The sequence below is a fragment of the Streptomyces sp. NPDC101160 genome, from assembly GCF_044768205.1.
Lineage (GTDB): Bacteria > Actinomycetota > Actinomycetes > Streptomycetales > Streptomycetaceae > Streptomyces.
In genome coordinates this window covers 563,546-616,735 of sequence record NZ_JBIWPJ010000006.1, presented here as the reverse complement: position 1 = coordinate 616,735, position 53,190 = coordinate 563,546, and the positions used below count along the sequence as shown (strand labels likewise).

Below are 53,190 nucleotides of genomic sequence, written 5' to 3'. Positions count from 1 at the left end.
CGCGCTGGGTGTTGCCGCGGACGATCGAGTCGTCGACGACCACCAGGCGCTTGCCCTGGATGACTTCCTTGAGCGGGTTCAGCTTCAGCCGGATGCCCAGCTGGCGGATGGTCTGCGAGGGCTGGATGAAGGTCCGGCCGACGTACGCGTTCTTGACCAGGCCGGCGCCGAACGGGATGCCGGACGCCTCCGCGTAGCCGATGGCGGCGGGGGTGCCGGACTCCGGCGTGGCGATGACCAGGTCGGCCTCGACCGGGGCCTCCGCGGCGAGCCGGCGGCCCATCTCCACTCGGGAGAGGTACACGTTCCGGCCGGCGATCTCGGTGTCCGGGCGGGCCAGGTACACGTACTCGAAGACACAGCCCTTGGGCTTCGCTTCCGCGAATCGCGAGGTGCGCATGCCGTTCTCGTCGATGGCGATGAGCTCGCCCGGCTCGACCTCGCGGACGAAGGTCGCACCGCAGATGTCGAGGGCGGCGGTCTCGGACGCGACGACCCAGCCGCGCTCCAGACGGCCGAGCACCAGCGGGCGGATGCCCTGCGGGTCACGGGCCGCGTAGAGCGTGTGCTCGTTCATGAAGACGAGGGAGAAGGCGCCCCGGACGTCGGGGAGGACCTTCGCGGCCGCCTGCTCGATGGTGAGCGGCGTGCCGTCCTCGGCCACCTGGCCCGCGAGCAGCGCGGTGACCAGGTCGGTGTCGTTGGTGGCGGCGACCTGAGTGGCCCGGCCCTCCTTCTTGGGGAGGTCGGCGACCATCTCGGCCAGCTGCGCCGTGTTCACCAGGTTGCCGTTGTGACCGAGCGCGAGCGAGCCGTGGGCGGTCGCCCGGAACGTCGGCTGCGCGTTCTCCCACACGGAGGCACCAGTGGTCGAGTAGCGGGCGTGACCGACCGCGATATGACCCTGGAGGGAACCGAGAGAAGTCTCGTCGAAGACCTGGGAGACAAGTCCCATGTCCTTGAAGACGAGGATCTGGGAGCCGTTGCTTACCGCGATTCCCGCGGATTCCTGGCCCCGATGCTGAAGGGCGTAGAGCCCGAAGTACGTGAGCTTTGCGACCTCTTCACCCGGAGCCCAGACACCGAAGACGCCACAAGCGTCCTGGGGGCCTTTCTCTCCAGGGAGCAAGTCGTGATTGAGTCGACCGTCTCCGCGTGGCACGCCACCGAGTGTAGGCGAGATCGACCACTGGTCCGAATTGGCGAACGGGCCCGAAACGCCCTCTGAACTGCCGTTGATCTCGTCGTGGGTTCCTACGAACTGATCCTTCGATCCTTGTTGGAGCCCACAAAGCAAGGCGCACAAGGGCTACCGGCCAGTCGCCATGATCGGAACCGGCCAGAGCGGACGCTCGTACGGGACGGGCCGAACGGTCGGGATGTGACGGAGTCCACGGTGAGTCCACGGTGCGGGACGGTCGTTGACACCCCTGGCGCCCTCCGCCAGGCTTCCCGATCATGCAGCCCGTCAGCGACCCCGACCTCTCGGTCACCCTCATCGCGCGCCGGCACGTGGACCTGGCCCGTGTCGCGAGCGCGATCTGTCGCCGCGCCTGAGTTCCCTCCCGCTCTCTTTGCTCAGGCAGTCCTGCATTCCTCCAGGAGACCCGTATGTCCAGGTCCATATCCCGTCGTGCCCTCGGCGGGGCCGCCGTCGGCACCGCCGCCGCCGCCACGCTCGGCACCCCCACCGCCGCCCAGGCCGCGGCCGCCGCCTCGCCCGAGGAGCGCCCGTTCCGCGCCGCGCCCGGCCGCCACTCCGCCCGGCCGAACATCCTCTTCATCCTCGGCGACGACCTCGGCTGGGCCGACCTCTCCTCCTACGGCTCCCCGCACATCCGCACCCCGCACCTCGACCGGCTCGCCCGCCAGGGCGTCCGCTTCACCGACGCCTACGCCGGCTCCGCGACCTGCTCCCCGACCCGCTTCAGCCTCTACACCGGCCGATTCCCCGGCCGTACGAAGGGCGGGCTCGCCGAGCCCATCGCCGACAAGTCCGTCGGCCTGGAGCCCACCCACCCGACGCTCGCCTCCCTGCTCCGCGACGCCGGCTACACCACCGCGCTCATCGGCAAGTGGCACTGCGGCTACCTGCCCGACTACTCCCCCACCCGGTCCGGCTGGGACGAGTTCTTCGGGAACTTCGGCGGCGCCCTGGAGTACTACTCCAAGCTCGGCCTCGGCGGCGAGTACGACCTGTACGAGGGCGACGCCGAGTACAAGGACCTGCGCTACTACACCCGCATCCTCACCGAGCGGGCGAGCGAGTACGTGAGCCGCGACCACGACCGGCCCTTCCTCCTCAACCTCAACTTCACCACCCCGCACTGGCCGTGGATCGCCGACGGCGACGAGGCGGAGAGCGCCGAGATCGTCCGCCGGATCAAGGCCGGCGACCGCTCCGCGCTCTGGCACCAGGACGGCGGCTCGATCGAGAAGTACAAGGAGATGGTCGAGGACCTCGACCGCTCCGTCGGCCAGGTCCTCGCCGCGCTCAAGCGGGCCGGCCGCGAGCGCGACACCCTCGTCTTCTTCGGCAGCGACAACGGCGGCGAGCGCTTCTCTTACAACTGGCCCCTCTCCGGCAACAAGGCCTCCCTCCTGGAGGGCGGCATCCGCGTGCCGTCCATCCTGCGCTGGCCCGCCCGGCTCGACGGCGGCCAGGTCAGCGACCTCCCCGTCTACTCGCCCGACTGGACCGCCACCCTCCTCGACATCGGCGGCGCCCGCCCCCACCCGGCCTACCCGCTCGACGGCACCAGCCTCGCCCCGTACCTGCTGCGCGGCGCGGAGGTCGGCGAACGCGACCTCTTCTGGCGAGTGCGCGGGGAGCGCGCGCTGCGCCGCGGCGACTGGAAGTACTACCGCGGCAAGAGCGGGCGCGACCAGCTCTTCCACCTCGCCGCCGACGCCCGCGAGCAGGCCGACCGGGCCCCCGACGAGCAGGCGCGGCTCGCCGAGCTGAAGGCCGCCTGGGAGCGGACGAACGCCGGGCTCCTCCCGTACCCGAGCTAGCCGGGGGGCGGGGGCCGGGGGTCCTGGCCGGCCGTCCGGGGTCTAGCCGGCCTTCGCCGTGAAGCCCTGGCCGTCGGCGTCGGTGACGGTCAGGGTGCGGTGCTCGATCCGGTAGGTGAGCGGGTTGTCGAGGGCGTCGTACAGCTTGGTCTCCAGGTCCATCTGCGCCGGCGTGCAGATCATCCGGGTCGTCTCGAAAGCGCCCAGGGTGATCGTGGAGCCGCCGGCCTTCGCGGGCGCGGAGACCCGGTTGCAGCCGAGGCTGCCGGTGAGCCGGCCGTCCTTGCCGAAGACCAGCCGCGCCTTGCCCTCGGAGCCGGCCGGCAGGGAGGTGGAGGTGTCCCCGCTGATCAGGGCGTCCACCGTCCAGGCCGTGCCGAGGAGCGGGGTGGCGGGCTCGGCGGTCAGCTCGACGCGGTACCGCCCGTCGGCCGAGGTGAGGCTGAGCGCGCCGCCCTTCAGCTTCGCGGTGATCTCGCCCTTGAGGGACCGGAGCAGGGCGTCCTCGAAGCGCATCCGGTCGTCGGGGCAGCCCATCGCGGTGACGGTCGGATCGGAGACCGTGAGGGCGTCCCCGCGCACGGCGACGGCGGCGTCGAAGCCGTTGCAGCCGCTCGTGCCCTGGACGCGGCCGTCCTTCGTGAAGTCCATGAGGGCCCCGGACGGAGCCGCCGACCGGACGCCGTCCACCGTGACCGCGCCGATCGTCCAGTGGGTGCCCGCGACGGGCACGTCGGGCGTGCCCGCCCCCGGCCCCGAACCGCCGCACGCCGCGAGGGCCGGGAGGAGGAGCGTCAGGGCTGTTCCTGCGAGTGCGCGCGGCTTCTTCATGGTGGTGGGACGGGCGGACGTACGAGCCGGTTCCGGCTCAGCCCATCAGCGGCAGCAGCCCCGACAGGTCCGCCCGCTCCCCGCTCGCGCTCACCCGGGCCGCGTCCAGCTCCGCCGCCCAGCCGGCCCGGCCGGTCGCGAGGCGGATCCAGGTCAGCGGGTCGGTCTCGACGACGTTGGGCGGGGTGCCGCGGGTGTGCCGGGGGCCCTCGACGCACTGCACCACCGCGAAGGGCGGGACGCGCACCTCCACCGCGCCGCCGGGCGCCCGCACGGCGAGCGCGTCGGCCAGCAGCCGGGTGCAGGCGGCGAGCGCCTGCCGGTCGTACGGGATGGTGACGCCGGTCGCGGCGCTCAGGTCGTCGGTGTGGACGACGAGTTCGACGGTGCGCGTCACCAGGAAGTCGGCGAGCGTCATCGCGCCGAGGCTCACCGGGAGCAGCCGGGCGTCGGCGGCGTCGGCGAGCGCCGTGTCGTACGCCTCCCGCGTCCGCTCGTACAGCGCGCCCAGTTCGGCCGTGTCGAGGCCACGGGTGTGCTCGTCGATCCGCTCGGCGGCCGCGGCCGTCGCGAAGGGCCAGTCGAGCAGCGCCAGTTCCTGCTTCGCGGGCGCGGGCCGGGCGAGCAGCGCGGGCACCGAGTCGACCATCCACGCGATGTGCCCCGCCAGGTCGCGCACCGTCCAGTCACCGAGCCGGGTCGGCCCGTCAAGGGCGGTCGGCGGAAGCGCGAGCACCGCGTCCCGTACGTGCCCGAACTGGGCGGACACGGCGGCACGGGTCTTGGCGGGGTCGTAGCTGCGGGTGCGGGCGGCGCGCTTCTTGGCGGGTGGCATGGCCCGAGGCTAGCCCCGAGACTGGGTGGGAAGGGAGCCAATCGCAGGGAGCCAATCGCAGCGGAAGCAGGCGACGGGACCATGACCCATCACGAGCACCCCCATGCCGCCCTGGTGCGGCGGGGCTACGAAGCGTTCAGCAAGGGTGACATGGAGGCGCTGGCGGCCACCATGACGAGCGACTGCACCCACCACGCACCCGGCACGACCCGGTTCGGCGGCCACTTCAAGGGCCGGGACAACGTGCTGGCCATGTTCGGCGAGATGTTCGAGTACACCGGCGGCACCATGCGGGTCGAGCTGCAGGGCGTCTACCCCGACGGGCGCGGCCATGTGATCTCGACCCACAAGTGGTTCGCCGAGCACGGCGACCGTGGCATCGAGATGCGCGGCGCCATGTTCTTCACGATCATCGGGGACAAGGTCTCCGACGTCGACCAGTGCGTCGAGGACATCACCGAACTCGACACCTTCTACTCGCTGGACGGCTGACGGACACGGCGGAGCCCCCGCCCTTGCCGGGACGGGGGCTCCACTCCGTACGGATACGGGGACCGATCAGGCCAGCAGGCCCGGGATCGGTGCCTCGTGCGCGGCGCGCAGCTCCTCCAGGGAGACGCTGAACTCGCCCTGCACGTCCACGGCGTCACCGTCGACGACACCGATCCGGGTCGCCGGCAGACCCCGCGCACCGCACATGTCGGTGAAGCGGAGCTCCTCGCTGCGCGGGACGGACACGACCGCACGGCCGGCCGACTCGCTGAAGAGGAAGGTGAAGGCGTCCAGGCCCTCGGGCACGACCAGGCGCGCGCCGTTGCCGCCGCGCAGGCAGGACTCGACGACCGCCTGGACCAGACCGCCGTCGGACAGGTCGTGGGCCGCGTCGATCATGCCGTCGCGGGAGGCCGAGATCAGGATCTCGCCGAGCAGCTTCTCCCGGTCGAGGTCCACGGCCGGCGGCATGCCGCCGAGGTGCTGGTGGATCACCTCGGACCAGGCCGAGCCGCCGAACTCCTCCTTGGTGTCGCCGAGCAGGTAGAGGAGCTGGCCCTCTTCCGCGAAGGCGATCGGGGTGCGGCGGTTGACGTCGTCGATCACACCGAGGACGGCCACGACGGGCGTCGGGTGGATGGCCACGTCACCGGTCTGGTTGTACAGCGACACGTTGCCGCCGGTGACCGGGGTGCCGAGGGCGAGGCAGCCGTCCGCGAGACCACGGGTGGCCTCGGCGAACTGCCACATCACGGCCGGGTCCTCGGGCGAACCGAAGTTCAGGCAGTCCGAGATCGCCAGCGGCTTGGCGCCCGAGGCGGCGACGTTGCGGTACGCCTCCGCCAGCGCGAGCTGGGCACCGGTGTACGGGTCGAGCTTGGCGTACCGGCCGTTGCCGTCGGTCGCCATGGCCACGCCGAGGTTGGTCTCCTCGTCGATGCGGACCATGCCGGCGTCCTCGGGCTGGGCGAGCACGGTGTTGCCCTGCACGAAGCGGTCGTACTGGTCGGTGATCCAGGACTTGGAGGCCTGGTTCGGCGAGCCGACCAGCTTGAGGACCTGGTCCTTCAGCTCGGCGCCGTCCTGCGGACGGGCCAGCTTGCCGGCGTCGTCGGCCTGCAGGGCGTCCTGCCACTCGGGGCGCGCGTACGGCCGGTGGTAGACCGGGCCCTCGTGCGCCACCGTGCGCGGCGGGACGTCGACGATCTGCTCGCCGTGCCAGAAGATCTCCAGGCGCTCGCCGTCCGTCACCTCACCGATGACGACCGCGATGACGTCCCACTTCTCGCAGATCTCCAGGAAGCGGTCGACGTGCTGCGGCTCGACGATCGCGCACATGCGCTCCTGCGACTCGCTCATGAGGATCTCCTCGGGCGAGAGCGTCGCGTCGCGCAGGTGCACCTTCTCCAGGTCGACCCGCATGCCGCCGGTGCCGGCGGAGGCCAGCTCGGAGGTGGCGCAGGACAGACCGGCGCCGCCGAGGTCCTGGATGCCCGCGACCAGCTTCTCCTTGAAGATCTCCAGGGTGCACTCGATGAGGAGCTTCTCCTGGAACGGGTCGCCGACCTGGACCGCGGGGCGCTTGGTGGGCTTGGTGTCGTCGAAGGTCTCGGACGCGAGGACCGAGACGCCGCCGATGCCGTCGCCACCGGTGCGGGCGCCGTAGAGGATGACCTTGTTGCCGGGGCCGGAGGCCTTGGCGAGGTGGATGTCCTCGTGCTTCATCACGCCGATGCAGCCGGCGTTGACGAGCGGGTTGCCCTGGTAGCAGGAGTCGAAGACGACCTCGCCGCCGATGTTCGGCAGGCCGAGGCAGTTGCCGTAGCCGCCGATGCCGGCGACGACTCCGGGCAGCACGCGCTTGGTGTCGGGGTGGTCGGCGGCGCCGAAGCGCAGCGGGTCGACCACGGCGACCGGGCGGGCACCCATGGCGAGGATGTCGCGGACGATGCCGCCGACGCCGGTGGCCGCGCCCTGGTAGGGCTCGATGTAGCTGGGGTGGTTGTGCGACTCGACCTTGAAGGTGACCGCGTAGCCCTGGCCGACGTCGACGACGCCCGCGTTCTCGCCGATGCCGACGAGCATGGCGTCGTTCTCGGGGGTCTTCTCGCCGAACTGCTTCAGGTGGACCTTGCTGCTCTTGTAGGAGCAGTGCTCGGACCACATGACGGAGTACATGGCGAGCTCGGCGCCGGTGGGGCGGCGGCCCAGGATCTCGCGGATGCGCTCGTACTCGTCCTGCTTGAGGCCGAGTTCCTTCCAGGGCTGCTCGACGTCGGGCGTCTCGGTCGCGTGCTTGACCGTGTCCAGAGTCATCAGGCGTTGACCAGCTTCTTGAGGATCGAGGTGAAGAATCCGAGCCCGTCGGTCTTGCCGGTGCCGATCAGCGGCTCCACGGCGTGCTCGGGGTGCGGCATGAGGCCGACGACGTTGCCCGCGGCGTTGGTGATGCCCGCGATGTCGCGCAGCGAGCCGTTGGGGTTCACGTCCAGGTAGCGGAAGGCCACCCGCCCCTCGGCCTCCAGCTCGTCGAGCGTGCGCTCGTCGGCGACGTACCGGCCGTCCATGTTCTTGAGCGGGACCTCGATCTCCTGGCCCACGGTGTAGTCCGAGGTCCAGGCGGTCTCCGCGTTCTCCACCCGCAGCTTCTGGTCGCGGCAGATGAAGTGGAGGTGGTTGTTGCGCAGCATGGCGCCCGGCAGCAGGTGGGCTTCGGTGAGGATCTGGAAGCCGTTGCAGATGCCGAGGACGGGCATGCCCGCCTTCGCCTGCTCGATGATCGTCTCCATCACCGGCGAGAAGCGGGAGATGGCTCCGGCCCGCAGGTAGTCGCCGTAGGAGAAGCCGCCGGCGAGGACCACGGCGTCGACCTGCTTGAGGTCCTTGTCGCGGTGCCACAGCGAGACGGGCTCGGCGCCCGCGAGGCGGGCGGCGCGCAGCGCGTCCTGATCGTCCAGCGTTCCGGGGAACGTGACGACGCCGATGCGTGCGGTCACGACTCCACCTTCACGGTGAAGTCCTCGATCACGGTGTTGGCAAGGAAGGTTTCGGCCATCTCATGGATGCGGGCGAGGGCGGCCTCGTCGACCGGTCCCTCCACCTCCAGCTCGAAGCGCTTTCCCTGGCGGACGTCGGCGATCCCGTCGAAACCGAGGCGGGGCAGTGCACGCTGCACCGCCTGTCCCTGCGGGTCGAGGATCTCCGGCTTGAGCATGACGTCGACTACGACGCGTGCCACTGGCACTCCCGGTGGTGTGTTGCGTGGGCGGTTCCATCAGCGTACCTGCCTCCAAATTCTACGCGGGTAGAGGTCTGAAGGATCCTACAAAGCGCCCTCAAACGCCCGGCCGGTGAATTCATGCGGAATATCACCTGCCGGGCGTGACACGCGGAAACAATTGGCTGGGCTTCACAATGCGATGCCCGCGGCTGTACAAAGGGAATGCAGAGACACTCGGGGGAACAACGGTATTGCCCCGGGAGAGCCGTCGCATCGGCGTCACCGCACGCCTTCACCGCACGTCAGAGCGGTGAACTCGCAGACGGGACACGGCGATCCGCAGGAAAGGACCGATATCCGTGGCACAGCGTGTGGTGGTCACTCTCTTCGACGACATCGACGGCGGAGAGGCGGCGGAAACGGTCGCGTTCGGCCTCGACGGGAAGATGTACGAGATCGACCTGAATCCCGCCAATGCAGAGAAACTGCGCAAGGCTCTCGCCCCCTACCTGACCGCGGGCCGCAAGATCAACGCGAAGCCGGGCCGGGGCGCGAAGCCCGCCAGGGCCGACTACACGCACACCGCGCTCGCCCCCGACCCCGCCGCGGTCCGCGCCTGGGCGCAGTCGAACAAGCTGGACGTGCCGGCCCGCGGCCGCATCCCCAAGCGCATCTACGAGGCCTTCCAGGCCGCGAGCTGACCGGGGCGCCGGCTCCGCCGGACCCGGATTTGCGTTCCGCCCCCGAAGATCCCTAGAGTGTGGATCACGCCGAGGGGCGAGGCCGGAAAGCCAAGTCCCCCAGCAGAGCGTGCGGGTGTAGTTCAGTAGTAGAACAGCCCTCTTCCAGAGGGAAGCCGCAGTGTGCAATCCCTGTCACCCGCTCTCTGCATCACGGTTACCAACCACTCCGGTGGATCAGGTACAGTGGTGCACGCACCGCCCGGTGAGAGCCGGTCGGGAGCAATGCGGACGTGGCTCAGTTGGTAGAGCATCACCTTGCCAAGGTGAGGGTCGCGAGTTCGAATCTCGTCGTCCGCTCAGGGAGCAAAGGCCCCAGTCGAAAGACTGGGGCCTTTGTCGTGTGGTCGCACGTCGCGCAAGGGTGCAGTTCGCGCAGCCACGTGTCGGCAGTCACATTCACGGGCGGCCCGGAAAACCGCGTCCGGGGCACCTCGGAAACTGTGTATAGTTAGCAGCGCGCTACGGCGCACGCGGACGTGGCTCAGTTGGTAGAGCATCACCTTGCCAAGGTGAGGGTCGCGAGTTCGAATCTCGTCGTCCGCTCCATGAAGAAGCCCCCGGTCGAATCGACCGGGGGCTTTCTCGTTCCCTGCCACGGCTCCCTGTACGGCCCCCTGTCGGGAGCCGTCCGGGACATCAGGACCAGGTGTTCCCGGTCAGCAGCTCGTACGCCTCGACGTACTTGGCGCGGGTCTTCTCCACGACCTCCTGCGGCAGCGCCGGCGGCGGCTGCTCGCTCTTGCGGTCCCAGCCGGAGGCCGGCGAGGTCAGCCAGTTCCGCACGATCTGCTTGTCGTACGACGGCTGGGCGCGGCCCGGCTGCCACTCGGCGGCCGGCCAGAAGCGCGAGGAGTCCGGCGTGAGGACCTCGTCGGCGATGACCAGGCGCTCGCCCTCCGGGGTGCTCTCGAAGCCGAACTCGAACTTCGTGTCGGCCAGGATGATCCCGCGCTCACGGGCGATGTCACGGGCCCGGGAGTAGACGGCGAGGGTCGCCTGGCGCAGCATCGCGGCCGTCTCGGCGCCGACCTGGCGGGCGACCTCCTCGTACGACACGTTCTCGTCGTGGTCGCCGACGGCGGCCTTGGTCGCCGGGGTGAAGATGGGCGCGGGCAGCTCGGAGCCGTCGGTCAGGCCCTCGGGCAGGGCGAGGCCGCAGACCGTGCGGGACTCGTTGTACTCGAGCAGGCCGGAGCCGGTGAGGTAGCCACGGGCCACGCACTCGACCGGGACCATGTTGAGCGACTTGCAGACCAGCGTGCGGCCGGCCCAGTCGGCGGGGGCACCGGCGGGCAGCTCGGTCGACAGGACGTGGTTGGGGACCAGGTCGGAGAGCTTGTCGAACCACCACAGGGAGAGCTGGGTGAGCACCCGGCCCTTGTCGGGGATCTCGGTCGGCAGCACCCAGTCGTACGCGGACATGCGGTCACTCGCCACCATGACGAGGTCGCCCGCCTCGTCGCGGTACAGGTCGCGGACCTTGCCCGTGTGGAGATGGGTCAGGCCCGGTACCTGGACGGGTTCGGGCTTTTCTACGAATCCGGACACGGTTCCTCCGCGTAGGTTGATCCAGGAGCGTGTCCGATTCTCTCGCACATGCGGACGGACCCGGCCGCCGGGCCGTGTGAGCCCGCGCTCACTCCCTCTTACAGATGCGGTCCAGCAGGTTCGCGGTGGCGCGCTGGACGCGGACGTCCACATGGCCCGGCCGGTCCAGCGCCGGCGACCAGGCGAAGGTGCCCGAGGCGAAGACCCAGGCCCCCGACGGGGCGCGGTAGAGGCTGGTCTCCTGGTGGCGCAGGGCGCCCTCGCCGTCCCGGTAGGGCGAGTGGGCCAGCAGGATACGGCCCTGGTGCTCCGGGAGAGCGGTGCGCGGGAAGTAGCGGTCGGCCTCGCCGGCGACCAGGCCGGGGATCTCGTCGCCCTCGCCCGCCCCGGTGGCCTCCCACAGCCAGTGCTCCGCGTTCCGTACGACCATCGGGTGCGGTTCGGGCACCCGGCCCGCGTACTGGATGCCGAGCAGCTGCTGCTCCGGCCGGTCGACCTCCCGCCAGAGCGCCGGGCGGCCCGGGCCGCGGCGCTTGCGGCAGGTGAGCAGCCGGTCCGGCGCACCGGACGGCGACGGCCCGAGCTCCACCTGCCAGTACATGGTGTTGGCGGACAGGAACACGAGCGAGGTGCCCTGGTCGCGGGCGAGCTCGACGGTCCGGCGCATGGGCACCGACCAGTACTCGTCGTGGCCCGGGAAGACCAGGCCCCGGTAGCGGCTCGGGTCGACGCGGCCCGCGTGCAGGTCGCGGGTCTCCGCGTACGCGAGGTCGTAGCCGTACCGCTCGGCCCAGCGGATGAAGTCGTAGGCGTGGCCCACGTGCAGCGGCAGGCCCGCGCCCGCGTACGGGCGGTCGAAGGAGACGGTGACCGCCGCCTCCTCCTCGCCGAGCAGCCGGCCCTCCTCGTCCCAGGCGTGGTAGAGGCTTGCGCCGGTGTGGCCGTCCTCCGGATAGAGGTTGTACGCCTGCCAGGTCACGTCCGGCAGGACGAGGAGCAGGTCGGCCGGGTGGCTGTCGCGGACCGTGAAGGGGATGTGGGAGCGGTAGCCGCCGACGGTCGTGAGCACGGCGACGTACGCGCCGATCGACCAGTACGACGGGACCTGCAGCCGCCAGGACTGCCACCAGTGGTGGCAGGAGACGGTCCGGTCGGCGGTCAGCGGGGCCGGCTGGACGATGCCGGAGAGCCGGGGACTGGTGGTGATCTTGGCGGCGCCGTCGCCGCCGTAGTGCCCGATCCGGTAGATGTCGACCGAGAACTGCTGGGGCGGGTCCACGGTGATGTGGAAGTCGATCGCCTCGCCCGGCGCCACGGCCGCGCCGGACACGAAGCCCTTGATCTGGCCGTGCACGTCGTCAGCCGTACGCGGGCCGCCGGCGCCGCCGCGCGCCAGGGTCTCGTCCGCGTACCAGGGGACCACCTTGCCGGTGTCGTCGAAGTAGTTGTCCGAACCGCGCAGCCAGGGCAGCGGGCCCTGGCCGAACGGGTCCGAGACCGCGTGGGCGAGCGCGCCCGACTCCCATCGCCTGATCTGCTCCGCCCCCATGGTGCGCCCCTCCCTCGACTCCCCCCGGCGGTGACTCTTCCGTCTGCCCGTCTGGTCGGTTGGTCGGATGGTCGGCTGGTCAGTGCCGCTGGATACTGCCTCTGTCAGTGCCGGTCTCCAGCACATCACATAACGCACGCACTCCGTCACCCTTCGTCGTGAATTGACGAAGGTGGAAGACGGCCCTCCGGCTGGAGATGCCGTCGTCCCGGCTCTCAGATCAGGCGGACGGGCTTCTCGGGGCGGACTCCGGTCCGGGCCAGCCAGGCCCGCAGCGGCTCCGGGTCCCCGTCCTCGACCAGCGCGAGGACCGGCGCGGTCAGGTCCGTGCACCGCGCGCCGCCCACGAACAGCGCGGGCCCGTCCAGCCAGTCGAGCCCCGGCGCCGCCTCCGTCGTGTCCACGGCGGCGCAGCACACCATCGCCGCCACGTGGTCGGCCAGCAGGTCCCGGCCGCTCCGGGGCGCCTGCAGCGGGAAGAGCGGCGCCGTCCCGTCCGGCCCCTCGGCTGCCGGCGCGGCCGGCCGCCGCGCCTCCTCGCGGGCGCTCTGCGCGGTGAGCGCGGCGGCGAGGGAGTCGGCGGCGGCGGTCTGCGGCGCGGCCAGGTGCGCGATGATCCGCGAGATGGTGGGGCCGTCGGCGGCGGGGTCGTGGTCGGCCGCGCGCTTGGGCCGGGGCTCCGGCTCCGCGTCCGCGGCGGCCGCGCCGAGGCGGTCCAGGACGTGGTGGAGGCGGGCCGCGTCGGCGCGCCACTTCCGGTCGACGACCTCCTCCGCGTACGCGCTCCACTCCACCCGCGCCCAGTCCGGGCCGGGCTCCGCCGGGGCCCCGTGGAAGAGGCGGGCGGCGAGCAGCGAGGTGGCCTCGTCGACCGCGCCGGGCTCCTCCAGGAGGTCGCAGGCGGGGCGCTCGCCGAGCCGGGACGTGAAGCCCTCGGCGAGCCGGTCGCGGCGGGACAGCTCGGTGAGCGCGGAGACCACACCGGCGTCCAGGTGGGCGGGCCAGCGGCCCATCCGCCAGGCGGGCAGCGCGACCCGGGTGAGCAGGCGGTCCCAGCCCGCGTAGGCGAGGCCGACCTGCTCCTGGGCGACGATCCGCACCCCGTAGTCGACGGCCTGGGCGCGCTCCGAGCCGGCCGCGGCGACACCGCGCTCCATCTCGGCGGCGTGGCCCCGGCAGCTCTGCAGCAGCACCCGGGCTATCCGGCCGACGCCCTGCGCGCCGAACCTGCGGACCGGGTCGATGCCGGGGCTCCGGGGCACGGCCACCGCCGCGTCCAGGCCGCGGACGAAGCGCCGGGCGGCCGCTATGTCGGGGTGCGCGGCCGGGCCCGTGCCGGCCACGACGGGGGCGAGGACGGCGCGCAGCTCGCCGACGCGCATCCACCACAGGAAGGGCGAGCCGATGACGAGGACGGGCGCGTCGCCGGTGCGGTGCAGGCCGTGGGCCCGGTGCGAGCGGTCCTCCAGCCAGCTGTCGCAGTCCGGCGTCAGGGCTATCGCGGAGGGCGCGGGCACGCCGAGCCGGTCGGCGAGGTCGCGCACGAGGCGGTAGAGGTCGGGGGCCGAGCTCTCGGCCAGCTCCACCGTCGGCGTCAGGGCCGGCCTGGCGCGCGCCACGACGAGCGCGACGGCCGCGGCCACGAGCAGGACGACCACGGCGAGGGCGGTCACCACCCCGCGCGCGGCGTCCCAGCCGCTGCCGGTGAAGTGGCCGGTCACCCCGCCCGCGTACAGGACGACGGCCACGGCGGCGGGGAACACCGCGAGGCCGAGAGCCCTGCCGCGGACCCGCAGCACGGCGAGGGCCCGGACCCGCGCGGCGCGCGCGCCCAGCTCGTCGCCGGGCACTGAACCGGTGCTGGTCACGCCGTACATCACCCCCTCCTGCCCTCGTCGGGACGGCCCATGTGGCCCGTGGCGGTGTTGCTCACTCCACCCACTGTGGCACCCGCCACCGACAACGCAATGTCGGTGGGCCAAGTGCCGGAGAAACGGCCGGGCAACGCCGGATCGCCTTCGCCGCACCCTAGTTGGGGCTTCGGCGGGCGTCATCCGTATGGCCGAGCCGTCACTCGATGGAATGGCTTTGGGCAAAGGTGATGACGAAGGCGCGGCGGTGCGGTTGACTGCGCCGCCGCGCCCTTGGGCACTGCGAGGGGGCCGGGAAGCAGGCCGGGAAGGGGCCGGGCGTCAGCCCCGGGCGGCCTTCTCGGCGATGTCCGTACGGTGCTGGGAACCGTCAAGGCGGATACGCCCGACCGCCGCGTAGGCGCGCTCGCGGGCCTCGGTCAGGTCCGAACCGGTGGCGGTGACCGAGAGCACCCGGCCGCCCGCGCTCACGATGCTGTCGCCGTCCCGCTTCGTACCGGCGTGCAGGACGTACGCGTGCGGCGCGTCCTTCTCCGCGACCTCGGCCAGGCCCTCGATCGGGTCGCCGGTGCGCGGGGTGCCCGGGTAGTTGTGGGAGGCCACCACCACGGTGACGGCGGCGTCGTCGCTCCAGCGGAGCGGCTCCTGGTCGGCGAGGGTGCCGTTGGCGGCGTTCAGCAGCACGCCGGCCAGCGGGGTCTTGAGGCGCGCCAGGACGACCTGGGTCTCCGGGTCGCCGAAGCGGGCGTTGAACTCGATGACCCGCACACCGCGGCTGGTGATCGCCAGACCCGCGTAGAGAAGGCCGGAGAACGGGGTGCCGCGGCGCCGCAGCTCGTCCACGGTGGGCTGCAGCACGGTCGCGAGGACCTCGTCGACCAGGCCGGCGTCGGCCCACGGCAGCGGCGAGTAGGCGCCCATGCCGCCGGTGTTCGGGCCCTCGTCGCCGTCGAGCGCGCGCTTGAAGTCCTGCGCGGGCCGGAGCGGGAGGACGGTGATGCCGTCGGTGATCGCGAAGAGGGAGACCTCGGGGCCGTCCAGGAACTCCTCGATGACCACGCGCTCACACGAGAGCGCGTGCTCGCGGGCGGTGGCGAGGTCGTCGGTCACGACGACGCCCTTGCCGGCCGCGAGACCGTCGTCCTTGACCACGTACGGGGCACCGAAGGCGTCCAGCGCCTCGTCGATCTCCTCCGGGGTGGTGCAGACGTAGCTGCGGGCGGTCGGCACGTTGGCGCCGGCCATGACGTCCTTGGCGAACGCCTTGGAGCCCTCCAGCTGCGCCGCCGCCTGCGACGGGCCGAAGACCGGGATGCCGGCGGCGCGCACGGCGTCGGCGACACCGGCGACCAGCGGGGCCTCCGGGCCGACGACGACCAGGTCGGCGCCGAGCTCGGTGGCGAGCGCGGCGACGGCGGCGCCGTCGAGCTGGTCGACCGGGTGGAGCTCGGCGACCTCGGCGATTCCGGCGTTGCCGGGCGCGCAGTGCAGAGCGGTGACGTCGGGATCGAGGGAGAGGGAGCGGCACAGGGCGTGTTCGCGGGCGCCGCCGCCGATGACGAGGACCTTCACGCCAGCCAGGGTAGCCCGCGGGGCTCGGTGACCCTTGTGCGGGCCACCGAGCGAGACGCGGCTACTCGTTCGTGTATTCCTCCAGGACCGTCGCCCCGAGCTCGCGCACGATCAGCTCGTGACCGGACAGCGCCGAGTCCACGAGGTCCGGATCGTCCTCCTCCGGCACGTCGTCCTCGGGCGCGACCGGGGGCGGGGCCTGCACGGGCGCCGGCGCGGGGGCCGGAGCCGGGGCGGGCGCGGGCGCCGGGGCCTGCGGGGCCGGGGCGTACTGCGCGGGCGGGGCCTGTACGGGCGCGGGCGCCGGGGCGGGCGTACGCGCCGGGGCGGGGGCGGACGGGCGGCCGCCGCCGAAGCCGCCACCACCGCCACCGCCACCGAAGCCCCCGGCGGCCGGGGGCGGGTTGGCGCCGCCCGAGGGGTCGACGATCGCCTCGAACTTCCAGTGCACGTTGAACTGCTCGGCCAGGGCCGCCTTCAGGACGTCCTCGCTGCCGCTGCTCGCGAAGTTGTCCCGGGCGCCCGCGTTGAGGAAGCCGAGCTGGAGGGTGGTGCCGTCGAAGCCCGCGACCTGCGCGTTCTGCGAGAGCAGGATCCAGGTGAAGCGGCGGCGGTTCTTGACCGCCTCCAGGATCTGCGGCCACATGTTCCGCACCTGGGCGGCACCGGCGGCCATGTCGCCGGAGGCGGCGGCGGGCTGCTGGGGCGCGGGCGCCGGGGCCTGGGCCTGCGGGACGGGCGCGGGCGCCGCGGGGGCCGCGGCTCCCGGCCAGGCGCCGGGCGCACCGCTGCCGGGCCGGGCGGCGCCGGGCCAGGCACCGGGCTGGGGCGCGGCGGCCTGGGGCGGCGGGGCGGACGCGGGAGCCGGGGCCTGGGCCTGGGCCGGTGCCGGGGCGGGCGCGGGCGCCGGCGGGACAGGAGCCGGCTGCATGGGAGCGGGCGGCGGGACGTGGGCCTCCGCCGGCGGCACGTACCCCATCTGCGGAGCCGGCGAGGTGGTCGTGAAGACGGCGGCGGGCGGCGCGGCCGCGGCCCCGCGCTCGAGCCGGTCGAGGCGCGCCTGCAGCGAACGCTCGTCGTCGAAGGCGGCGGGCAGCAGCACGCGCGCGCAGATCAGCTCCAGCTGGAGGCGCGGCGAGGTGGCGCCGCGCATCTCGGTGAGCCCGGCGTTCACGAGGTCGGCGGCGCGGCTGAGCTCGGCCGCGCCGAACACCGACGCCTGCGCCTGCATGCGCTCGATGACGTCGGCCGGCGCGTCGATGAGCCCCTTCTCGGCGGCGTCCGGCACCGCGGCGAGGATCACCAGGTCGCGCAGCCGCTCAAGCAGGTCCGCGACGAAGCGGCGCGGGTCGTTGCCGCCCTCGATCACCCGGTCCACGACCTCGAAGGCCGCGGCGCCGTCGGCGGCCGCGAACGCGTCCACGACCGAGTCGAGCAGCGAGCCGTCCGTGTAGCCGAGCAGGGACGTCGCCATGGCATACGTCACACCGTCGTCGGCGGCGCCGGCCAGCAGCTGGTCCATCACCGACATCGAGTCACGCACGGAGCCGGCGCCCGCGCGCACGACCAGCGGAAGGACCCCGTCCTCGACCGGGATGCCCTCGCGGCCGCAGACCTCGCCCAGGTACTCCCGCAGCGTGCCCGGCGGCACGAGCCGGAAGGGGTAGTGGTGGGTGCGCGAGCGGATGGTCCCGATGACCTTCTCGGGCTCCGTCGTCGCGAAGATGAACTTGAGGTGCTCCGGCGGCTCCTCGACCACCTTCAGCAGGGCGTTGAAGCCCGCCGAGGTGACCATGTGCGCCTCGTCGATGATGTAGATCTTGTAGCGGCTCGACGCGGGCCCGAAGAACGCCTTCTCGCGCAGGTCACGGGCGTCGTCCACACCACCGTGGGAGGCGGCGTCGATCTCGATGACGTCGATCGACCCCGGCCCGTTCCGGGCCAGGTCGCGGCAGGACTGGCACTCGCCGCACGGCGTCGGGGTGGGACCCTTCTCACAGTTCAGACACCGCGCGAGGATCCTCGCGCTGGTCGTCTTGCCGCAGCCGCGCGGCCCGCTGAACAGGTACGCGTGATTGACCCGGTTGTTCCGCAGCGCCTGCTGCAGCGGGTCGGTGACATGCTCCTGCCCGATGACCTCGGCGAAGGACTCGGGGCGGTAGCGGCGGTACAGCGCGAGAGACGACACGTATACGAGGTTATAGGCGCCCACCGACAACCCGGGAACGACGGACAGACGCGGCCGGAGCGGCCCGCGTGCGCGCCCCCGGGAACGCAAGCGCCCCCCACGCACCCGCCAGAGCCGACCTACCCTTGCTGCCTTCCGGCCCTGGGGGAGTTCAGTCAGATAGCGCCACGTGAGGGGCTCCGCCCAGAGTACCCGATCCGGCCCCCCTCTCGTGCCGCCCTCTCACTCCCCTCCCACCCCCTGTTGATCACGTGCGCGAGCACCCTTCCCAGTCATGTAATGTTCTCCACGGAGGATTCGCCTAGAGGCCTAGGGCGCACGCTTGGAAAGCGTGTTGGGGGCAACCCCTCACGAGTTCGAATCTCGTATCCTCCGCCAGCCCAGAGGGCCGGACCGCGAAAGCGGCCCGGCCCTCTGGCTTTTCCGTTTCCTGGCGTCCGCCGACGGCGTCAGGCGACCGGCGTGGTGATGGTCGCCGCGTTGTTGCCCGGCCTCGGGTCGGCGGTGTCGCTGGTGGCGGAGACCTCGTTCGTGACGGTGCCGCCGGCACTCGCGCGTACCTTCACGGAGATCGTGACGGTCGCCGCCGCGCCCCGGCCCAGGGTGCCGAAGTGGCAGGTCACCGTGTCCGTCGTACCGGTCGGCGGGGTGTCGCAGTAGCCGACCGAGGGGCTGGCGCTCGCGTAGCGGGCGTTGGCGGGGAGGTGGTCGGTGAGGACGACGTCGTCCGCGGAGGTCGGGCCGTAGTTGTGGACCCGTACCGAATAGGTGAGAGTGCCGCCGTTGGCGACCGGCTCCGGGCTCGCGGTGATCGAGGTGGCGAGGTCGGCGAGCGGGCGGGTGATCGCGATGCTGTGGCGGTCTCCGGCGCCGATCGAGGTGACGCCTTCGAGCAGGCGGCCGCAGGGCGCGGTCTGGCCGAGCGCGCAGACCCGGATCGGCGTGAGGCGGTCGGTCGTGGTGCCGTCGCCGAGCTGACCGAAATCGTTGCGTCCCCAGGCCCGTACGGAGCCGTCGGAGCGCAGCGCGAGGGTGTGCGAGTCCGAGACGGCGGCGGCCACGGCGGTGACTCCGGTGAGGTGTGTGGCGCAGCCGCCCGGCGCGCAGACCCGTACGGGAGCGTTCCGGGTCGTCGTGGTTCCGTCGCCGAGCTGGCCGGAGGTGTTCGTACCCCACGAGACGACGGTGCCGTCGGTCCGCAGGGCCACACTGTGCACGCCTCCGGCCGCCACGGACTTCACACCCGTCAGGAACGCGGAGCACGGCGCGGTCTGCCCGACGTCGCACACCTGCACCGGGGTGGTGCTCTGGCCGAACTGGCCGATGCCCAGCGCGCTGCCGAAGCCCCAGGTGTAGACGGTGCCGTCGGTGCGGGAAACGATGGTGTGGGATGCGCCGGCCGCCACGGAGGCCACCTGGTACAGATTGAGCTGCACCGGGGAGAAGCGGTCGGTGGTGGAGCCGTCGCCGAGCTGACCGTCGCTGTTGTCGCCCCAGGTCACCACCGAGCCGTCGGAGCGCGCCGCGATGCTGTGCTGGTAGCCGGCGGCGATGGTGGTGACGTCGGACAGGCCTCGGGTGCACGGCGTGACCTCGTTCACGTCGCAGACCAGGGCGGGCGTGAGCTGCTGCGTCACGGCGGCCGACGCGATGCCGACCTGGCCGTTGTCGTTGTTGCCCCAGGCGACGACGGTTCCGTCGGCGAGCAGCGCAAGACTGTGGAACACGCCGGCCGCGACGGAGACGGCGCCCGTGAGAAACCTCGTGCACGGCGCGGTCTCGCCGACCGCGCAGACGCGCACCGGGGTGCTCCGGTCGGTGGTGGTGCCGTCGCCGAGTTGGGCGGCGGCGTTGCGGCCCCAGCCGATGACGGAACCGTCCTCCAGGAGCGCGATGCTGTGCCCGCCCCCGGCCGCGACCTTCACGACCTTGTCCAGCGGCACGGTGCAGGGCGCGTTTCCGCAGACCCGCCCGGGCACGCTGCTCGCGAGGACGCTGTTGCCGTCGCCGAGCTGACCGAAATCGTTGGCGCCCCAGGTCAGTGCGGTGCCCGGCGCGCCCGTACGGATGTCCCGCGCGGCGTCCGGTCCGCCGTCCCTGCCGTCGGCGTACGCGGGGGTCAGCGCGGACAGCACGAGGGCGGCGACCACGCCCATGACAGCGGCGAGCGGTCTGGCGAGCGGTCTGGCCAGTGGTCTTCGGAGGGTGGGGACGTGCATACGCGTTCCTCTCACCGGGCCGGAACGGCTCCGGCCGACGCGCTCACCATGCGGGCGCGCCTGGGCACGTACGCGTCAGCGACACCTCGCCTCCGCGCGCCTTCACCCGATGCGGTGCGTGCACCGCAGCCGGGTGGAGGGGTGCGCCCGGTGGTGCGCGGGGTGGGGCGGGTGGGCGGCGTGGACAGATAGGTGCGCAGCGCGTGTGGAGGCGGGTCAGTCGTCGAAGTTGTCGCTGGCCAGCCGGAGCGCCAGGTCCTGCAGGATGTGCTCGGTGTCCGGCTCCGCGCCCGAGGCGTCGTGCGCGTCCGCCAGGGCGTCGAAGGCCGTGATGAAGCCGTTGACGAGCGCGCTCAGCGGGTCGGAGAGCTGGGCCAGGACCGAGAACCCGATCTCCTCGGCGCTGGCCTCGGCCGGCACCGCGAACTGCCCCGGGATCACCTCGCCCAGCAGGTCCGAGACCAGGCTCTCGTCGACTCCGCCGCGCAGGGCCGTCAGTGCGGCGATCGCCTTGATCTTGATCTCGTTCTCGGTCACGCGTCGAGCCTAGGAGCCCGTACGGGCCCGGGGGCGTAATTCGCGCGACACGCGAGCCGGGATCCGGGATCCAGTGCCCTGGATCCAAGATCCAAGATCCGGGATCCGGGATCCGGGATCCGGGATCCGGGAGGTTGGATCCGGGAGGTTGGATGCGGGATCCAGGACGTTGGATCCAGGATCCGGGAGGCGGGATCCAGGAGGTTGGATCCAGGAGGTTGGATCCGGGATCCCGGATCCGGCGCCCAGGATGCGCCCAGATGCCCTCAGCGCTCGTCAGCCGATTCGAGGTCGAGCGCGGTCCGGGGCGCATATGCGCCTGCGCTCTCCCGCGCCGGGCCGGCCTCGCGGTCCGCGGCGCGCTTTCCGGACAGCCGGCCCGCGAGGGTCAGCGTTCCCGCCGCCGCGCCGAGGCCGGCGAGCAGGGCCGACCACCAGAGGGCGGCGGGGCCGAGGGTCGTGTAGACGGTGACGCCGAGGGTGAGCGCGGCGAAGCGGGCCACGCCCCAGGTCCAGCTGAAGGCGCCCTGGTAGCGGCCGCGGGCGTGGGCCGGGGCGAGGTTGGAGACGATCGTGGCGGCGATGCCGGAGACGACGACCTCGCCGAGGGACCAGACGACGACCGAGACCGTGAAGCCGACGATGCCGTCGGCCAGGCCGGTCAGGGCGACCCCGACCGCGACGAGGGTGCTGCCCGCGGCCTGGACCGGGAGTTGGGGAAGCCGGGCCAGGCGGGCGGTGGTGAAGGGCTGGAGGGCGACGACGAGGACGGCGTTGACGGCCGCCATCGCGCCGTACGCCGCGGGCGGCAGGCCGCTGTCGTGGACGGCGAGCGGCAGGGCGACCTCGGTGAGGGAGTAGACGAAGAGCTGGACGCCGAAGAGCGGCAGCAGGACGAGGGCGAGGCGGTCGCGGAACACGACGCCGTAGCCGATGCCGGCGCCGGCCCCCGCGCCCGCCGCGTCGTCCACAGGCCGTGGAGGACGCGCCGGCTCGCTCACGCGGGTCACGACCACGAGCGCGTACAGCAGCATCGTTCCCGCGTCGACCGTGAACAGCAGCCAGTAGCCCTGCGCGGCGAGCAGTCCGCCGAGGACGCCGGCGACCGCCGTACCGAGGTTCACGCCCCAGCCGAAGAGGGCGTACGCGCGCTGCCGGCGTTCGGCGTCGACGGCGTCGGCCATCAGGGCGTACGCGGCCGGGGAGACGACCATTCCGGTGGCGCTGACCAGAAGCGCGGCGGCGGCCATCGGCCAGAGGCCGGGGGCCACGAACAGCGCGCCCTGCGCCGTCGCCGAGCCGACGAGGCCGATGAGCATGGTGGGGCGGCGGCCGAGGCGGTCGGCGAGGACGCCGCCGACGGCGGGGCCGAGGAGGTTGCCGGCGCCGAGCGCACCGAGGACGAGGGTGGTGTCGGTGCCGGTCACCCCGCGGGAGGCGAGGAAGAAGACGAGGAAGGGCGTGACGAGGAAGCCGAGGCGGTTGACGACCGTGCCGGCGAAGATCGTCCACACGACGGCGGGGAGGTCTCTGAAGGAGCTGGGCATGCCGGGAGCGTGCTCCCCTGCCCACACCGCCCTCCAATGATTAAGCTCAGACCGAATCAAACCGATTCCGCCGCGGGGGCGCGGGGGCACGGGTGGCGCGGACACGGGGGTACGCATGGAAGCCGGGCTCGTCTTCTCCGCTGCCGACCTCGCGCAGACCCGCTTCGCCGTCTCCCCCATGTGGGAGGTCGTCACCAGCTTCCGGCAGCTGCTCCGTGACGCCAACAGCCATCCCCTGCACCGCCGTTGGATCGAACAGGTCCGCCCCCGCTTCCTGCGCGCCGGGCTCGACCGGGGACGGATCGCCGCGCTGGTCCCGGCCCACGGCTATCTCGCCGACTTCCTGAACCCCACCCCCGCGACCCCCTTCCCCTCCCTGAGCACCGAACTCGACGCCATCGTCCGCACCCCGGCGGAACGGATCGCCCAGGACCTGAAGGCCCTCGACGAGCACCACGGCATCCGCCCGAACCCCTCCGACATCGACCTCGACCGGCTCCGCGACGAGATCCTCACCTACTGGGAACTCGCCCTCGCCCCCTACTGGGCCCGCATCCGCACCCTCCTCGAAGCCGATGTCTTCCACCGTGCCCGGCAGGTCGCCGAGCACGGCTCGGCGCGCGTGCTCGGCGAACTCCACGAGACCGTGCGGTGGGACGACGACACCCTGCGGCTCGTCTGGCGCGCCTGCGGGCTCACCCGCGACCAGGCCGGGGCCGGGCTGCTGCTCGTCCCGTCCGCGTTCGCCTGGCCGAAGGTCCTGACCCGGTCCGTGGCCCCCGATCCACCCCAACTCGCCTATCCCGCACGCGGGATCGGCAACCTCTGGGAGCCCCGCACCACGACCACCGCCACCGACGCCGTCGCCGCCGTGCTGGGGCGCTCGCGCGCCCTGCTGCTCGCCGAGCTCGACACACCCGCGTCGACGACCCGGCTCGCCGCCGCCTTCGGGCTCTCGGCGCCCGCGGTCTCCCAGCACCTCATCGCCCTGCGCAACGCCGGCCTGGTCACCGCACACCGCAGCGGCCGGTCCGTCCTCTACGCCCGCACCGCCGTCGCCGACGCGCTGCTCTGCCCGGCCAAGGAGCCCGTGTGACCCGTGTGACCCATGTGACCCATGCGACCCATGCGAACTGGACCGAACGCACGCTTCTCGTACGGGACGGGGTACGGCTCTCGCTCCGCGACTGGGGCGATGGCGGGGACGGGGACGGGGACGGCAATGGTGGCGGGGGCGGACGGCCGCTCCTCCTGCTCCACGGGCTCGCCGGGCACGCCGGCGAGTGGGACACGCTCGCCCGGCTCCTGCGCGCCGACGGGCACCGGGTCGTCGCCCTCGACCAGCGCGGGCACGGCGCGAGCGAGCGACGGCCGAAGGACGTGTCGCGGGCCGCGTACGTCGCCGACGTCATCGAGGTGTGCGAACAACTCGGCCTGGACCGCCCCGTGCTGGTCGGACAGTCGTACGGAGGTCACGCCGCCCTCCTCGCCGCCGCCGCGCACTCCGACCGGATCTCCGCCGCCGTCCTCGTCGAGGCGGGTCCCGGTGCCGGCTCGCCCGAGACCCTGGCGGAGGTCGGCGGCTGGCTGCGGGCGTGGCCGGTGCCGTTCCCGACGCGCGAGGCGGCGGTCGCGTACCTCGGCGGCGGTCCCGTAGGGGAGGGCTGGGCGGACGGCCTGGAGGAACGGGACGGCGGGCTCCGACCCCGATTCGACCCCGAGGTGCTGATCGCCTCGCTCGCCGAGAACACCGGGCGGGCCTGGTGGGAGGAGTGGGCGGCGATCGACGTGCCCGTCCTCGCCGTGCTCGGCCAGAACGGGATCATCCCGGGCGACGAGTACGCCGAGATGGCGCGGCGGCAGCCCGAGCGGCTCCGCGCCGTCTGCGTACCCGGCACCGGCCACGACCTGCACCTGGAGCGGCCGGACGTCCTCCACTCCCTCGTCGCGGAGTTCCTCGGCCAGTTCCTCGACTCGTTCCTCTAGTTCCTCGCCCCGCCCCTCGACCCGTCCCTCGACCCGTCCCTCGACTCGTCACTCAGCTCGTTCCCCCTCGCGAGCAGCCATGCTTGTCCTCATGAGCGAGAGGCGTGAGACGAGAAGCATCGGCCCGGACGAGCGCCGGGCACGGCTCGCGGTGCGGCACCGGTTGGCCGGGTCCGCGCGGGCGGGGACGGCGGAGGAGGTCGCCGGTGCGCTGGTGGCGCTGCACGCGACGGACCCGGCGACGGTGTTCCTGGCGGCGGGCGCACGGCTCGCGGCCGGCCGGGATCCGGTGGCGGAGGTGGAGCGGGCGCTGTACGAGGAGCGGACGCTGACCCGGATGCACGGCATGCGGCACACCGTCTTCGTGGTGCCCTCCGTGCTCGCCGCCGTCGTCCACTCCTCCACCGCCGACGCCGCCTCCGCCCGTGAACGCGCCACGCTCGTCCGGCACTTGGCCGCCGGCAGCGACTACGACGAGGCCTGGCTCGCCGAGACCGAGCGCCAGGTCCTGGCCGAGCTGGCGGCCCGCGGCGAGGCCACCGGCACCGAACTCGGCGCGGCCGTACCGCGCTTGCGGGCGCAGTTCGTGTACGGCGTCGGCACCAACCAGGAAGGCCCGCAGTCCGTCTCCAGCCGGATCCTGCGGGTCCTCGGCATGGAGGGCCGCATCGCCCGCGGCCGCCCGCAGGGCGGCTGGACGTCGAGCCGCTTCCGCTGGTCCCTGCTCCCGGCCCACGAGGACCTCCCGCCCGCCGAGGCCCGCGCGGAGCTCGTACGCCACTGGCTCGCCGCGTACGGCCCGGCGACGGAGGCGGACCTGAAGTGGTGGACGGGCTGGAAGGTGACGGACGTGCGCCGGGCCCTGGCGGCGCTCGAAGCGGAGCCGGTGGCCCTGGAGGAGGGGCCGGGCTTCGTCCTCCCGGACGACCTCGAACCCGTACCGCCGCTCGACGAGCCCTGGGCGGCGCTGCTGCCGGCGCTCGATCCGACGGCGATGGGCTGGCAGTCTCGCGACTGGTACCTGGACCCGGCCCACCGCGCCCCGCTCTTCGACCGGAGCGGGAACATCGGCCCGACGGTGTGGTGGAACGGCCGGATCGTGGGCGGCTGGGCGCAGCGCGCCGACGGCGAGATCGTATGGCGGCTGTTCAGCGACGCGGATGTGGACGCGGGGGCGGGCCGGGGGAACGGCCCGGCGGCGGGCCTGGGGACGGGCCTGGGGAAGGATGCCGTACGGGCGGTGGAGGCCGAGGCGGCGCGGCTGGCGGCCTGGGTCGGCGACGTCCGGGTCACGCCCCGCTTCCGTACCCCGCTCGAAAGGGAACTCTCCGCGTGAGCGACGCAGACATCGACCTCGACCTCGACCTCCTCCTGATATCCGCCCAGCGCACCTCCACCGCCCTCCTCCTGACCGAGGCGGCCCGGCGCCGCGGCCTGGCGACCCGGGTGCTCGACGGGCGGCCGGCGGACACCGTCGTACGCCCGGGCGAGGCCGTGCACTGGCACGGCGGCCCGCGGCTCGCCGACGCGATCACCGATCGCCTCGGGCTCGGGCTGCTGGAGCCGCGGGACGACTGGCTGGCGGAACTGCCGAGGGAGTTCACCCGGCGCCGGATCGCCCTCGAACCGTTCTCCTCCGTCTACCGCGAGGTGTGGCAGCCGGTGTTCCTGAAGCCGCCGTCGGACAAGTCGTTCGAGGCGGCGGTGTACGGCGACCCCGACCGCGGCCTCTCCGACCTCGCCCGCACCCTGCCCCCGCACACCCCGGTCCTCGTCTCGGACCCGGTGACCTTCACCGCCGAGTACCGCCTCTTCGTCCTCGACGGGCAGGTCGTGACGGGCAGCCGCTACGCCGTGTACGGGCGCCTCGATCCCGGCCCGCTGACGCCGGACGCGCGCCGCTTCGGCGCGGAGCTGCTCGCGGCGGTCGGCGGCACGCTGCCGAGCGCGGTCGTCGTGGACGTCGGTCCGCTGGAGGACGGCGGCTGGGCGGTGGTGGAGGCGAACATGGCGTGGTTCGCCCAGTGCTACGCGGCGGATCCGGACGCGGTCCTGGACGTGGTCCTGCGGTCGGCGGGCCCGCGCGAGCGGGTCGCGGAGCGGGACCGCTGCTTCCTCCGGGTGACATCGCGGCAGGCATCGGGCTGACCGTCGGCCCGATGTCGAGAAACGCGGTCCTGCTCCGACGTCTCCTGTGAAAGAACCACAGCACACCCTCCCCCGGACGAGGAGAACGTCATGAAGTACCTGGTGATGGTGCAGGGCGCGCAGGCCGACTACGACGCCATGAACGGGAAGGCGTCCGCGCACAGCCCGGCCTGGAGCGAGCAGGACCTGAAGACGATGTTCGCGCACATGAACGCGATCAACGACGATCTCGCCGAGAGCGGGGAGCTCGTCGACGCGCAGGGACTCGTCGAGCCGGGGCGGACCCGGTTCGTGAGCGTCGACGACGAGGGGCGGCCGGTGGTCACGGACGGGCCGTACGGGGAGACGAAGGAGGTGCTCGCCGGGTACTGGGTCGTCGACTGCGAGAGCCTGGAGCGGGTGACCGAGATCGCGGCGCGGGCGGCGAGCTGCCCGCAGCCGGCCGGGGCGCCGGAGTATCCGGTGGTGATCCGGCAGATCGACGAGCGGGGCGGCGCCGACCTCCTGGCGGACCTCGGCTGACCCGTCCGGCCCGGCGGCGCCCGCCGCACTCGGCGCCCTCGCCGCCGACCGACCGACCGCCGCCCCCGGCTGCCCCGGCCGGACCCCGACCGACCGGCCGGACCCCGGCTGACCCGACCGACCCCGGCTGGCCCGGCTGCCCCCGACCGACCTCGGCCGACCCGGCTGACCCCGTCCGCCCCGGCCGACCCGTCCGACTCCGACCGACCCGGCTGACCCCGACCGACCCCGGCCGACCCGTCCGACTCCGACCGACCCCGGCCGACCCGGCTGACCCCGACCGACCCCGACTGACCCCGACTGCCCCCGACCCATCCCAACCGACCCCGGCTGACCTCCTTGAACCCTTCGTACGCCGTCGAGGACCTGCTGCGGCTGCACGCGCCGCAGGTCCTCGGCGCGCTCGTGCGCCGGTACGGGCACTTCGACGCCGCCGAGGACGCCGTACAGGAGGCGCTGCTCGCCGCCGCCGGGCAGTGGCCGCGGGACGGGGTGCCGGGCAATCCGCGCGGCTGGCTGATCCGGGTGGCGTCGCGACGGCTCGTGGACGCGCTGCGGTCGGAGGAGGCGCGGGCGCGGCGCGAGGAGACGGCGGTACGTCTGGAGCCGCGTGAGGTACGGGCGGCGCCGGCCGATGACGACACGCTCACGCTGCTGTTCCTGTGCTGCGACCCGGTGCTGGCGCCCGCCGCCCGGATCGCGCTGACGCTGCGGGCGGTGGGCGGCCTGACGACGGCGGAGATCGCCCACGCCTTCCTGGTGCCGGAGGCGACGGTCGCGCAGCGGATCAGCCGGGCGAAGGCGAAGCTGCGCGCGGCCGGGGCGGACCATCCCTTCCGCCCGCCCGGCCCGGAGGACCGGGACGCCCGCCTCGGCTCCGTGCTTCAGGTGCTCTACCTGATCTTCAACGAGGGCTACACGGCCACCTCCGGCCCCGCCCTCCACCGCGCCGACCTGGCCCGCGAGGCGATCCGGCTGACCCGGGCGGTCCGCCGGCTGCTGCCCCGCGAGGGCGCGGTGACCGGGCTGCTCGCCCTGATGGTGCTGACCGAGGCGCGCAGCGCGGCCCGCACCGGGCCGGACGGGGAGCTGGTCCCGCTCGACGAGCAGGACCGCTCCCGCTGGGACCGGGCGGCGATCGCGGAGGGCACCGCCCTGGTCGAGGAGGCCCTGACGGAGGGCCCGCCCGGCCCGTACCAGCTCCAGGCCGCCATCGCCGCCCTCCACGACGAGGCGACGGACCCGGCCGACACCGACTGGCCGCAGATCCTCGCCCTCTACGACGTCCTGCTCACGAAGATCCCGGACGACCCGATGGCGCAACTGGGCCGCGTGGTCGCCCTCGCGATGGCCGACGGCCCGGAGGCGGGCCTGGCCGCCCTCACCGCTCTCGAACCCCGCCTCCCGGCCCCGGTGAGCGCCCACCGCCTCCCCGCCGTCCGCGCCCACCTCCTCGAACGCACCGGCGCCCACCGAGCCGCGGCCGCCGCCTACCGCACGGCCGCCCGCGCGACCGAAAGCCTCCCGGAACGGCGCTATCTGCAGATGCGGGCGGCACGGCTCGACCCGTGAGATCCGTCCCTCCTGCTCAGTCGTTGCGGCCGTTGCGGGCGTCGCGGCCGTCCCGCAGGCGGGCCAGTGTCGTGTCCAGGTTCGGTCCGCATGACGTCGTCCGGTTGTACGGGAGCCTGCCGAGCATCGCCGCCATGCCGCAGGTGTTGGTGAGGGCCGAGAAGACGAGGCCGGCCGCGACGGATGCGGAGAGGAGCTGGAAGGCGGGGTGGAGGAGGAGGGCGAGGAGGAGGCCGAGGAGGACGAGGGTGCCGGCGGTGAGGCGGACCTGGCGGTCCATGGCCCAGGGGGTGCGGGCGGGGGCGCCGGTGGGCCGGGCGAGGGTGTGGCCGCGGGTGGCGTAGCCGGCGGTGCCGCCGGTGAGGTCGAGGGTGGGGATGCCGTGGGCGGCGAGGCGGGCGCACGCGGTGCGGGAGCGGTTTCCGGACTGGCAGACGACGAGGAGCGCGCCGCGGGCGGCGGCTTCCCTGAGGGCGGGAACGGCCTGGTCGAGGCGGTCGAGGGGGACGTTGAGGGCGCCGGGGACATGGCCTCCGGCGTACTCGGCGGGGCTGCGGACGTCGACGACGGTGAGCTCGGCGAGGCGGGCGTGGGCCTGGTCGGCGTCGAGGGCGGTGGTCAGGGCCATGGCAGGTGTCATCCTTGGTCTTCGACGGGACCCCGTGGCGGGGAGTAAATTACCCCCTGGGGTATCTGTGGAGGAGTGGTCGTGGAACTGGATCTCGCGGGCGCCGAGCTGAAGTCCGTACTGAACCGGCTGCGCCGGGCGCAGGGACAGATCTCCGGGGTCATCCGGATGATCGAGGAGGGCCGCGACTGCGAGGAGGTCGTGACCCAGCTGGCCGCCGCCTCCCGGGCCCTGGACCGGGCCGGGTTCGCGATCATCGCGACCGGGCTCCAGCAGTGCCTCACGGACATGGAGAACGGGCGCAGGACGGGCGAGGACCCCGATCAGATGCGGGCCCGGCTGGAGAAGCTCTTCCTGTCGCTCGCCTAGCGGCTGGAGCACTAGAGAAGCAGGTCCAGGAGCATCAGGCCCGCCACCGCGAGCAGGAGGAAGCCGAAGGCTCTTCGCAGTCGGTCGGCCGGTACGCGGGCGGCGAGCCGCCGCCCGTCCCACGCGCCCAGCACCGCCGCCCCCGCGAACGGCGCGACGACCGCCCAATCGAGTGGTGCGGCAGTACCCGAGCGGGCGAGCAGCGCGGCCAGTGCGTTGACGGCGACGACGAGCAGGCTCGTGCCGACGGCCGGGCGCATCCGCAGACCGACGACCTGGACGAGCGCCGGTACGGTCAGGAAGCCGCCGCCCACGCCGAGGACTCCGGTCACCGCTCCGAGCCCGGCGCCCGCGCCCGCGACAGCCGGGGCGGAGCGGCGACGCATCGGCCCCGCGTCCGGCGTGGGGTCCTGGTGGGCCATCCGTACCGCCGCACCGTCCGGCGCGGGGTCTCGACAGACCCTCCGCACCGCCGCACCGTCCGGCGCAGGAGCGCGGCGGACGTTCCGTGCCTCCGCACCGTCCGGCGCCGGGTCCCGGCGGGCCATCCGCGCCTCCGCACCGTCCCGTGCAGGGGCGCGGCGGACCATCCGCGCCTCCGCGCCGTCCCGCGCCGGGTCCCGGCGGACCATCCGTACCGCCGCGAAACCCGCCACCGTCACGAAGCCGACCGTCAGCAGCCGTTCCGGCACCCGTGCGGCGAGCAGTCCGCCGAGTGCGGCCGGGACGAGGCCGGCCGCGGCGAACACCGCGCCCGTGCGCCAGCGCACCTGGCCGTCGCGGGCGTGCCCGTAGAGCGCGGTCGCGGAGGTCGCGAGCACGATGAGCAGGCTCGCGGTGGCGGCGGCGGCCGGGGTGAGGCCCAGCAGGTAGATGAGGGCCGGGACGGCGAGCACGCTGCCGCCTCCGCCGAGCGCGCCGAGCGCGAGCCCGACGACGGCACCGGCCGCGAGAGCGGTCACGGTCACAAACACGCCCGTACTCCTTCCAGGAACGAGATCGCCGATCGCCGACTCCCTCAATTACCCCCCGGGGTATTCATTCGGCCTGTACGACGATAACAGAAGTACCCCCGGGGGTATTCAGACTCAGATAAGCGGACAGTTATCCGGTTACTCGGGTGGGCGAGTATGCTCAGGAGCAGGAAACGACCGATGGGGGACGAAGCACGGAAAGGCAGGCAGCAGTCGATGAGCACGAGGAAACCGCAGGCCGAGGGCGGACCGACGGCCCGGCCCGCGCCGCTGCTCAGCCTGCTGCCGACCGCCGGCGCCCCCGCCCCCGAGCGCGCCGACGCCGCCCGCAACCGGCGCAGGATCCTCGACGCCGCCGCCCGGATCGTCGCCGAGTCGGGCCCCGAGGCGGTCACCATGAACCTGGTCGCGCACGCCAGCGGCATCGGCGTCGGAACCGTCTACCGCCGCTTCGGCGACGTCTCGCAGCTCCTGTGGGCGCTCCTCGACGACCGCGAGCGGCAGTTCCAGGAGGCGTACCTGAGCGGCCCGCCCCCACTCGGCCCCGGCGCCCCCGCCGCGCAGCGCCTCGACGCGTTCCTCGACGCCCTCGTCGACCGCGTCGTCGAACAGCGCGCCATCCTCCTCGCGGCCCAGACCGCCGCCCCCAGCGCCCGCTACACCAGCGGCGCCTACCTCGCGATGCACGCCCACGTCACGATGCTGATCACCCAGGCCCGCCCCACCGCGAACGCCCCGCTCCTGGCCCATCTCCTCCTCGCCCCGTTCTCACCGAGCCTGATGCACCACCTGTCCCAGGAGCAGCAGCTGTCGGCGGAGGAACTGAAGGCGGGAGTGCGGGAGTTGCTGAACCTGCGGGCCGGCTGAGCGGCGTGCGCGTCCGCCCCTTGGAAACGCTGGACCGGCGCCGCGCCCCCGGCGCATGATCAGGCCATGACCAGCGCTTCCAAGACCTTCCTCATCCTCCACGGCTTCCAGAACCACCGCCCGCCCGGCCACTGGCAGCACTGGCTCGCCGGTGCGCTGCGCGAGCGCGGGCACGAGGTGCGGTATCCGCAGCTGCCGGAGGCGGACGCGCCGCGGCTCGGGGAGTGGCTGGACGTGCTGGACGGGCAGGCAGAACGGCCGGACGACGGGAGCGAGTTCGTCGTGGTCGGGCACAGTCTGAGCGTGCTGCTGTGGCTGCGGGCCGTGGCCGCGGGGCGGGCGCCTGACGCGGACCGGGTGCTGCTCGTCGCGCCGCCGTCGCCGAGGGTCGTGGGGTCGATCCCGGAGATCGCCGAGTTCGCCGAGGGGCTCGACCTGACCGGGCTCGACGTGAAGAACGCCCGGCTCGTGTACGGGGGCGGCGACCCGTACTGCCCCGAGGGCGCCGACGTGCACTACGGCGTCCCGCTCGGTCTCGACGCGGACCACGTGCCCGGGGGCGAGCACCTGGACCTCGACGCCGGGTACGGGGCTTGGCCGGATGTGCTCGCCTGGTGCGAAAACCCGGAGGCGCGGGTGGGGGGCAACCGCTAGCGTCGGCCGGATGACCGTCGAGACGTTTCCAAGCACCGAGCCGTACGACGAAGGCATGCTCGACGTCGGCGACGGCAACCGCGTCCACTGGTCCGTCGCCGGCAACCCCGCGGGAAAGCCCGCGCTCCTCGTGCACGGCGGACCGGGGTCCGGGGCGTCGCCAGGGACCAGGCGGTTCTTCGACCCGGCGCGGTACCGGATCGTCCAGTTCGACCAGCGCGGCTGCGGCCGCTCCACCCCGCACGCGAGCGACCCGGCCACCGACCTGAGCGTCAACACCACCGCCCATCTCGTCGCCGACATGGAACGGCTGCGGCTGCACCTCGGCATCGACCGGTGGCTGCTGTTCGGCGGCTCCTGGGGCTCCACGCTGATCCTCGCGTACGCCGAGACGCACCCGGACCGTGTCACCGAGATCGTGCTCGCGGGCGTGACCACCACCCGCCGCTCCGAGACGGCCTGGCTGTACGGAGGGGTCGGCGCCTATTTCCCCGAGGCCCACGAGCGCTTCCGGGAGGCCGTGGGCGCGCCCGCGCACGCCGGCGCCCAGGAGCTGATCGAGGCGTACGGCGCCCGCATGGCCCACCCCGACCCGGCCGTACGGGAGAAGGCGGCGAACGACTGGTGTGCCTGGGAGGACGCCGTCGTGTCGATGGAAGGCCAGGGCGCCCCGTACGCCGACCGCGCCGACGCCGCCCGGCTCGGCTTCGTACGGATCTGCTCGCACTACTTCTCTCAGGGCGCGTTCCTGGAGGAGGGCGCCCTGATCAGGGACGCCCACCGGCTCGCCGGCATCCCGGGCGTGCTCGTGCACGGCCGGCTCGACATGGGCGGACCCCTGACCACCGCCTGGGAGCTGACCAAGGGGTGGCCGGACGCCGAGCTGCACGTCGTCGAGGCGGCCGGCCACCTCGGCGACGACGAGACCCGCCGGCACCTCATGACGGCCCTCGAACGCTTCGCGAAAACGGACCCGGCGGGGTGACCCGGAGGGGTGACCCACCGGGCGGGGCCACCCGCCCGGCCCGATGATCAGGGCATGAGCCCCACGCGCCCCACGATCCACCTCGCCCAGCAGCCCGACGCAGACGCGCTCCTCGCCCGCTCCCCGCTCGCCGCGCTCGTCGGCATGCTCCTCGACCAGCAGGTGCCCATGGAGTGGGCCTTCTCCGGCCCGTACACCATCGCGACCCGCATGGGCCAAGGCGACCTCGACGCGGGCGAGATCGCCGCCCAGGACCCGGAGACGTTCGCCGCGCTGCTCTCCGAGAAGCCGGCCGTGCACCGCTACCCCGGCTCCATGGCCAAGCGGATCCAGCAGCTGTGCCGCTTCCTCGTCGACGAGTACGGCGGCGACGCGGAGGCGGTGTGGCGGGACGCGGCCGACGGCAAGGAGCTGCTGGCCCGCCTGGAAGCGCTGCCGGGCTTCGGCAAGCAGAAGGCGCAGATCTTCCTCGCGCTGCTCGGCAAGCAGTACGGGGTGCACCCGAAGGGCTGGCGGGAGGCGGCCGGGCCGTACGGGGAGCCGAACTGCTACCGCTCGGCCGCCGACATCACCGACGCGGACTCGCTGGCGAAAGTGCGCGCCCACAAGCAGGAGATGAAGGCCGCTGCCAAGGCCGCGAAATCAGCCACATCGCCACCCTCCTCGGCATCTTCCTCGGCTTCCTCCTCGGCAAAGTCCGGGAAAAGTGGCAGGAATTGATAATTCCAGATGTCAATCCTGAGTTACCTGACAGGAATTGTGTCGATCGTGTTCACAGAACCACCTCGAAGTCGCTAGCTTCCCCTCAACTCGACACCTCGGGAAGGACTTCTGTGAACGTATCCCAGCGCAGAGCCGCCGCCGTCCTCGCCGCCGCCGCACTCGCCACCCCGCTGGTGCTCGCGGCGCCCGCCACCGCCTCCCCCGAACCCGGGGCGGCGCAGGCACGGGACGCCGCCCGGCTGGCGCGGAAGCTGGTCCGCGCGACGTCCGCCGAGGACGCGTACAAGCACCTGCAGAAGTTCCAGGCGATAGCCGACTCGGCGGGCGGCAACCGCGCGGCCGGCACGCTCGGCCACGACGCCTCGGCCGCGTACGTCTACACGCAGCTGAAGAAGGCCGGCTACGCCGTCACGTACCAGAAGTTCGACTTCATCTACACGCAGACGCTCGCCGAGAAGGCCACCGTCACCTCCGCCACCCCGGCCCGCGACCTCACGCTCCGCGCGATGACCTACACCGCCTCCACGCCGGAAGGCGGCATCAAGGCCGAACTCGCCGCCGCCCCGGTCGACGCCGACGGCAGCAACGGCTGCGAGCCGGGCGACTTCGCCGCCGGCGCCTTCACGGGCAGGATCGCCCTGATCAAGCGCGGCGGCTGCACCTTCGCCGTCAAGCAGGCCAACGCCGCCGCGGCCGGCGCCGTCGCCGCGATCGTCTACAACAACGTCGACGGCCTGCTCTCCGGCACCCTCGGCGACCCGGCCGGCGTCAAAATCCCGACCGGCGGCCTCCCCAAGGCCGAGGGCGAGCAGCTCGCCGCCGACCTCGCCAAGGGCCCGGTCAGCCTCTCCTTCGAGCTGCGCCAGCTCCAGGAGAAGCGTTCCACCAACAACGTGATCGCCGAGACGCCCGGCGGCAACGCGGCCAACACCGTGATGCTCGGCTCCCACCTCGACTCCGTCACCGCCGGGCCCGGCATCAACGACAACGGCTCCGGCTCCGCCGGTCTCCTCCAGACCGCCCTGGAGCTCGCGAAGACGAAGGAGCTGGGCAAGGTCCGCAACAAGCTCCGCTTCGCCTGGTGGTCCGCCGAGGAGAACGGCCTGCTCGGCTCCGAGCACTACGTCGAGAACCTCACGGACCTCGGCAGGAAGGAGATCAGGCTCTACCTCAACTTCGACATGATCGCCTCGCCGAACTACGGACTCTTCGTCTACGACGGCGACAACTCCGACGGCGTCGGCGCGGGCGCCGGCCCCGAGGGCTCCGCCCAACTGGAGCGCGACATCACCGACTTCATGGACCGCAGCGGGGCCCCGCACGAGGGCACCGACTTCACCGGCCGCTCCGACTACGGCCCGTTCATCGGGGTCGGCATCCCCTCCGGCGGCACCTTCACCGGCGCCGAGGGCCTCAAGACCGCCGCCCAGGCCAAGAAGTTCGGCGGCCAGGCGGGCGTCGCGTACGACGTGAACTACCACGCCAAGGGTGACGACATCACCAACATCGACATGCGCGCCTTCGACGTCAACATCGACGTCATCGCCAACGCCGTGGGCACCTACGCCCACGACATCAGCTCCCTCAAGCGGCCGGTGACCTTCGTGCCGACCACGGGCACCGGCGACTCGGGCAGCAGCGGCGGCGGCCTGCACGGCGACCACGACGAGGTGACCGAGTAGTCACCGGTGACCGAGTAATCACCGCTTGCGGCGCGCGGTCCCGAACAGCGAGCGGCTGATCTCCCGGCCCAGCTGGGTGCCGACCGACCGCGCCAGGGACTTGAACAGGCCGCTGCCGGTGACCTGTTCGACGAGCGAGGGCTCCTCCTCCGGCTGCTTCCGCGCCTGAGGAGCCTTCGCTCCCTCCTTCTCGGCGACGGCCTGTTCCGCCGCCTGCTCCGCGGCCCGCTCCGCCTCCCGCTGCTCCGCCGTCAGCTTCTCGTACGCCGACTCCCGGTCCACCGCCTCCGCGTACCGCCCGTACAGCGGCGAGGCCCGCACCGCCGCCGCCAGGTCGGCCGCCGGGACCGGCCCCATCAGCGACTGCGGGGCGCGCAGCCGGGTCGCCGCCACCGGCGTCGGGGCGCCCTTCTCGCTGAGCACGGTGACGACCGCCTCGCCCGTACCGAGCCCGGTCAGCACCTCCTCCAGGTCGTACGCCGACTTCGGGAAGGTCCGTACGGTCGCCTTCAGCGCCTTGGCGTCGTCCGGAGTGAAGGCGCGCAGCGCGTGCTGGACGCGGTTGCCGAGCTGGCCGAGGACGTCCGCGGGCACGTCCTTCGGGGTCTGCGTCACGAAGAAGATGCCGACGCCCTTGGAGCGGATGAGCCGCACGGTCTGGGTGACCGACTCCAGGAACGCCTTCGAGGCCCCGTTGAAGAGCAGATGGGCCTCGTCGAAGAAGAAGACCAGCTTGGGCTTGTCGAGGTCGCCGACCTCGGGCAGTTCCCCGTACAGATCCGCGAGCAGCCACATCAGGAAGGTGGAGAAGAGCTGCGGCTTGTCCTGTACGGCGGGCAGTTCGAGTACGGAGACGATGCCGCGCCCGTCACCGCCCGGCGCCGTCCGCAGGAACTCGCTCGTGTCGAACTCCGGCTCGCCGAAGAAGCCGGCCGCGCCCTGCTGCTCGAAGGCGGTGATGGCGCGCAGGATCACCCCGGCGGTGACCGTCGAGAGCCCGCCGATGCCCTTCAGCTCGGCCTTGCCCTGGTCCGAGACGAGGAACGCGACCACCGCCCGCAGGTCCTTGAGGTCGATCAGCTCCAGGCCCTTGCTGTCGGCGTAGTGGAAGATCAGGCCGAGCGACTGCTCCTGGGTCTGGTTGAGCTGGAGCACCTTGGAGAGGAGCAGCGGGCCGAAGCCGGTGACGGTGGCGCGGATGGGGATGCCTCTGGCCGGTCCCGATGCGGAAGCGCCGCCCCCGCTCCCGCCGCCCCCGCCACTCCCGCCACTCCCGCCGCCCCCGAGCTCGTAGAACTCGCACGGGAATCCCGTCGCCGTCCACTCCTGGCCGACCTGCCCCGCCCGTTCGCGCACCTTCTCGCCGTCCTGGCCGGGCGCGGAGATGCCGGAGACGTCGCCCTTGATGTCGGCGAGGAAGACGGGCACGCCGTTCGCGGAGAGCTGTTCGGCGAGCAGCTGGAGGGTCTTGGTCTTGCCGGTGCCGGTCGCGCCGGCGACCAGTCCGTGCCGGTTGAGCATCGGCAGCGGTACCCGCACCCGCGCGTCCGGGTGACACGCGCCGTCCCAGAGCACCGCCCCCAGTTCGAGTGCCGCTCCGTCGAAGGCGTACCCGGCGGCGATCTCCGCCCAGGGCTCGGACGACGGCTGCGCGCTCTCGGTCATGGCGGACCCCTGTCCTGGTCTCAGGCGTTTTGCCCAGCTTCCCACCGGGGTCGCGTGGCTGCGCCGGGAGCCGCTCGCCCGGTAGGCTTTCCGTGTGATCTTCAAGCGCATCGGAAACGGCCGGCCGTATCCCGACCACGGCCGGGAAAGCACCCGGCAGTGGGCGGACGTGGCACCGCGCCCGGTCCGCCTCGATCAGCTGGTGACCACCAAGGGCCAGCTGGACCTGGAGACGCTGCTCGCCGAGGACTCCACCTTCTACGGCGACCTCTTCGCGCACGTCGTGAAGTGGCGCGGCGATCTCTACCTGGAGGACGGACTGCACCGCGCGGTCCGCGCCGCGCTCCAGCAGCGCCAGGTGCTGCACGCGCGCGTCCTCGAACTGGACTGAGGGCCCGAAGGTCCCCCCGGGTCTTCCGCGAACCGCGAGTCCTCCGCGAGTCCTCCGCGAGCTTTCCGCGGGCCTCCGGCTGATCCTTTCGGGGTCTCTTCACGCCCATCCGGACGCGATCACATGATCATCCAGTAGGCATCCCCGGCGGGTCGCATTACGCTGCGTTCATGAGCATGCTCACTCCCCCCGGAATGGGCGGAAAGTACCGCATCACGGGCGATGTCTACCCGCGCATGCGCCGCCCCCACCGCCGGCGCAGGATCGTCCTCGGGGCTACGGCCGCCGTGCTCGTGCTCGGCGCGGCCGGATGGGGAACGCTGCAGCTCGTGGACGTCTTCTCCGGCGGCGACGAGAAGACCACCACGGCCGCCGGCAAGCAGAACGACTGCAAGCCCGCCCCCGCCCCCGCCCCCAAGGCGAGCACGCAGCCCGGCGCCGCCGCCCTCCCCAAGCCCGCCCAGATCACCGTGAACGTCTACAACGCGACCCCGCGCGGCGGGCTCGCGAAGGCGACCGCGGACGAGCTGAAGAAGCGCGGCTTCGTCATCGGGAAGGTCGGCAACGCGCCCGCCGCGTACGACAAGAAGGTCCCCGGCACCGGACTGCTGCTCGGCGCACCCGGGGCCACCAAGGGCACGTTCTCCGTCGTCGGCACGCAGCTGAAGGGCACAACGACAAAGGTCGACGCCCGCCCCACGGCGGACGTCGACCTGATCATCGGTACGGCCTTCAAGCAGCTCGACCCGAAGGCGGCGGCGGACGCGGCGCTGGTCGCGCTCAACAAGCCGAAGCCGGCCGCGCCCTGCAAGAGCTAGCGGTTCGAGCCGAGAAGGGCCCGGACTACTCGGCGCTGCCGTACATGCGGTCGCCCGCGTCGCCCAGGCCCGGCACGATGTAGCCGTGCTCGTTGAGCCGCTCGTCGACCGAGGCGGTCACGACGGTCACCGGCGTGCCCGCCAGCTCGCGCTCCATGACCTCGACGCCCTCCGGGGCGGCGAGCAGCACGACCGCGGTCACGTCGTCGGCGCCGCGCCGGATCAGCTCCTGGATCGCCGCGACGAGCGTGCCGCCGGTCGCCAGCATCGGGTCGAGGACGTAGACCTGGCGGCCGGACAGGTCCTCCGGCATCCGCGTCGCGTAGGTCGACGCCTCCAGCGTCTCCTCGTTGCGGATCATGCCGAGGAAGCCGACCTCGGCCGTCGGCAGCAGCCGCACCATGCCGTCCAGCATGCCGAGACCGGCGCGCAGGATCGGGACCACGAGCGGCCGCGGGTGCGACAGCTTCACGCCGGTCGTCGGCGTCACCGGGGTCTCGATGTCGACCTGCTCGGTGCGCACGTCCCTCGTCGCCTCGTAGGCGAGCAGCGTGACCAGCTCGTCGGCGAGCCGGCGGAAGGTGGCGGAGTCCGTGCGCTTGTCGCGCAGGGTGGTGAGCTTGTGGGCGACCAGCGGGTGGTCAACAACATGGAGACGCATGACTCAACAGTAGCCGGGAACGCCGGCCGGAACTGGCGTCAACCCTCGCGGGCGAGGGAAGGTGGGGGCACAGGGAACCCGCTGATGGGGTGGTGTGGCCTATGCCCGACCTGGAACAGCACGAGCCGGGCGACGAGGCTCCCGTGGAGGAGCCCCGCCAGGAGACCGACGCGGAGCGCCGCAGACGCCGCGCACAGTTCCTGCGCGAGCTGAACGAGGCCAAGGCGCTGCGCGACCGCGTGCAGCCGCGGCGCGCCCGGGCGGCACGGATGCGGCAGGCGATGCGCATGCGGACGTTCCGCTGGTGAGCGGCGGGGTGAACGGCAAGGTGAGCGGCCGGGTGAACGGCAGGCTGAGCGGCCGGGTGAACGGCGGTGACGGGTGGGAAGGGGGCCCGGCCGTGCGCCCCCTCCGTGCGCCGGGGTCGCACGCCCGCCCGATCCGGGCGTCGTTCAGACTGATGCACGACGCAAGAGCCGAAGACCTCTCCAACGGGCGAGGTTTCTGTCACGATGCCGATTGGGCGGGGCATCAGGAGCGCGCCGCCGGATCATCACACCTCTGATCAGTGGGAGAGTCAGGTGTACTTCGCCGCACTGCTCGCGCGCACCGAAGACGGGTGGGAAGCGAGCGATATCGAGCTCGACGACGTGGAAACGCTGGCGGACCTCGCCGATCTGGCCCGCGAGTCCGCGGCCGACGAAGGCGAGACGGTGATCGTCTTCATCGAGCAGGAGGACGAGTGGTTCGGCCTCGTCCGCGTCGACGGCGAGGACGACCCGCGCGTCTTCGTGTCGAACGGCGCCGCCGCGGCCCGCTCCTCGTACGGGGAGATCCTCACCGGCGAACTGCTCGGCAAGGACCGTGACGACGCGGACACCGACCTGGACGCGCTGGACCTGGACGGCACCGAGGACGGCGAGCCGGAGGTGGCGGAGGCCGAAGCGGAGGCGGACGACACGGACGGCGTCATCGCGCCGGCCGGTCCGCTCGGCGAGGGCCGGGTCCTGGCCGACCTCGGCATGTCCGAGCGGGACCTGCTCGCCCTGGAGACCGGCGACGCCCTCGGCGAGATCGCGGACGCCATCGGCGCCGGGGAGATCCTGGAGGCCGTGCGCTAGTGCCGCTCGCCGTCCCCGTACCCGACCCCGGGCCCGGCCCTGGCGGAGGCCCCGATCCCGTACGGGACCCGGGCCATGCCCCCGATCCCGTACGGGACCCCTGGCGCGAGCCCATGCGGCGCGCGCTCGACGAGGCCGACAGGGCCGCGCTGGCCGGTGACGTGCCGGTCGGTGCGGTCGTGCTCTCGCCCGACGGCACCGTCCTCGCGCTCGGCCACAACGAGCGCGAGGCCACCGGCGACCCCACCGCCCACGCCGAGGTCCTGGCGCTGCGCCGGGCCGCGGCGGCGCTCGGCGAGTGGCGGCTGACCGGCTGCACGCTCGTCGTGACGCTGGAGCCCTGCGTGATGTGCGCGGGCGCGCTCGTCCAGGCGCGGGTCGAACGGGTGGTGTTCGGCGCCTGGGACGAGAAGGCCGGCGCCACCGGCTCGCTCTGGGACCTCGTACGGGACCGGCGGCTCAACCACCGGCCCGAGGTGATCCACGGGGTCCTGGAGGCGGAGTGCTCGGACCAGCTGACCCGCTTCTTCCGCGACCGCTGACGCGACCGCTGACGCGACCGCCGACCCTCGCGCGACCCCGCTCCGACCTGCGAAGACATATGGATTTCAGTCCTGGGGCACCTTTGGGCTAAGCTCTCTCTCGGTAGCGTGTCCGAGCGGCCGAAGGAGCTCGCCTCGAAAGCGAGTGTGGGGAAACTCACCGAGGGTTCAAATCCCTCCGCTACCGCTCTGATTGAAGGCCCGGTGTCGTAAGACACCGGGCCTTCGTCGTGTGTTGGCGCGACCAGCTCCCGCCCGAAGCCGCTCGGCTAGACTCGGCGACCGCCCGCGGGCGGACACAGGGGAGACACGGGGAGGGGCAGCGGGATGGCGCAGGCGAAGAAGATCGCGCTCTATGCGGTCGTGGTCTTTGTGCTGTACACGATCATCACATCCCCGGCCCGGGCGGCGGAACTCGTCCAGGTAGGGTTCGAAGGCATATCGAGCGCCGCTCAAGGTGTTGGTCAGTTCATGACCGAGCTCGTGAATTAGGAGACGACAGTGATCCGCCATCTGGTCCTCTTCAAGCTCAATGACGGCGTGCAGCGCGACGAGCCGCGCGTCGTCGCGGGCGTCGAAGCCTTCCGTGCCCTCGGCTCGCAGATCCCCGAGCTGACGTTCTGGGAGTGCGACTGGAACATCACCGACCGGCCGATCGCGTACGACTTCGCCATCAACTCGGCCGTCGCCGACAAGGACGCCCTTCAGCGCTACCTGGACCACCCTGCCCACCAGGCGGGTGTGGCCCTGTGGCGCGAGTTCTCCACGTGGGTCATCGCCGACTACGAGATCGAAGGCTGACCCTCCGCCTTCAGCTTCCACGGGCCCCTCGCCGACCACGGCGAGGGGCCCGCATTCTTACCCGTCGAACCCACCCCCAACACGTGGTTATGCGGTGCTTGCACACAGTGGACATGTCTTGTGATGCTATGACCGCTTTTGACGGATGAGTCGACCGAAGTTGACGCTAACGACGTTGACGTGAAGGGGTGGCGTGAACGTGCCGGCCAGTACAGCGCCTCAGGTCCCGCCCCAGAACGAGGCCGGGGCCCCGGACACCCCCCGCCCCGCCGACGCCCCTCCCGCCGTGGACGCCCCCCGACCCCCGGACACCCCTCACGCCCCGGACACCCCCCGGCCCCTGGACACTCCCCGCCCCCGGCCCCAGAGCACCCGCGGCGCCGACACCCGCGCCCTCACCCAGGTGCTCTTCGGACAGCTCAAGAACCTGGAACCGGGCACCGCCGAGCACCACCGGGTGCGCGGCGCGCTCATCGAGGCCAACCTGCCCCTCGTGCGGTACGCCGCCGCCCGCTTCCGCTCCCGCAACGAGCCGATGGAGGACGTGGTCCAGGTCGGCACCATCGGCCTGATCAACGCCATCGACCGCTTCGACCCGGACCGGGGCGTGCAGTTCCCGACCTTCGCCATGCCGACCGTCGTCGGCGAGATCAAGCGCTACTTCCGCGACAACGTCCGGACGGTTCACGTCCCGCGCCGCCTCCACGAGCTGTGGGTGCAGGTCAACGGCGCCACCGAGGACCTCACCACGGCCCACGGCCGCTCCCCCACCACCGCCGAGATCGCCGAACGGCTGAAGATCGGCGAGGACGAGGTGCTCGCCTGCATCGAGGCCGGCCGCTCGTACCACGCCACCTCCCTGGAGGCGGCCCAGGAGGGCGACGGGCTGCCCGGACTGCTCGACCGGCTCGGGTACGAGGACCCCGCGCTCGCCGGCGTCGAGCACCGCGATCTCGTACGGCACCTGCTCGTCCAGCTGCCCGAGCGCGAGCAGCGGATCCTGATGCTGCGTTACTACTCGAACCTGACGCAGTCCCAGATCAGCCAGGAGCTCGGCGTCTCGCAGATGCACGTGTCAAGGCTCCTCGCCCGGAGCTTCGCCCGATTGAGATCCGCAAATCGGATCGAGGCGTAACCGGAACGGGTAGACCGTTTCGGCGTAGTCCGACGGCCCCTCAAATGCCGCACACCCCTTGTTTCCTGCGGATATTCACCCCCATTGTGTCGACAAGTCACTACAGCGCGTTGCCGACATGTGACATTCTGCTGGAAGCGCGTTTGCCGCAGCCCTGCCGCCGGTATTCAGGTGGAGGCTGCGTTCCTCAGATGGTCGTGGCCGCCACGACCGTCCGCGACCTCAAGGGGGTGGCATGTCCGCAGAACAGGGCAGCTCGAAGGTGCTTACGCTCACGCCCGTTCCCCTGCCCGCGCAGACGACGGCGCCGACCGCTGCGGAGAGCACCGAGACCGCGACGGACAGCGCCGTGACGGCGGAGCACGACGAGGCCCTCGTCGCCGCCCCGCCGGCGCTCGTGACGCCCGGAGCCATCGACACCCGCACCCTCTCCCGCTCCCTGTTCCTGCGCCTGCGCGCCCTCGACGAGACGGGCGCGGCCGAGGACAGCCCCGAGCGGACCTACGTCCGCGACACCCTCATCGAGCTCAACCTCCCCCTCGTGCGCTACGCGGCCGCCCGCTTCCGCTCCCGCAACGAGCCGATGGAGGACATCGTCCAGGTCGGCACCATCGGCCTGATCAAGGCGATCGACCGCTTCGACTGCGAACGCGGCGTGGAGTTCCCGACGTTCGCGATGCCGACCGTCGTCGGCGAGATCAAGCGCTTCTTCCGCGACACCTCGTGGTCCGTCCGCGTCCCGCGCCGCCTCCAGGAGCTGCGCCTCGCGCTCACGAAGGCGAGCGACGAGCTCGCGCAGAAGCTCGACCGCTCCCCGACCGTGCCCGAACTCGCCGCAGTGCTCGGGGTGTCGGAGGAGGACGTCGTCGACGGCCTCGCCGTCGGCAACGCGTACACCGCCTCCTCCCTCGACTCGCCCTCTCCCGAGGACGACGGCGGCGAGGGCTCGCTCGCCGACCGCCTCGGCTACGAGGACGCGGCCCTGGAGGGCGTCGAGTACCGCGAGTCGCTCAAGCCGCTGCTCGCCAAACTCCCGCCCCGTGAGCGGCAGATCATCATGCTGCGGTTCTTCGCGAACATGACCCAGTCGCAGATCGGCGAGGAGGTCGGCATCTCGCAGATGCACGTGTCCCGCCTGCTGACGCGGACGCTGGCCCAGCTGCGCGAGGGCCTGATCGCGGACTGAGCTCCGGCGAACTTCGCCGTTCCGCTTCCTCGCTGACGCTCCGTCAGCCACACTGACGCCATGCTCCAGAGGAAGCATCTCGGACTCGTGGTGGTCGCGCTCTGCCTCGGCGGAGCGCTGACCGCGTGCGGCGCGAGCGACGACGGCGACGGTTACGCGGCCGTGGGCACGGGCCAGGGCGGCCCGAAGGGCGCGGTGAAACCGTCGGGCGCCGTGACGCTGGTGCCGCTGGACCCGACGGGCCCGGGACTCACGTCGAGCACGTCCTCCCCGTCACCACGCCCCGCCCCCTCCGGTGCCGGCGGTACGGCTCCGACGCCGAACGGCAGGACACCGGGCGGTACGGCTCCGAGCGCTACGGCTCCGACGGCGACGGCGCCCCCGCCGGTACGGGCCACGCCGGCCCCGCCCCGTACCCCTGGGGTACCGGCCGCCACGACCTCACCCCCAACCCGCCCCCCGGCGCCCGCACCGACACCGACACCCGCGCCGACCCCGACCCCCACCCCGGGCACCCCTGCCGCGCTCACGCTTTCCGCGCCCGTGCTCGGCGACACCGGCACGCGCTGGTGCGAGACCGTCACCGTCACCTTCCGCAACACCGGTGGCACGGAGGCCCGTTCGGGCACGGTCACCTTCGCCACGCACGTGATCGGCGCGCTCGGCATCGACTGGGCGACGGTGAAGTCGAGCCAGCCGCTGCCCGCGCCGATCGCGGCCGGTGCGGCGAAGACCCGCACGTACACGGTCTGCGTGGACTCCTGGCGGGTGCCGCTCGGCATGCGGGTCGACACCCGCGAGGTCACGGCCGTATGGCGGTGAGCAGCTCCTCCGCGAAGGCCTCGGGGTGCTCCACGCACCCCACGTGCCCGCCCGGGAACCCGACGGTCGCGGCCCCGAGCACCTCGGCGAGCCGGCGGGCCGGCCCCACCAGCGCCTCCTGACCGTCGCTGTCCCGGCCGACGCCGAGCACGAGCTTGTCGGCGGAAGTGCGCAGGCCGTCGAGGTCCGGGTCGGAGGAGGAGAAGGAGCACAGGACGTGCTCCAGGAAGACGGGCATGTTGGCCGCCATGCGGGAGGCCATCGGCCGGATCGATTCCGGGAGTTCGGCGGGCTGCTCCCCCTCCGTCCGTCCGGTGAAATGGGCCATCGCGGGCCCGAGGCCCTTCGTCCGGAGGAGCTCCCGCACCTCGGCGAAGTGGGAGCGGTACGGGATGGGGTCCGCGAGCAGCTCCACCAGCGGCGGCTCGTGGGCGACGACCCGGCGCACCCGGTCCGGGCGGGCGGCGAGCAGATCGAGCGCGACGATGGCGCCGGAGCTGCTGCCGAAGACGTACACGGGCTCGTCGGGGCTCACCTCGTCGAGCACCGCGAGGGCGTCCTCGCGCCACTGGGCGACCCGCTGCTCGCCGAGCGGCCCGTCGAGCGGGCTGCGGGAGAGCCCGCGCTGGTCGTACGAGACCACGGTGTACCCGCCGGCGGCGAGCAGGTCCGCCATCCCGTCGAACAGCCCGGCGTCCCCGGCCCCGCCGGGAATCAGGAGCAGCACGGGCCCGCTGCCGCGCGCCTCGTAGCGCAGGGTGGCGCCCGGCACCTTCACCGTTCCGACGTTCATGATCTCCCCCAGGTGTCGAGCAGGTCGTGGAGCGCGTCGAGCGAGCGCGCCCAGGAGGCGGCGACGGGACGCGCGTGCGCGAAGCCGCCGCTCAGTTCGATGTGGATGTATCCGTGGAACGTGGCGCGGAGCAGCCGCCCGGCGTCGGTCAGCTCGGGCTCGGCCAGGCCGTAGCCGCGGAGCATGCCGGACGTCAGCTCGACGGCCCGCTGGAAGACGGCGGTGTCGGAGACCTCGTCGAGCTCGATCCGCTGCTGGGTGGCGGCGTAACGCCCGGGGTGCGCGAGCGCGTAGTCGCGGTACGCGTCGGCGAAGGCGACCAGCGCGTCCTTGCCGGAGCGGCCGGCGACGGCCGCTCCGATGGCCTCGTTCATCTCGCCGGAGGCGAGGAGGGCGAGGCGCACGCGCAGGTCGCGCAGGTTCTTGATGTGCGAGTACAGACTCGCGTCCTTGACGTTGAACCGCCGGGCGAGCGCGGAGACGGTGACCTTCTCGAACCCCGCCTCGTCGGCGAGTTCGGCGGCCGCCTGCACCAGCCGCTCGGCGGTGATCCCTGCGCGCACCATGCTCTGCCCCTCACCTTCCTAGGATCTCTAGGCAAGAACCTAGCACCCCTAGGGAAGAGGGCGCAGGGGCTTTTCCGGATGCCCGTCGGCCTGGTGGCGGCGCAGGAGCACGTTCGCGTCCGTCTCGGCACTCCAGTCGAACCGGGCGCGGGCGGCGGCGCGGGAGTCGTCGAGTTCCGCGCACCGGACGCACCCCGGGACGGGCATGGGCGGGCGGCTCAGCCCGTACGCCGCACCCGCCCGCTCGTTGACGGCCCGCACCCCGGCCGTGATCCGCTCGTCCCGCGTCGCGGGCCGCACCCTCCCCGGATCCGCCTGCCACTCCCGCCCGCCCCCGATCGGCCGCAGCATCGCGTACGGCCCGGCCTGCCCCCGGTACTCGCCGACCTTCCGCGACACCGGGTCGTACAGGAAATCCCCGCGCTCCGGTCCCATGCACGCCGCCATTTCGCTGTTCCTCCCACGCCTCACCCGATCGGGCGATTACTCTCTGTGCTCCTAGCGTTGCTCAATGGAGAGGGCGGCCACAACGCTGATCGCGTGACAAGGGCTGCTGTCACGAGGGGGGTCGGTGTGAGCCAGAAGGGCACGGAGGCCGCGACCACGGCGGAGATGTTCGGCGAACTGCTCAGGCACTACCGGGAGTCGGCGGGCCTGACCCAGGAGGCCCTGGCGCGCCAACTGCACTGCGACCGGTCGCTGGTGGCACGGGTGGAGGCGGCGAAACGGGTGCCGACGGACACGTTCGCGAAGGCGTGCGACGAGGTACTGGGGACGGGAGGGGTGTTACTGAGGCTGTGGGGGCGGATCGACTGGTATCCGGAGGTGCAGCACCCGGACTGGTTCGAGAGGCGGGCGAAGATGGACGCGGAGGCGGTGGCGATCCGCGCGTACCAGGTCCAGGTAGTGCCCGGCCTCCTGCAGACGCCGGCCTACGCCCACGCCCTGTACGCACAGCGGCTCGACGACGCCGAAGAAGTCGCGGAACGCGTCCGAGCCCGATTGAGCCGCCAGCAGCGCTTTCTCGCGCCGGGCGGTCCGGCGTACATCGCCGTCCTGGACGAGAGCTGCCTTTGGAACCTCGTCGGAGGGCCCGCCGTCATGCGTGACCAGTGCGCCCATCTGCTGAAGGTAGGTCAGCTTCCCAACATCCGTGTGCAGGTGGTGCCGTTCGACCAATGCGGGATTGACCGCCCGGACGCGTCGATGTCGCTGATCCAGCTGCCCGACGGGCACCACTGGGTCTACTCGGAATCGCTCGACAGCGGCCACTTCAGTGATGATCCGGCCCTCTTCGCGCGACATAGCCAGACCTATGATGTGCTCAGGGCTGACTGCTTGTCGGGCCGCGAATCTGCCGCTCTGATCAGCGACATGATGGAAAGGTACGAGCACCATGCAGACGCACGATCTGTCGGCGGCGACCTGGATCAAGAGCAGCTACAGCGGCGCCAACGGCGGCGACTGCCTCGAAGTCGCCCCCGGGTTCCCCGGCCTCGTCCCCGTACGTGACAGCAAGGCCCCTGAGGGCCCTGCTGTCGTTTTCGCTCGCGCGGCCTGGGACTCGTTCGTCCGCAGCCTGTAAGTCGCGGCCTCACGCCGCCAGGGCCAGGACCGCGACGGCCGGGGCCATGTAGATCAGCGGGAACGGGATGTGGCCGTAGGCGCGGGCGCGGGCGACCGTGATGACCGCGCCGGCGAAGTAGAGGACGAGGCCGATCGCGGCGGCGATGCCGATCGCCGGGATCGCGTAGCCGACCAGGAGGCCGACCGCGCCCGCCAGCTTCAGGGCGCCCAGCAGGTTCCAGATCGAGCGCGGGACGCCGTACTCGGCGAGCGGCTCGACGACGTACTTGGCGCGGAAGAAGATCGACGCGCCGGAGAAACCGGCCATGAAGGCGGCGACGGCGGTGACGACGGTGGCGGTGGTGGACATCTCGGGCTCCTCGCTCGTACGGCGTCGGGCTTCTCCCGCGCTCGCACTGCACTGACACCGCGCGCGACGTACGTGTGACCGCGCCGCCCGACTTTTTTCAGAGGGCCGTGACCAGCAGGGTGAAGGCACCGATGATGACGGCGACGCGGACGTAGTGCCAGCGGTCCCAGCGGTTCATCTGCTCCTTCCAGTCCTCCGGCCGGTTCTCGGGGGTCCACGTCTTGCCCTGGTTGTTGATCGGGACCAGAACCAGGAGCGACATGACCACGCTCAGGATCAGCAGCCCTGCTGCCGTGACGACCAGGCCGGCGCCGTGGTCGTGCCATCCGGCGACGGCCCAGACAGCGCTCAGGACGAGCGAGCCGATGTACCAGAACGGCATCAGGGCGCCGAGCATCCGGCCGCCGTGGGCGCGGGCGAGCTGGTCGCTGTCCTCGGGGAGCGCGCTGAAGATCCGGTTCATGACGAAGGCGACGGAGAACTCCACCCCCACCATCAGGCCGACGACGACGGTGGTGAAGACCTGAAGTGCGTTGAGCATGATGCCCCCCTGGGATCTAGCGTTGCTAGCTGATGAGGCAACGCTAGTACTGCTGCCGCTCGATTGTCTAGCGGTGCTAGCATCGACACATGTCGGTACAGGAACGCAAGCAGCGTGAACGGGCGGACCGCGAGCGCCTCATCGTGGCGGCGGCCCGCGAAGTCGCCGAGCAACAGGGCTGGGACGCGGTCACCACTCGGCGGCTGGCCGAGCGCATCGAATACAGCCAGCCCGTCCTCTACAGCCATTTCCGGGGCAAGCGCGAGATCATCGGGGCCGTCGCCCTTCAGGGTGCCGCCGAGCTGGCCGTGGCGCTGCGGGCCGCGACCGCGGCCGCGGACGGGCCTCGCGCCCGGGTCGCCGCGCTCGCCGGCGCCTACCTCGACTTCGCCGAGGGCAACCCGGCGGTCTACGACGCCATGTTCCAGCTCGACGGCGGGCTGGCGTTCGCGCGGGAGGACACCCCGGAGCCGCTGAAGGACGCCTTCGCCGCCCTCCTTGAATGCCTGGGCGAGGTCGCGGGGGAAGGCGTACACCCGGCAGTGTTCACGGAGACGTTCTGGGCGGCCCTGCACGGCCTTGCCACTCTGGCCCGGGCGGGACGGCAGCCGGCGGAGTACGCCGGACTGAGGGTGGAGCTGCTGGTGGACCGGCTCGCCGTGCTCTGACGCGCCGTCCCGGGGGCCCTCCGTTGTCAGAGCGTGCCGAACGGGTTGTCGATGACGAAGAACCAGCCGTCGGGGCCCTTGCGGGCGACATCGGTGGCGGTTCCGCTCACATTGACGGGGTTGCCCGCCGGGTCGTTTCCCTTGATGGACCAGTCGGCGATGAGCAGGGCGATGTCGTCGGCGATGACATGGCGGCGCGGGTTGACGGTGATCGGCAGCTCGAAGGCGAGGAACTGTTCGAGCGCGGCGCGGTGGCCGTCGCCGGAAACGGCCACGCCGGGCTGCGGCGCGAAGACGCAGCCGGGCTCGCCGAGAGCGAGCAGGCCCGCCACGTCGCGGGCGTTGAACCGCTCGGCCCAGGCGGCCTGCAGCTTCTTCGGGTCGGCGATACCGGTCATGGGGTGATGCCTTTCGACGAAGGGGGAGCGGAAGACGTCAGAGGCTCCGCAGTACGGCCTCGCACTCCCGGCACCGCTTCTCGGACAGCGCGGGCGGATACCAGGGCTCGCCCGGCCGCCCGGCCCGGTAGTGGGCGTGCTCCATCCCGCTGGTGTCCAACCCGCACAGGGTCCGCCCCTGCGGATCCTCCGGCACGTCGGGATCGGAGCCGGCCGCGTGCACCAGGAGCACGACCGGCTCGACACCGTCCGGTCCGATCGCCGCGTCCGGGTCCAGCTCGAAGAGCACGATGATCGACGCCACGATCCGACCCTGCGGCATCGGACGGCCACTCGCATCCGCGGACTCGTCCGTTCGCCCCACGGTCGGCTGGGGCGGCACTCGCCGGGGTCCATGCCCCGCGCTCACCCTCGATGGGGGGTTTCCCGCCCGTGACCCGGTCGTTAGGCACGGCGTACCGACCCCCGGGCGACCGTGCGTTGCCGAGAAAGGTTGTTCCCCATGAAGAAGATGAAGGTCGCCGCCGCTGTCATCGGCACCCTCGCCGTCGCCGCTGCCGCCGCCCCCGCCGCGAGCGCCGCGCCGCTGCCGCTGGGCCAGCTGACGGACGGCCTCGGCGGCCTCGCCAACAACTCCGCCAAGGCGCCCGGCGCCAACGGCCCGACGACCTCGGGTCTGGGCGGCCTGGCGACCTCGGGCCTCGGCGGCCTGGGCGGCCTGCCGCTCGGCGGCTGAGCGAGCGCGCTTCCCCGGGGCCGGTGCCGCGCTTGTCTGGCACCGGCCGCAGGGATCACATGTAGCAGATGTAGCAGATGTACATCTGCTACATTAAGGGCATGACTGAGCCTGTGATCTCCTCCATGGCCGAGGTCCGCAGCCAGCTGGCGGACGTCCTCGACCGCGCCCACCGGGACGAGATCCCCACGATCATCACGCGCCGCGGGAAGCAGGAAGCGGTCGTGATCGACATCGAGGAGTACCGGCGCCTGACGCGGCTGGCGGAAGCGACCGAGGACGCGTGGCTGAACAGGCTGGCCGACGAGGCCGAGGCCGAGGGGCGGGAGGGTTCCGTCTCCCTGGAGGGAATGGCCGCACTTCTTCGCGACCACCACGCCTGATCACATGGGGTACGTCACTCGGTTCACGCCCCACGCCCAGCGAGATCTCCTCAAGATCCCGCGCACTGAGGCGATGCGCATCCTCTACCGCCTCGCCGAGCTCCAGAAAGCACTGACGGAGGCCGACACGTCGGGCTTCGACATCAAGGCGCTGCAAGGGCACAGCGAACGCTGGCGCCTGCGCGTCGGCGACTATCGCGTCGTCTACACGCTCGAGGACGGCGTTCTCGTCATCTGGGTTCTCACCGTCGGGCACCGACGCGAGGTCTACCGCGATCTCTGACGGCCCCACCTCCAAGGGCCGCCAGAGATCACGCCGTCGCGTGAACCGTCAGCCCAGCGCCAGCCACGCCACGCCCGCGAGGACTGCGATCGCGACCACGATGCCGACGATCAGGCCGACGCGAGGCCCGGCGGAGTGGGTGGTCGCGGCGGAGTGGCCGGTGCCGGCGCCGGGGCGCTGCGGAGTGGTGCCCTCGTCGACGAAGGCGCGGAACATCTGGGTGCTGCCGGCGGGGTCGTAGGAGCCCTCGGGGGCCTGACCGCCCTGGCCGTACGGTGCTTGGGGGTTGTGTGCCATGGCCCGGACCCTAGCGAAGTCGCCGCCACCGCCCCAAGCCGCGGTCGCGCTCCCCGCCCCGTACCCACACCTCCCCTCCCCGCTTTGCCGATTCTTTAGGTCGCTTTGACCGATTTAGTTTGCCTGAAGCAACCATCCATATCTATGGTTGCCCTAAGCAACAACATGGAGAGGTGTTCCGATGGACAGGCAGAGCCGGTACGAGGCCCTCGCCCGCCAGGTGAGCGCCATCGGCGCGGTCAAGCGGGGCATGGCACGCTCCCTGCCCGCCGACTGCCCCGGCGGCTCCGCCATCGTGATGGCCCTGCTCAACCACCACGGGGACATGCGGATGAGCCGCGTCTCCGAGCTCATGGCCGTCGACATGTCGGTCAGCAGCCGGCACGTCGCCCACACAGCCGAGCGCGGCTGGGTCGAGCGCCTGCCCGACCCCGCCGACAAGCGCTCCCGCATCCTGCGCCTCACCCCCGCGGGCGAGGACAAGCTGGCCGAACTCGACGACCGGCTGACGGCCATGCTCGCCCACCACCTGGCCGACTGGTCCGACGACGACGTCGAACTGCTCACCGACCTGCTCGGCCGCCTCCGCGACTCCTTCGGGGACTGCCGGGCGCAGGCCCACCCCGTCCAGGACCCGCCCGCCTGAGACCACCCGGTCCGAGACCCACCGCACACGTAAAGGACATTCATGGCTACCACCGCACCTGCCACGGGTGCCACGGAAGGCCGGACCGACGGCTCCGGCGCCGCCCCCATGACGCACCGGCAGATCATGGAGGCACTCTCCGGGCTCCTGCTCGGCATGTTCGTCGCCATCCTGTCGTCGACGATCGTCTCCAACGCCCTCCCGCAGATCATCAGCGACCTCGGCGGCGGCCAGTCCGCCTACACCTGGGTCGTCACCGCAGCCCTCCTGGCGATGACCGCGACCACCCCGCTCTGGGGCAAGCTCGCCGACCTCTTCTCCAAGAAGCTGCTGGTCCAGATAGCCCTGGTCGTCTACGTCGCGGGCTCGGTCGTCGCCGGCCTCTCCCAGAACACCGGCATGCTCATCGCCTGCCGCGTCGTCCAGGGCATCGGCGTCGGCGGTCTGACCGCCCTCTCCCAGATCATCCTGGCCGCCATGATCGCCCCGCGTGAGCGCGGCCGGTACAGCGGCTACCTCGGCGCCACCTTCGCCGTCGCCACCGTCGGCGGCCCGCTGCTCGGCGGCGTCATCACCGACACCGACTGGCTCGGCTGGCGCTGGTGCTTCTACGTCGGCGTGCCCTTCGCCGTCATCGCCCTGATCGTGCTGCAGAAGACCCTGAAGCTCCCGGTCGTGAAGCGCGACGTGAAGGTCGACTGGGCCGGCGCCTTCTTCATCAGCGCCGCCGTCTCCCTGCTCCTCGTCTGGGTCACCTTCGCCGGCGACAAGTACGACTGGATGTCCTGGCAGACGGCCGCCATGGTCGGCGGTTCGGTCCTGCTCGGCGCGGTCTTCGTGCTGGTCGAGTCCAAGGCGAGCGAGCCGATCATCCCGCTGCGCCTGTTCCGCAACCGCACCATCTCCCTGGCCTCGCTCGCCTCGCTCTTCGTGGGCGTCGCGATGTTCGCCGGCACGGTCTTCTTCAGCCAGTACTTCCAGCTGGCCCGCGGCGAGTCGCCGACGATGTCCGGTGTGCTGACCATCCCGATGATCAGCGGCCTGTTCGTCTCCTCCACCGTCTCCGGTCAGATCATCACCAAGACCGGCCGCTGGAAGGCGTGGCTGATCAGCGGCGGCGCCCTCGCCACCGCCGGTCTGGGCCTGCTCGGCACCCTGCGCTACGACACCCCGTACTGGCACATCGCGATCTTCATGGCGCTGCTCGGCCTCGGCCTCGGCATGATGATGCAGAACCTGGTCCTCTGCACCCAGAACCAGGTCGCCCCGTCCGACCTCGGCGTCGCCTCCTCCGTCGTCACCTTCTTCCGCTCGCTCGGCGGTGCGGTCGGTGTCTCGGCGCTCGGCGCGCTCATGGCCCACCGGGTCACCGGCTACGTCAAGGACGGCCTGACCGAGCTCGGCCCGAAGGCCGCGGCGGCCATGGGCCAGGGCGGCGGCGGTGGCGGCATCCCGGACCTGGACAAGCTGCCCGCCCCGATCCGCACGGTCATGGAGAGCGCGTACGGGCACGGCGTCGGCGAC

At 72.3% G+C, this 53,190-nt stretch carries 59 protein-coding genes, 5 tRNA genes, 1 other RNA gene and 1 pseudogene (2 of these 66 only partly in view); 39 read left to right on the top strand and 27 right to left on the bottom strand.

Going from position 1 to position 53,190, the window contains the following annotated elements:
• Window positions 1-1,162, bottom strand: partial view of an amidophosphoribosyltransferase gene (purF, locus tag ACIRSU_RS22340; protein ID WP_403794774.1) — the 5' portion only. The gene continues 365 nt to the left of window position 1, outside the view; only the first 1,162 of its 1,527 coding nucleotides appear in the window; the start codon lies at window positions 1,160-1,162; its stop codon lies beyond the left edge, outside the window.
• A 296-nt stretch (window positions 1,163-1,458) separates the two neighbouring features.
• On the opposite strand from purF, the gene ACIRSU_RS22335 reads away from it, so the two are divergent.
• Together ACIRSU_RS22335 and ACIRSU_RS22330 are read left to right on the top strand one after the other, a co-directional pair.
• Window positions 1,459-1,557, top strand: coding sequence for a putative leader peptide (locus tag ACIRSU_RS22335; protein WP_403794771.1), 99 nt, complete (start codon window positions 1,459-1,461; stop codon window positions 1,555-1,557).
• A 54-nt stretch (window positions 1,558-1,611) separates the two neighbouring features.
• Window positions 1,612-3,015, top strand: coding sequence for a sulfatase (locus ACIRSU_RS22330; RefSeq protein WP_403794769.1), 1,404 nt, complete (start codon window positions 1,612-1,614; stop codon window positions 3,013-3,015).
• 42 nt (window positions 3,016-3,057) lie between these two features.
• Here ACIRSU_RS22330 and ACIRSU_RS22325 read toward each other — a convergent pair whose 3' ends face one another.
• Together ACIRSU_RS22325 and ACIRSU_RS22320 are read right to left on the bottom strand one after the other, a co-directional pair.
• Complete coding sequence (locus ACIRSU_RS22325) at window positions 3,058-3,846, bottom strand: META domain-containing protein (protein WP_403794767.1); 789 nt, start codon at window positions 3,844-3,846, stop codon at window positions 3,058-3,060.
• 37 nt (window positions 3,847-3,883) lie between these two features.
• Window positions 3,884-4,681 (bottom strand): sterol carrier family protein, encoded by a 798-nt coding sequence (locus tag ACIRSU_RS22320; protein ID WP_403794764.1) that lies wholly within the window; start codon window positions 4,679-4,681, stop codon window positions 3,884-3,886.
• Between the two features lie 81 nt (window positions 4,682-4,762).
• On the opposite strand from ACIRSU_RS22320, the gene ACIRSU_RS22315 reads away from it, so the two are divergent.
• Window positions 4,763-5,173 carry a nuclear transport factor 2 family protein gene (locus ACIRSU_RS22315; RefSeq protein WP_403794761.1) on the top strand — a complete coding sequence of 137 codons (411 nt, stop codon included), beginning with the start codon at window positions 4,763-4,765 and terminating at the stop codon, window positions 5,171-5,173.
• A gap of 66 nt (window positions 5,174-5,239) precedes the next feature.
• Here ACIRSU_RS22315 and purL read toward each other — a convergent pair whose 3' ends face one another.
• Genes purL through purS form a run of 3 tightly spaced genes read right to left on the bottom strand, consistent with a single transcriptional unit; the run spans window position 5,240 to window position 8,411 of the window.
• Window positions 5,240-7,489, bottom strand: a complete 2,250-nt coding sequence (purL, locus tag ACIRSU_RS22310; RefSeq protein ID WP_403794758.1) for a phosphoribosylformylglycinamidine synthase subunit PurL — start codon at window positions 7,487-7,489, stop codon at window positions 5,240-5,242.
• On the bottom strand, window positions 7,489-8,169 hold the full coding sequence (gene purQ / locus ACIRSU_RS22305; protein WP_403794755.1) for a phosphoribosylformylglycinamidine synthase subunit PurQ: 681 nt from the start codon (window positions 8,167-8,169) through the stop codon (window positions 7,489-7,491). Before purQ ends, purL begins: the two co-directional genes overlap by 1 nt.
• Window positions 8,166-8,411: a phosphoribosylformylglycinamidine synthase subunit PurS gene (gene purS / locus ACIRSU_RS22300; protein WP_137994413.1), complete on the bottom strand. Its 246-nt coding sequence runs from the start codon at window positions 8,409-8,411 to the stop codon at window positions 8,166-8,168. The genes purQ and purS overlap by 4 nt, the downstream gene beginning before the upstream one ends.
• 341 nt (window positions 8,412-8,752) lie before the next feature.
• On the opposite strand from purS, the gene ACIRSU_RS22295 reads away from it, so the two are divergent.
• The 4 genes from ACIRSU_RS22295 (at window position 8,753) to ACIRSU_RS22280 (ending at window position 9,682) form a co-directional block, all read left to right on the top strand.
• Entirely contained in the window at window positions 8,753-9,094 is a 342-nt protein-coding gene (locus tag ACIRSU_RS22295) for an Lsr2 family protein (RefSeq protein WP_403794752.1), read from the top strand.
• Window positions 9,095-9,205: 111 nt separating this feature from the next.
• Window positions 9,206-9,277, top strand: a tRNA-Gly gene (locus ACIRSU_RS22290).
• A gap of 83 nt (window positions 9,278-9,360) precedes the next feature.
• Window positions 9,361-9,433 (top strand) — tRNA-Gly (locus tag ACIRSU_RS22285).
• 173 nt (window positions 9,434-9,606) lie between these two features.
• Window positions 9,607-9,682, top strand: a tRNA-Gly gene (locus ACIRSU_RS22280).
• 90 nt (window positions 9,683-9,772) lie between these two features.
• On the opposite strand, the gene ACIRSU_RS22275 is transcribed toward ACIRSU_RS22280, so the two are convergent.
• From ACIRSU_RS22275 to ffs, 6 genes are all read right to left on the bottom strand, one after another.
• Window positions 9,773-10,684 (bottom strand): phosphoribosylaminoimidazolesuccinocarboxamide synthase, encoded by a 912-nt coding sequence (locus tag ACIRSU_RS22275; RefSeq protein ID WP_403794749.1) that lies wholly within the window; start codon window positions 10,682-10,684, stop codon window positions 9,773-9,775.
• An 88-nt stretch (window positions 10,685-10,772) separates the two neighbouring features.
• Window positions 10,773-12,233, bottom strand: coding sequence for a N,N-dimethylformamidase beta subunit family domain-containing protein (locus ACIRSU_RS22270; RefSeq protein ID WP_403794747.1), 1,461 nt, complete (start codon window positions 12,231-12,233; stop codon window positions 10,773-10,775).
• A gap of 215 nt (window positions 12,234-12,448) precedes the next feature.
• Window positions 12,449-14,110, bottom strand: coding sequence for a hypothetical protein (locus tag ACIRSU_RS22265; protein WP_403794744.1), 1,662 nt, complete (start codon window positions 14,108-14,110; stop codon window positions 12,449-12,451).
• A 315-nt stretch (window positions 14,111-14,425) separates the two neighbouring features.
• The gene (gene purD / locus ACIRSU_RS22260; RefSeq protein ID WP_403794742.1) at window positions 14,426-15,676 is read right to left on the bottom strand and encodes a phosphoribosylamine--glycine ligase; all 1,251 of its coding nucleotides are present in this window, start codon (window positions 15,674-15,676) and stop codon (window positions 14,426-14,428) included.
• A 61-nt stretch (window positions 15,677-15,737) separates the two neighbouring features.
• Entirely contained in the window at window positions 15,738-17,864 is a 2,127-nt protein-coding gene (locus tag ACIRSU_RS22255) for a DNA polymerase III subunit gamma and tau (RefSeq protein WP_403794739.1), read from the bottom strand.
• An 83-nt stretch (window positions 17,865-17,947) separates the two neighbouring features.
• Window positions 17,948-18,046, bottom strand: an RNA gene (gene ffs / locus ACIRSU_RS22250) — signal recognition particle sRNA small type.
• A gap of 108 nt (window positions 18,047-18,154) precedes the next feature.
• On the opposite strand from ffs, the gene ACIRSU_RS22245 reads away from it, so the two are divergent.
• A tRNA-Ser gene (locus tag ACIRSU_RS22245) sits at window positions 18,155-18,242 on the top strand.
• Window positions 18,243-18,313: 71 nt separating this feature from the next.
• Here ACIRSU_RS22245 and ACIRSU_RS22240 read toward each other — a convergent pair.
• The 3 genes from ACIRSU_RS22240 to ACIRSU_RS22230 form a co-directional block, all read right to left on the bottom strand.
• Window positions 18,314-20,083, bottom strand: coding sequence for a hypothetical protein (locus ACIRSU_RS22240; RefSeq protein WP_403794736.1), 1,770 nt, complete (start codon window positions 20,081-20,083; stop codon window positions 18,314-18,316).
• A 216-nt stretch (window positions 20,084-20,299) separates the two neighbouring features.
• Complete coding sequence (locus tag ACIRSU_RS22235; RefSeq protein WP_403794733.1) at window positions 20,300-20,620, bottom strand: hypothetical protein; 321 nt, start codon at window positions 20,618-20,620, stop codon at window positions 20,300-20,302.
• A gap of 266 nt (window positions 20,621-20,886) precedes the next feature.
• The gene (locus ACIRSU_RS22230) at window positions 20,887-22,167 is read right to left on the bottom strand and encodes an MFS transporter (RefSeq protein ID WP_403794730.1); all 1,281 of its coding nucleotides are present in this window, start codon (window positions 22,165-22,167) and stop codon (window positions 20,887-20,889) included.
• Window positions 22,168-22,282: 115 nt separating this feature from the next.
• Here ACIRSU_RS22230 and ACIRSU_RS22225 point away from each other — a divergent pair, with 115 nt between their 5' ends.
• The 6 genes from ACIRSU_RS22225 to ACIRSU_RS22200 all read left to right on the top strand — a co-directional run bounded on the left by ACIRSU_RS22225 (window position 22,283) and on the right by ACIRSU_RS22200 (window position 28,395).
• On the top strand, window positions 22,283-23,263 hold the full coding sequence (locus ACIRSU_RS22225; RefSeq protein ID WP_403794727.1) for a DUF5937 family protein: 981 nt from the start codon (window positions 22,283-22,285) through the stop codon (window positions 23,261-23,263).
• Window positions 23,264-23,418: 155 nt separating this feature from the next.
• Window positions 23,419-24,153 carry an alpha/beta fold hydrolase gene (locus tag ACIRSU_RS22220; protein ID WP_403794965.1) on the top strand — a complete coding sequence of 245 codons (735 nt, stop codon included), beginning with the start codon at window positions 23,419-23,421 and terminating at the stop codon, window positions 24,151-24,153.
• Between the two features lie 91 nt (window positions 24,154-24,244).
• Window positions 24,245-25,489, top strand: a complete 1,245-nt coding sequence (locus ACIRSU_RS22215; RefSeq protein ID WP_403794724.1) for a winged helix DNA-binding domain-containing protein — start codon at window positions 24,245-24,247, stop codon at window positions 25,487-25,489.
• A complete protein-coding gene (locus tag ACIRSU_RS22210) occupies window positions 25,486-26,301 on the top strand; it encodes an ATP-grasp domain-containing protein (protein ID WP_403794721.1) in 816 nt (271 codons plus the stop codon). The genes ACIRSU_RS22215 and ACIRSU_RS22210 overlap by 4 nt, the downstream gene beginning before the upstream one ends.
• 90 nt (window positions 26,302-26,391) lie before the next feature.
• On the top strand, window positions 26,392-26,823 hold the full coding sequence (locus ACIRSU_RS22205; RefSeq protein WP_403794718.1) for a YciI family protein: 432 nt from the start codon (window positions 26,392-26,394) through the stop codon (window positions 26,821-26,823).
• Between the two features lie 339 nt (window positions 26,824-27,162).
• Window positions 27,163-28,395 (top strand): RNA polymerase sigma factor, encoded by a 1,233-nt coding sequence (locus ACIRSU_RS22200; protein WP_403794715.1) that lies wholly within the window; start codon window positions 27,163-27,165, stop codon window positions 28,393-28,395.
• Between the two features lie 16 nt (window positions 28,396-28,411).
• On the opposite strand, the gene ACIRSU_RS22195 is transcribed toward ACIRSU_RS22200, so the two are convergent.
• Window positions 28,412-29,023: a rhodanese-like domain-containing protein gene (locus tag ACIRSU_RS22195; protein WP_403794712.1), complete on the bottom strand. Its 612-nt coding sequence runs from the start codon at window positions 29,021-29,023 to the stop codon at window positions 28,412-28,414.
• Window positions 29,024-29,104: 81 nt separating this feature from the next.
• Between ACIRSU_RS22195 and ACIRSU_RS22190 the strand changes: the two genes are divergently transcribed.
• The gene (locus ACIRSU_RS22190) at window positions 29,105-29,392 is read left to right on the top strand and encodes a metal-sensitive transcriptional regulator (protein WP_403794710.1); all 288 of its coding nucleotides are present in this window, start codon (window positions 29,105-29,107) and stop codon (window positions 29,390-29,392) included.
• Between the two features lie 11 nt (window positions 29,393-29,403).
• Here the strand turns inward: ACIRSU_RS22190 and ACIRSU_RS22185 are convergent, their stop codons facing one another.
• Entirely contained in the window at window positions 29,404-30,366 is a 963-nt protein-coding gene (locus tag ACIRSU_RS22185) for a sulfite exporter TauE/SafE family protein (RefSeq protein WP_403794707.1), read from the bottom strand.
• A 216-nt stretch (window positions 30,367-30,582) separates the two neighbouring features.
• On the opposite strand from ACIRSU_RS22185, the gene ACIRSU_RS22180 reads away from it, so the two are divergent.
• From ACIRSU_RS22180 to ACIRSU_RS22160, 5 genes are all read left to right on the top strand, one after another.
• Entirely contained in the window at window positions 30,583-31,233 is a 651-nt protein-coding gene (locus tag ACIRSU_RS22180) for a TetR/AcrR family transcriptional regulator (protein WP_403794704.1), read from the top strand.
• Between the two features lie 66 nt (window positions 31,234-31,299).
• Complete coding sequence (locus tag ACIRSU_RS22175; RefSeq protein ID WP_403794702.1) at window positions 31,300-31,887, top strand: RBBP9/YdeN family alpha/beta hydrolase; 588 nt, start codon at window positions 31,300-31,302, stop codon at window positions 31,885-31,887.
• A gap of 10 nt (window positions 31,888-31,897) precedes the next feature.
• On the top strand, window positions 31,898-32,872 hold the full coding sequence (pip, locus tag ACIRSU_RS22170; protein WP_403794699.1) for a prolyl aminopeptidase: 975 nt from the start codon (window positions 31,898-31,900) through the stop codon (window positions 32,870-32,872).
• Between the two features lie 54 nt (window positions 32,873-32,926).
• Entirely contained in the window at window positions 32,927-33,592 is a 666-nt protein-coding gene (locus tag ACIRSU_RS22165) for an HhH-GPD-type base excision DNA repair protein (RefSeq protein WP_403794697.1), read from the top strand.
• 113 nt (window positions 33,593-33,705) lie between these two features.
• Window positions 33,706-35,277, top strand: a complete 1,572-nt coding sequence (locus tag ACIRSU_RS22160) for a M28 family metallopeptidase (protein ID WP_403794695.1) — start codon at window positions 33,706-33,708, stop codon at window positions 35,275-35,277.
• Window positions 35,278-35,295: 18 nt separating this feature from the next.
• On the opposite strand, the gene ACIRSU_RS22155 is transcribed toward ACIRSU_RS22160, so the two are convergent.
• Window positions 35,296-36,942 carry a helicase HerA-like domain-containing protein gene (locus tag ACIRSU_RS22155; RefSeq protein ID WP_403794692.1) on the bottom strand — a complete coding sequence of 549 codons (1,647 nt, stop codon included), beginning with the start codon at window positions 36,940-36,942 and terminating at the stop codon, window positions 35,296-35,298.
• Window positions 36,943-37,036: 94 nt separating this feature from the next.
• Here ACIRSU_RS22155 and ACIRSU_RS22150 point away from each other — a divergent pair, with 94 nt between their 5' ends.
• Both ACIRSU_RS22150 and ACIRSU_RS22145 read left to right on the top strand, forming a co-directional pair.
• Window positions 37,037-37,333 (top strand): type II toxin-antitoxin system VapB family antitoxin, encoded by a 297-nt coding sequence (locus ACIRSU_RS22150; protein WP_003949502.1) that lies wholly within the window; start codon window positions 37,037-37,039, stop codon window positions 37,331-37,333.
• 170 nt (window positions 37,334-37,503) lie between these two features.
• Entirely contained in the window at window positions 37,504-38,151 is a 648-nt protein-coding gene (locus tag ACIRSU_RS22145) for a LytR C-terminal domain-containing protein (RefSeq protein WP_403794690.1), read from the top strand.
• A 25-nt stretch (window positions 38,152-38,176) separates the two neighbouring features.
• Here ACIRSU_RS22145 and upp read toward each other — a convergent pair whose 3' ends face one another.
• Window positions 38,177-38,812 carry a uracil phosphoribosyltransferase gene (gene upp / locus ACIRSU_RS22140; RefSeq protein ID WP_389210526.1) on the bottom strand — a complete coding sequence of 212 codons (636 nt, stop codon included), beginning with the start codon at window positions 38,810-38,812 and terminating at the stop codon, window positions 38,177-38,179.
• 101 nt (window positions 38,813-38,913) lie between these two features.
• On the opposite strand from upp, the gene ACIRSU_RS22135 reads away from it, so the two are divergent.
• The 9 genes from ACIRSU_RS22135 to ACIRSU_RS22095 all read left to right on the top strand — a co-directional run bounded on the left by ACIRSU_RS22135 (window position 38,914) and on the right by ACIRSU_RS22095 (window position 44,419).
• Window positions 38,914-39,120 (top strand): hypothetical protein, encoded by a 207-nt coding sequence (locus ACIRSU_RS22135; RefSeq protein WP_403794687.1) that lies wholly within the window; start codon window positions 38,914-38,916, stop codon window positions 39,118-39,120.
• 273 nt (window positions 39,121-39,393) lie between these two features.
• Window positions 39,394-39,933: a hypothetical protein gene (locus ACIRSU_RS22130; RefSeq protein ID WP_403794684.1), complete on the top strand. Its 540-nt coding sequence runs from the start codon at window positions 39,394-39,396 to the stop codon at window positions 39,931-39,933.
• Between the two features lie 113 nt (window positions 39,934-40,046).
• A complete protein-coding gene (gene tadA / locus ACIRSU_RS22125; protein WP_403794962.1) occupies window positions 40,047-40,475 on the top strand; it encodes a tRNA adenosine(34) deaminase TadA in 429 nt (142 codons plus the stop codon).
• 102 nt (window positions 40,476-40,577) lie between these two features.
• Window positions 40,578-40,662: transfer RNA gene (locus tag ACIRSU_RS22120), tRNA-Ser, on the top strand.
• 140 nt (window positions 40,663-40,802) lie between these two features.
• Complete coding sequence (locus ACIRSU_RS22115; protein WP_389210533.1) at window positions 40,803-40,967, top strand: hypothetical protein; 165 nt, start codon at window positions 40,803-40,805, stop codon at window positions 40,965-40,967.
• Window positions 40,968-40,976: 9 nt separating this feature from the next.
• Entirely contained in the window at window positions 40,977-41,276 is a 300-nt protein-coding gene (locus ACIRSU_RS22110; RefSeq protein WP_403794681.1) for a Dabb family protein, read from the top strand.
• A 199-nt stretch (window positions 41,277-41,475) separates the two neighbouring features.
• Window positions 41,476-42,411, top strand: coding sequence for a SigB/SigF/SigG family RNA polymerase sigma factor (locus tag ACIRSU_RS22105; protein WP_403794678.1), 936 nt, complete (start codon window positions 41,476-41,478; stop codon window positions 42,409-42,411).
• A 235-nt stretch (window positions 42,412-42,646) separates the two neighbouring features.
• A complete protein-coding gene (locus ACIRSU_RS22100) occupies window positions 42,647-43,597 on the top strand; it encodes an RNA polymerase sigma factor SigF (protein WP_403794675.1) in 951 nt (316 codons plus the stop codon).
• A gap of 60 nt (window positions 43,598-43,657) precedes the next feature.
• The gene (locus ACIRSU_RS22095) at window positions 43,658-44,419 is read left to right on the top strand and encodes a hypothetical protein (RefSeq protein WP_403794673.1); all 762 of its coding nucleotides are present in this window, start codon (window positions 43,658-43,660) and stop codon (window positions 44,417-44,419) included.
• Here the strand turns inward: ACIRSU_RS22095 and ACIRSU_RS22090 are convergent.
• From ACIRSU_RS22090 to ACIRSU_RS22080, 3 genes are read right to left on the bottom strand one after another with little or no spacing between them, the layout of a single operon-like run.
• Entirely contained in the window at window positions 44,400-45,212 is an 813-nt protein-coding gene (locus tag ACIRSU_RS22090; RefSeq protein WP_403794670.1) for an alpha/beta fold hydrolase, read from the bottom strand. The genes ACIRSU_RS22095 and ACIRSU_RS22090 overlap by 20 nt on opposite strands.
• Window positions 45,209-45,778: a TetR/AcrR family transcriptional regulator gene (locus ACIRSU_RS22085; RefSeq protein WP_403794667.1), complete on the bottom strand. Its 570-nt coding sequence runs from the start codon at window positions 45,776-45,778 to the stop codon at window positions 45,209-45,211. The genes ACIRSU_RS22090 and ACIRSU_RS22085 overlap by 4 nt, the downstream gene beginning before the upstream one ends.
• A 48-nt stretch (window positions 45,779-45,826) precedes the next feature.
• The gene (locus ACIRSU_RS22080) at window positions 45,827-46,225 is read right to left on the bottom strand and encodes a hypothetical protein (protein WP_403794664.1); all 399 of its coding nucleotides are present in this window, start codon (window positions 46,223-46,225) and stop codon (window positions 45,827-45,829) included.
• A gap of 165 nt (window positions 46,226-46,390) precedes the next feature.
• Here ACIRSU_RS22080 and ACIRSU_RS22075 point away from each other — a divergent pair, with 165 nt between their 5' ends.
• Complete coding sequence (locus ACIRSU_RS22075) at window positions 46,391-47,290, top strand: Scr1 family TA system antitoxin-like transcriptional regulator (protein ID WP_403794960.1); 900 nt, start codon at window positions 46,391-46,393, stop codon at window positions 47,288-47,290.
• A pseudogene (locus ACIRSU_RS22070) lies at window positions 47,259-47,363 on the top strand (DUF397 domain-containing protein); the annotation flags it as partial. The gene ACIRSU_RS22075 and the pseudogene ACIRSU_RS22070, both read left to right, overlap by 32 nt.
• A gap of 9 nt (window positions 47,364-47,372) precedes the next feature.
• On the opposite strand, the gene ACIRSU_RS22065 reads toward ACIRSU_RS22070, so the two are convergent.
• On the bottom strand, window positions 47,373-47,714 hold the full coding sequence (locus tag ACIRSU_RS22065) for a DoxX family protein (protein WP_403794662.1): 342 nt from the start codon (window positions 47,712-47,714) through the stop codon (window positions 47,373-47,375).
• Window positions 47,715-47,811: 97 nt separating this feature from the next.
• On the bottom strand, window positions 47,812-48,255 hold the full coding sequence (locus ACIRSU_RS22060) for an anthrone oxygenase family protein (protein ID WP_403794660.1): 444 nt from the start codon (window positions 48,253-48,255) through the stop codon (window positions 47,812-47,814).
• A gap of 89 nt (window positions 48,256-48,344) precedes the next feature.
• Between ACIRSU_RS22060 and ACIRSU_RS22055 the strand changes: the two genes are divergently transcribed.
• Window positions 48,345-48,923 (top strand): TetR/AcrR family transcriptional regulator, encoded by a 579-nt coding sequence (locus tag ACIRSU_RS22055; protein ID WP_403794657.1) that lies wholly within the window; start codon window positions 48,345-48,347, stop codon window positions 48,921-48,923.
• 26 nt (window positions 48,924-48,949) lie between these two features.
• Here the strand turns inward: ACIRSU_RS22055 and ACIRSU_RS22050 are convergent, their stop codons facing one another.
• A complete protein-coding gene (locus tag ACIRSU_RS22050) occupies window positions 48,950-49,321 on the bottom strand; it encodes a YybH family protein (RefSeq protein ID WP_403794654.1) in 372 nt (123 codons plus the stop codon).
• 37 nt (window positions 49,322-49,358) lie between these two features.
• The gene (locus ACIRSU_RS22045; protein ID WP_403794651.1) at window positions 49,359-49,625 is read right to left on the bottom strand and encodes a hypothetical protein; all 267 of its coding nucleotides are present in this window, start codon (window positions 49,623-49,625) and stop codon (window positions 49,359-49,361) included.
• A gap of 198 nt (window positions 49,626-49,823) precedes the next feature.
• On the opposite strand from ACIRSU_RS22045, the gene ACIRSU_RS22040 reads away from it, so the two are divergent.
• The 3 genes from ACIRSU_RS22040 (at window position 49,824) to ACIRSU_RS22030 (ending at window position 50,723) form a co-directional block, all read left to right on the top strand.
• Complete coding sequence (locus ACIRSU_RS22040) at window positions 49,824-50,057, top strand: hypothetical protein (protein WP_403794648.1); 234 nt, start codon at window positions 49,824-49,826, stop codon at window positions 50,055-50,057.
• Between the two features lie 101 nt (window positions 50,058-50,158).
• The gene (locus ACIRSU_RS22035) at window positions 50,159-50,440 is read left to right on the top strand and encodes a type II toxin-antitoxin system Phd/YefM family antitoxin (RefSeq protein WP_403794645.1); all 282 of its coding nucleotides are present in this window, start codon (window positions 50,159-50,161) and stop codon (window positions 50,438-50,440) included.
• Between the two features lie 4 nt (window positions 50,441-50,444).
• The gene (locus ACIRSU_RS22030) at window positions 50,445-50,723 is read left to right on the top strand and encodes a type II toxin-antitoxin system RelE/ParE family toxin (RefSeq protein ID WP_403794642.1); all 279 of its coding nucleotides are present in this window, start codon (window positions 50,445-50,447) and stop codon (window positions 50,721-50,723) included.
• A 48-nt stretch (window positions 50,724-50,771) separates the two neighbouring features.
• Here ACIRSU_RS22030 and ACIRSU_RS22025 read toward each other — a convergent pair whose 3' ends face one another.
• Window positions 50,772-51,020, bottom strand: a complete 249-nt coding sequence (locus tag ACIRSU_RS22025; protein WP_403794640.1) for a hypothetical protein — start codon at window positions 51,018-51,020, stop codon at window positions 50,772-50,774.
• Window positions 51,021-51,201: 181 nt separating this feature from the next.
• Here ACIRSU_RS22025 and ACIRSU_RS22020 point away from each other — a divergent pair, with 181 nt between their 5' ends.
• Both ACIRSU_RS22020 and ACIRSU_RS22015 read left to right on the top strand, forming a co-directional pair.
• A complete protein-coding gene (locus ACIRSU_RS22020) occupies window positions 51,202-51,666 on the top strand; it encodes a MarR family winged helix-turn-helix transcriptional regulator (protein WP_403794637.1) in 465 nt (154 codons plus the stop codon).
• A 42-nt stretch (window positions 51,667-51,708) separates the two neighbouring features.
• On the top strand, window positions 51,709-53,190 hold the 5' portion of the coding sequence (locus ACIRSU_RS22015) for an MDR family MFS transporter (protein ID WP_403794634.1). The gene runs 144 nt beyond the window's last position; 1,482 of the gene's 1,626 nt are visible here — the first part of the coding sequence; the start codon lies at window positions 51,709-51,711; its stop codon lies beyond the right edge, outside the window.

Bases quoted from the DNA above. Each gene is read 5' to 3' on its own strand.
- ACIRSU_RS22335 (WP_403794771.1), top strand. From the start codon at position 1,459: ATGCAGCCCGTCAGCGACCCCGACCTCTCGGTCACCCTCATCGCGCGC.
- ACIRSU_RS22330 (WP_403794769.1), top strand. From the start codon at position 1,612: ATGTCCAGGTCCATATCCCGTCGTGCCCTCGGCGGGGCCGCCGTCGGC.
- ACIRSU_RS22325 (WP_403794767.1), bottom strand. From the start codon at position 3,846: ATGAAGAAGCCGCGCGCACTCGCAGGAACAGCCCTGACGCTCCTCCTC.
- ACIRSU_RS22320 (WP_403794764.1), bottom strand. From the start codon at position 4,681: ATGCCACCCGCCAAGAAGCGCGCCGCCCGCACCCGCAGCTACGACCCC.
- ACIRSU_RS22315 (WP_403794761.1), top strand. From the start codon at position 4,763: ATGACCCATCACGAGCACCCCCATGCCGCCCTGGTGCGGCGGGGCTAC.
- purL (WP_403794758.1), bottom strand. From the start codon at position 7,489: ATGACTCTGGACACGGTCAAGCACGCGACCGAGACGCCCGACGTCGAG.
- ACIRSU_RS22270 (WP_403794747.1), bottom strand. From the start codon at position 12,233: ATGGGGGCGGAGCAGATCAGGCGATGGGAGTCGGGCGCGCTCGCCCAC.
- ACIRSU_RS22265 (WP_403794744.1), bottom strand. From the start codon at position 14,110: ATGTACGGCGTGACCAGCACCGGTTCAGTGCCCGGCGACGAGCTGGGC.
- ACIRSU_RS22240 (WP_403794736.1), bottom strand. From the start codon at position 20,083: ATGCACGTCCCCACCCTCCGAAGACCACTGGCCAGACCGCTCGCCAGA.
- ACIRSU_RS22230 (WP_403794730.1), bottom strand. From the start codon at position 22,167: ATGCCCAGCTCCTTCAGAGACCTCCCCGCCGTCGTGTGGACGATCTTC.
- ACIRSU_RS22225 (WP_403794727.1), top strand. From the start codon at position 22,283: ATGGAAGCCGGGCTCGTCTTCTCCGCTGCCGACCTCGCGCAGACCCGC.
- ACIRSU_RS22215 (WP_403794724.1), top strand. From the start codon at position 24,245: ATGAGCGAGAGGCGTGAGACGAGAAGCATCGGCCCGGACGAGCGCCGG.
- ACIRSU_RS22205 (WP_403794718.1), top strand. From the start codon at position 26,392: ATGAAGTACCTGGTGATGGTGCAGGGCGCGCAGGCCGACTACGACGCC.
- ACIRSU_RS22195 (WP_403794712.1), bottom strand. From the start codon at position 29,023: ATGGCCCTGACCACCGCCCTCGACGCCGACCAGGCCCACGCCCGCCTC.
- ACIRSU_RS22180 (WP_403794704.1), top strand. From the start codon at position 30,583: ATGAGCACGAGGAAACCGCAGGCCGAGGGCGGACCGACGGCCCGGCCC.
- ACIRSU_RS22175 (WP_403794702.1), top strand. From the start codon at position 31,300: ATGACCAGCGCTTCCAAGACCTTCCTCATCCTCCACGGCTTCCAGAAC.
- pip (WP_403794699.1), top strand. From the start codon at position 31,898: ATGACCGTCGAGACGTTTCCAAGCACCGAGCCGTACGACGAAGGCATG.
- ACIRSU_RS22165 (WP_403794697.1), top strand. From the start codon at position 32,927: ATGAGCCCCACGCGCCCCACGATCCACCTCGCCCAGCAGCCCGACGCA.
- ACIRSU_RS22155 (WP_403794692.1), bottom strand. From the start codon at position 36,942: ATGACCGAGAGCGCGCAGCCGTCGTCCGAGCCCTGGGCGGAGATCGCC.
- ACIRSU_RS22145 (WP_403794690.1), top strand. From the start codon at position 37,504: ATGAGCATGCTCACTCCCCCCGGAATGGGCGGAAAGTACCGCATCACG.
- upp (WP_389210526.1), bottom strand. From the start codon at position 38,812: ATGCGTCTCCATGTTGTTGACCACCCGCTGGTCGCCCACAAGCTCACC.
- ACIRSU_RS22135 (WP_403794687.1), top strand. From the start codon at position 38,914: ATGCCCGACCTGGAACAGCACGAGCCGGGCGACGAGGCTCCCGTGGAG.
- tadA (WP_403794962.1), top strand. From the start codon at position 40,047: ATGCGGCGCGCGCTCGACGAGGCCGACAGGGCCGCGCTGGCCGGTGAC.
- ACIRSU_RS22115 (WP_389210533.1), top strand. From the start codon at position 40,803: ATGGCGCAGGCGAAGAAGATCGCGCTCTATGCGGTCGTGGTCTTTGTG.
- ACIRSU_RS22100 (WP_403794675.1), top strand. From the start codon at position 42,647: ATGTCCGCAGAACAGGGCAGCTCGAAGGTGCTTACGCTCACGCCCGTT.
- ACIRSU_RS22095 (WP_403794673.1), top strand. From the start codon at position 43,658: ATGCTCCAGAGGAAGCATCTCGGACTCGTGGTGGTCGCGCTCTGCCTC.
- ACIRSU_RS22090 (WP_403794670.1), bottom strand. From the start codon at position 45,212: ATGAACGTCGGAACGGTGAAGGTGCCGGGCGCCACCCTGCGCTACGAG.
- ACIRSU_RS22085 (WP_403794667.1), bottom strand. From the start codon at position 45,778: ATGGTGCGCGCAGGGATCACCGCCGAGCGGCTGGTGCAGGCGGCCGCC.
- ACIRSU_RS22080 (WP_403794664.1), bottom strand. From the start codon at position 46,225: ATGGCGGCGTGCATGGGACCGGAGCGCGGGGATTTCCTGTACGACCCG.
- ACIRSU_RS22075 (WP_403794960.1), top strand. From the start codon at position 46,391: ATGTTCGGCGAACTGCTCAGGCACTACCGGGAGTCGGCGGGCCTGACC.
- ACIRSU_RS22065 (WP_403794662.1), bottom strand. From the start codon at position 47,714: ATGTCCACCACCGCCACCGTCGTCACCGCCGTCGCCGCCTTCATGGCC.
- ACIRSU_RS22060 (WP_403794660.1), bottom strand. From the start codon at position 48,255: ATGCTCAACGCACTTCAGGTCTTCACCACCGTCGTCGTCGGCCTGATG.
- ACIRSU_RS22055 (WP_403794657.1), top strand. From the start codon at position 48,345: ATGTCGGTACAGGAACGCAAGCAGCGTGAACGGGCGGACCGCGAGCGC.
- ACIRSU_RS22050 (WP_403794654.1), bottom strand. From the start codon at position 49,321: ATGACCGGTATCGCCGACCCGAAGAAGCTGCAGGCCGCCTGGGCCGAG.
- ACIRSU_RS22040 (WP_403794648.1), top strand. From the start codon at position 49,824: ATGAAGAAGATGAAGGTCGCCGCCGCTGTCATCGGCACCCTCGCCGTC.
- ACIRSU_RS22035 (WP_403794645.1), top strand. From the start codon at position 50,159: ATGACTGAGCCTGTGATCTCCTCCATGGCCGAGGTCCGCAGCCAGCTG.
- ACIRSU_RS22030 (WP_403794642.1), top strand. From the start codon at position 50,445: ATGGGGTACGTCACTCGGTTCACGCCCCACGCCCAGCGAGATCTCCTC.
- ACIRSU_RS22025 (WP_403794640.1), bottom strand. From the start codon at position 51,020: ATGGCACACAACCCCCAAGCACCGTACGGCCAGGGCGGTCAGGCCCCC.
- ACIRSU_RS22020 (WP_403794637.1), top strand. From the start codon at position 51,202: ATGGACAGGCAGAGCCGGTACGAGGCCCTCGCCCGCCAGGTGAGCGCC.